Here is a 56064-nt window from a genome sequence, read left to right as displayed (position 1 = left end):
GGAGCGGCTGCATCAGGAAGGCTGCGGTGTCCGCTCCGGGGCCGTAGACCTCCGTGGAGTTGATGGCGGTGTTGTCCGCCATCTTCGAACCCGCAATGTTGAAGACGCTCAGCCACACCCACGGCGTGGAGAACGTGGCTTCGAGCTGCATCCCGCGCTCGCCCTGGTTCAGGAGGAAGTCCATGATGTGGGGCAGCCCGCCGGAGAGCCAGGTGCCCAGGGTGACAACCGCTGTTACCGCCACGCCGGAAAGGACCACCTGGACCCGCTTCCGGCTGGCAATCACGATGGGCACGAGCACGGCCGCCGGCCACACCTTGATCCAGGTGGCGATGCTGAGCAGGACGCCGGCCACCACCGGCCGCTGCGCCGCATAGAGCAGGGCGATGAGCACGATGGGCGCGGTGATGCCCTCAACGCGGGCGAAGCTGAGGTAGCCCATGAAGACGGTGAAGAACAGCCACCACCAGGCAGGGGCGATGCCGGCCACCTTCCGCGGCCCGCGGGTGAGGAAGGCGAGTCCGACGGCGTTGAGGGCTGTGATGATCAGGAACCAGGTGAGCAAGTAGAGGTCCTGCCCGGCGATGTTCGCCAGGAAGATGGGGATCTGCGCCAGCACGGGGTACACCCAGGGGCTGATTTTCCCGTCGAGGTCCTCCGGGTTGTAGCCGTCCATGGCCCACTGGCGGTACTGCTCCGTGTCGCTGAACGTGTCACCGTGCAGGAAGAAGGACGCCATCCAGCCAAGGAAGTAGAGATGGACGACGGCGAATCCCCACCACACGCTGGAAGGGCGGGCGAACCAGTCCACCACCTTTGCCGGCAGGACTTTGCTGCGGACGGTGACCAGGCGGTCAAAGAACCTCGTGGAAATCTCAGGACTCCTTGAGCGCGGGGGCGGCAGCGGGCGCCTTCTTGCCCAGCAGGTACAGGCGCCGGACGCTCCAGAGGAACAGGACCACCAGGAGGACGTTGCGGATGGTCAGCACCAGGGCCATCCACGGGTTGTTGTGGCTGAGGGCGTCGTAGAACAGGGGGTAGATGAAGTACGTTGCCACGGCGATGACGATCAGCATGGCGGCCGGTACCCGCCAGTCGCGCCAGCTGTGGGCCAGGCCGACGGCGACGGCCGGCGCAAGCCACACCATGAACTGCGGCGATCCCACCTTGTTGAACACCACGAACGCGGTGGCCAGGGTCAGGGCGCCGGCGAGGAGCAGCTCGGTGCGGTCCACGCCGCCGTTGAGCCGGCCCTTGTGCTGGTTTCCGTTATGGAGGGCCCAGAAGGTCAGGCCGGCCACCAGCAGTGCGGCCAGGATCAGGAGCGGCTGCATCAGCACCGACATCAGTGCGGTGCCGGGGCCGTCCACCTGCATGGAGTTGATGTCCGTGTTCATGTACATGCGGGAGCCGCCGATGTTCAGGACGGACAGCCAGAGCCACGGCGTGGTGAAGGTGGCCTCCAGCTGCATGCCGCGGTCACCTTGCTGGGTGAGGAAGTTCAGGAGCTTGGGGACGCTGCCCACCGCAGCGGCCAGCGCAACCACCCCCGCCGTCGTCGCAAGGCCGGCGAGCACCACCAGGACACGGTTTTTGACGACGGCGAACAGGGCCAGCATAACGGCGGCCGGCCAGACCTTCACCCAGGTGCCGATGGCCAGCAGGACCGAGGCGATGAACGGCCGGCCGACGCCGTAGGCCAGGGCCACCAGCACCAGCGGGGCGGTGAGGCCATCCACGCGGGCGAACCCAAGCCAGCCCATGAGGAAGGTGAACACCAGCCACCACCAGCCGGCGGGGATGGCCTGGCGTTCCCGGCCGCGGTTGGTAAGTTTCAGCAGTGCCCAACCATTCAGGACTGTGGTCATGAGGACCCACAGGAAAAAGAAGGGTCCAGGGCCGGCGATGCCTGCGATGGCCATGGGGATCAGCGCCAGGATCGGGTAGACCCAGGGGCTGGGCCCGCCGGTCAGGTTTGCGTCGTTGAACCCTGCCATGGCCCAGTCGCGGTAGATGAAGGTATCGCTGAAGGCCTCACCGCGAAGCGAGAGCGAGGCCGCGAAAACCAGGAAGACCAGGTGCACCACTATGAAACCGCCCAGCAGCCCGCGGCCGGTGTTGAGCCGCGCCCGGGCGGGCGCGGAAAGGACGGCGTTGCGGATCCGGGTGAGTCTGCCGAAGAAAGCGTCCGTAGAGATGGCGGGATCCTTATCAGGTCGTTGCACAGCCGTGTGTTGCGCAGTGGTGCACGGGTCTTGCCGGGAGGCTTCTCCGGTGGCATTGGAGGCGTTCAAAAACAGCTTCCACTCCCCACCAACTGTAATTGAACAGCCGGAGGGGGCCGTAATTGCTGCGCTTGCACGGCGGAGCACCCAGCGCTGACCTGCGGTTCTTTGTTACTTGATTTTTCAAGTTGCTGGCGGCCCGATGCTGGGGCATCATGAGGTGGGCAGTAAGATGCCCTGCCCGTGTCGGCAGCTTGGGGGAGCGAAAGACGCGCGTCCCACCCCTAAAACACTAAGGCCTCACCCATGACCGCTGACTTCCCCTTGACCCTGACCGTTGCCGACCGTGCGAGCATGGACAGCGAGCTCGATGCCGCTGTTACCGCCGCCAAGGCCCACGCGCTCGCCGGGAAGCGCCACGGCATCCTGGTGACACGGCACGGCGTGGACAAGTTCACCGTGGCACTCAGTGAGGCTGTCCCCTTCGGCCTGACCCGCGAACAGCAGGCCTGGTAGTTCCTCGGCTCTTCCAGCTCGACGGCGCCTCCAGCTCGACGGCGCCCCGTTTGAGGGCGCCGGTTCGGGAACCGCTGCCTTAGCTGTCTGCGCTTGTGCCGGAACTGTTTCCGGAGACCCTTCCGCTGCGCTGCTGGAGCCGGTCAATGTGCTTGGACGCCTCCGCCTTGCTGAGGTCAGCCGGCAGTTCTTCCCCTGCTTCACGGGCCAGCGTATCCAAATAGCTCCGCTGCGCTGCCGTCATGGGTTCATCACCGGTCACCCAGTCTTCCGGGTTCCGGTCCAGGCCTGCATCCGGTTCCGGTGTGGGGCTGCCGAGTGTTTCCTTTTCATTGTTGTTGTCCATGCAGAGAGTCTAGGGTCCGGCGCTGACATTCCGCAGTTCCGTGCGCCGGCGGGGCGGTGTGAAGGGTTAGGCAACCGTGACCTTCAGGTCGTTCCTTCAAGGTGCAACGCCCACTACTGTCGACAGCACCATCGGGGACGACGGAAGAGGCACGATGAGCATCGACATCGAGATTGGTACAAGCCTCAGCAATGAGGACGCAGCGCACTTTGCGGCCAAGACGGAAGCAATCACCTCAGCGATGCAGAGGGTGCGGGAACGGCACGCGGCGTACAGCTGGGTATGGACGGACGAGATCCGCTGCCGGGGCTGCAACGCGAGCATCGACATACCGCTGCTGGCCAGCACTAACGCAAGCGCCGACAAGGCCTTCCAGGCCCATCAGTCGGCGCAGCTTGATGCACTCCTGGCGGCCGGCGGTTCCCGCAGGCCGGAAAGCAGTACAGGTCCGTCCTAGTAAACGGACCCCTCAAGAAGCTCCGCCAACCTGCCGGCGGCGCGCCGCAGTTCCGGGACTCCGGCCCTGAGTTTTTCCTCGCTGGCAGCCTCCACCGGGCTGGTCAGCGAGATGGATTCGCTGGGGCGGCGTCCGGGCCTGCTCGGTACGGCCACGGCCACCGAGAGTACCCCGGTGGCCCGTTCATCGGCGGAGTAGGCATACTCGGCCCCGGGTTCCGGCAGCCGGGAGCGCAGTGCGGCTGCGGTCAGCCCCGAATCCTCATGGCCGCCGGCAACGGCGGCTGCAATTACCTCCTGGAGCTCGTCGTCCGATGATGACGCAAGCAGGATCTTGCCGGCGGCGCCGGCCGTGAGGGGGAGGCGCTTGCCCAGCACCTCGCCGTCCACGCGTGCCACGAGGATGCGCTCGAACCCCAGCCGCGTGTAGAGCGACGCCGTCAGCCCGGTCTGCGAGGCGACCTGCTGCAGGATGGGCCGCGCCGCCACAACGAGGGGATCGTTCTCCAGGAAACTCCGCGCGGCGGGCAGGACTGCCGGCCCGATCCGGTAGGACTTGTCCGTCTGGCTCACCATGCCAAAATCCTGCAGCTCCGCGAAGACCTCCAGTGCCCGCCCGCGAACGCCACTGCCGTGCTGTGAGGCCGCCTGGCGGGATTGTCCCGCGGGCCTGTCGGGTCAGCGCAGGTGCTCGCCGGTCACGCTGGCCAGGTGGTCCAGGAGTTCGTTCTGGAACCGCTCATCGCGGACGGCGTGATGCGGCTTTTCCCTGTGCTGGTGGTGCCAGTAGCCGCCGCTGGCCAGGGCCTCCGGGTCATCGCTGGCGGCCAGCCATTCCTGCGTGCGGTGGCCCAGCCGGAGGTCGTCCGGCGCGGGCGGTGGATGTGTGCCCTGGAAAATCGCCATTAGTCCTCCTCAAGTTGTATACAAGTATGCATCTAGCGCTAGGGTGGCCGTGGAGGTAACAACATGCCTGGTGCAACCACCCGCAATACCGGAGCGGATTTCGTCTACGCCGAGCTGAAGCGGCAGATCATCAGCCTGGAGCTGAAGCCGGGGGAGCGCGTCTACGAACCCGCGATGGCCTCTGCTCTGCAAGTGAGCCGCACGCCGCTGAGGGAAGCCATCCGGCGGCTGATCTCGGAGAGCCTCCTGGAGCAGCAACGGACCGGCGGCGTGCTGGTGCCGGCGCTGGATGAGGCGGCGATCTCCGAGCTCTATGAAGTCCGCGCGGCCATGGAATCGCTGATGGCCCGCAACGCCTGCCTCAAAGCCACGCAGGCTGACATCGACGCACTCGAAGCCATCCTTGAGCGCAACGCTGCGATGGTGGGCTTCGCCGATGAAGCGATGAAGCAGGGGATGGCGCTGCACGGGAAAATCGCCGGGATTGCCGGTAACTCGTGGGCACGGCGGTTCCATGACCAGATATCAAACCAGATGGAGCGGTACCGGCACTTCACCAACAGCACGCAGGAACGGCGGGACCAGGCCCTGGCCCAGCACCGGAGGCTGGTGGCGGCCGTGGCCGCCGGCGACCCGGACCAGGCTGCAAGGATCGCGTTCGACCACGTCATGGGTGCCCGCGACGCGGCGGTGCGGGCCATGTCCGCCAACACTGCATGATAGGCGAACTGGGCCGCCGGTCCACCGCAGCCATCCTGGTCCACTCCACACTGATCCAGGCCCTGACTTTCCTGTTGCGGCCCGCTGCCACCTACCGTGCGCTGGAGCTGGACGTTCCCGGTTTTGCCCTGGGTCTCCTGGCCGCCAGCTACGCCGTCTTCCCGCTGCTGCTCGCCGTCCCCACGGGCGCCCTGGTGGACCGCCTGGGTGAACGCCGCCTCATGGCTGCCGGAGCCGCCGTCGTCCTGGCCAGCGCCTTGTTCCTGCTGCTGTGGGGGTCGTCCATCGCCGCACTGATCATTGGAACCGCCCTCCTGGGCGTCGGCCAGCTGGCCTGCGTGGTTGGGCAACAGGCGGTGGTGGCCAACAACGCTGCCGCCTCCCGGATGGATTCGGCCTTCGGATACCTCACCTTCGCGGCGTCCCTGGGACAGGCAGTGGGGCCACTGGCCATCTCCCTGGTGGGAGGCACGGCCATCCGCCCCGACACCCAGGCGATCTTCCTCCTCTCGGCCTGCATGGGCCTGGTGCTCCTGGTGACCACCTTCGGTATCTCCGCAACTGTCAGCGCCAGGAAGGGAACGGCAGCCCCGGCCAACAGCGGCAAAGGCAATGTGGCCTCGCTGCTGAAGACTCCCGGCGTGGCACGGGCGCTGGCCACCAGCGCCACCGTCCTTGCCGTGGTGGACCTGACCATGGTCTACCTCCCGGTGCTTGGCTCCGAGCGCGGGCTCACGTCGGCAACGGTGGGTGCCCTGCTCGCCGTCCGCGCCGTGTTTTCCATGGTGTCCCGGCTCCTCTTGGGGCACGTCTCCCGGAAGCTGGGGCGCAAGCGGTTGCTCGTGGCCAGCCTGGTGCTGTCCACCATCGCTTTGGCCACCATGGCGGTTCCCATGCCGGTGCTGCTGCTCTTCGCGGTCATGGCCGTGCTTGGACTGGGCCTTGGCATTGGCCAGCCCCTCACTATGTCCTGGCTGTCGGCGCAGGCACCCGCCGGGCAGCGCGGCCGTGCGCTGGCCCTCCGGCTCGCCGGGAACCGGGTGGGCCAGGTGGTGCTTCCCAGTGTTATCGGTGTGGCAGCGGCAGGTGTTGGCGCGATGGGGGTTTTCCTGGCGTCCGCGGCCGTAGTGGGCGGGACGCTCCTGCTGCTGCGGGGTGTCCGGCTGGACGACTGATTACGGCAGCCGCGACGGGCGGAGCAGGCTCGCCTCACCCGCCTTGGATGGGTCCAGCGGCACCGGGCTGACCAGCACGGCAGGGCCCCGATGGATCGTTCCGCTTGAGAGGGCACGGCAGCGGATGCCGCCGCGGCCCCGCATCGAGGCGTGGGCACCGGGGGCCAGCATCTCGTTCATCCAGGCGCAGGGCTGGGCATGCCGGCCGCCGTGGAACTCAACCCGGGAACCGCCGGATTCCAGCACAAAGTCCTGCCCCAGCAGAGGCACCAGGTGTGCGCCGCGGAGCACCACGTTCCGCCGGGTCAGGAGGGGATTGAACGGCTCCGCGCCCAGCTCGGCCGCGATGGCCTCCAGGGATTCGACGGCGAACAGCGTCACCGCGGCGTCCATGTGCGCGGCCTTTCCGAAGAACCTGTCACCCACGATGCCCTTGCCCGCCACCACTTCAGCGGTTTCGGCATCGAACGTGGGCACATCTGCTGCGCCGTCCCGCGCCCGGCCGAAGTAGGCGTGGGAGGGGGACACCAGCAGGTGCAGGATTTCGACGTCGTACCTGTACTCCTCCGTCATGCCGCGGGGGCACCCACGTACGCGGCCAGGTGCTTGCCGGTGAGCGTCGGGGTGCCGGCCACCAGCTCAGCGGGCGTGCCCTCGAAAACGATCCGGCCGCCGTCGTGCCCTGCCCCCGGGCCGAGGTCGATGATCCAGTCCGCGTGCGCCATCACGGCCTGGTGGTGCTCGATCACAATCACGGACTTGCCGGACTCAACCAGCCGGTCCAGCAGGCCCAGCAGGTTCTCCACATCGGCCAGGTGCAGGCCGGTGGTGGGCTCGTCCAGGACGTACACGTCGCCCTTCTCGGCCATCTGGGTGGCGAGCTTGAGCCGCTGGCGCTCGCCGCCGGACAGCGTGGTGAGCGGCTGGCCGAGGCTGAGGTAGCCCAGGCCAACATCCTCGAGCCGGGTCAGGATGGTCCGCGCGGGCGGTGTTTTGGCCTCGCCCTCGGCAAAGAACGCGGCGGCCTCGGTCACGGACATGGCCAGGACGTCGGCGATGTTCTTCCCGCCCACGGTGTATTCCAGCACGGCTGCCTGGAAGCGGCGGCCCTCGCAGTCCTCGCACGGGGATTCCACGGTGGCCATCACGCCGAGCTCGGTGAAGATGACGCCCGCACCGTTGCAGGTGGGGCACGCGCCCTCGGAGTTGGAGCTGAACAGTGCCGGCTTCACCCCGTTGACCTTGGCGAACGTTTTGCGGATGGGCTCCAGCAGTCCGGTGTAGGTGGCCGGGTTGCTGCGCCGCGAACCGCGGATGGCGCCCTGGTCGATCACCACCACGCCCTCGCGCTTGGCCACGGAACCGTGGATCAGGGAGCTCTTCCCCGAGCCGGCCACCCCCGTAACCACGGTCAGGACACCTAGGGGGATATCGACGTCGACGCCCTGGAGATTGTGCGTCGAGGCGCCGCGGACCTCGAGCGCTCCGGACGCCTTCCGGACGGCCTCCTTCAGGGCCGCGCGGTCCTCCAGGTGGTGCCCGGTGGTGGTGTCGCTGCTCCGCAAGCCCTCCACGGTGCCCTCGTAGCAGACCTCGCCGCCGTTGGTGCCTGCCCCCGGGCCAAGGTCGACGACGTGGTCCGCAATGGTGATCATCTCCGGCTTGTGCTCCACCACCAGGACGGTGTTGCCTTTGTCCCGCAGCTGCAGCAGGAGCTGGTTCATCCGTTCGATGTCGTGCGGGTGGAGGCCGATGGAGGGCTCGTCGAAGACATAGGTGACGTCCGTGAGCGAGGAGCCGAGGTGCCGGATCATCTTGGTGCGCTGGGCCTCGCCGCCGGACAGGGTGCCGGCCGGCCGGTCCAGGCTGAGGTAGCCGAGGCCGATATCCGAAAAGGAGTCGAGCAGGTGCTGGAGGCCTTTGAGCAGGGGAGCCACGGAAGGGTCCTTGAGGTTGCGGACCCACCCAGCGAGGTCGCTGATCTGCATCTGGCACAGTTCCGCGATGTTCTTGCCGTGGATCCTGGAGGAGAGGGCCTGCTGCGTCAGCCGGGTGCCCTTGCACTCGGGGCAGGTCTGGAACGTGACGGCCCGCTCCACGAACCGGCGCACGTGCGGCTGCATGGCCTCCGGGTCTTTGGACAGCATGGACTTCTGGATTTTGGGGATGATCCCCTCGAAGGTCAGGTTGATGCCCTCCACCTTGATCTTGGTGGGCTCCGCGTAGAGCATCGTGTCCAGCTGCTTGGCGGTGAACTTGGCGATGGGCTTGTCCATCGGCAGGCCCATGCCCTCGAACAATCGCCCGTACCACCCGTCCATGGAGTACCCCGGAACCGTCAGCGCTCCCTGGTTCAGGGACTTGGCGTCGTCGTACAGTGCGGTGCGGTCAATGTCGCTGACGTTGCCCATGCCCTCGCAGCGCGGGCACATGCCGCCGAGGTAGACGGCCTGCTGGACCACTGCCTTCTCCACCCGTCCGCCGCTCTTCTCGGTGGACATGACGCCGCTGGCCTTCCGGGTGGGGACGTTGAAGGAGAACGCCGTGGGCGGGCCGGCGTACGGGGTGCCCAGCCGGCTGAAGAGGATGCGGAGCATGGCGTTGGCATCCGTTGCGGTGCCCACGGTGGAACGGGGGTTGGCGCCCATGCGCTCCTGGTCCACGATGATCGCCGTCGTCAGGCCTTCCAGGAAGTCCACCTCAGGGCGGGCGAGGTTCGGCATGAAGCCCTGCACGAACGCGCTGTAGGTCTCGTTGATCATCCGCTGCGACTCGGCGGCGATGGTGGCGAACACCAGCGAGCTCTTGCCCGAGCCGGAGACCCCGGTGAATACGGTCAGCCGGCGCTTGGGCAGTTCGACGCTGATGTTCTTGAGGTTGTTTTCCCGCGCGCCCTGCACGCGGATGAGATCGTGCGTGTCGGCGGCGTGCAGCCCGTTGGCCTGGGTATCGGTGCCGGTGTCCGTGCTCATCGGGTCTCCATCTGTTGGGCTGCGCTATCTGTTGGGCTGCGCTGGCCGGAAGCTGCGTGCTCAGCCTCCGGCCGCCGTCGTTGGTATCAGCCTAGGCCTGCTGGTTGATCCGCACGGTGTTCCCGGCGGGGTCGCGGAAGGCGCAGTCGCGGATGCCGTAGGGCTGGTCCACCGGTTCCTGCACCACATCGGCCCCGCTCGCCTCAACCTGGGCGAAGGCGGCGTCGACGTCCGGGGCAGAGAGGATCACGGTGGCGTAGGTGCCCTTGGCCATCATCTCGGCGATGGTGCGGCGCTCGTCATCGGTGATGCCGGGGTCCACGCCCGGCGGGTGCAGGACGATCGAAACGCCGGGCTGGCCCGCGGGGCCGACCGTGATCCAGCGCATGGTGCCGCGCCCCACGTCGTTGCGGACCTCGAAGCCGAGCGCGTCGCGGTAGAACGCCAGGGAAGCGTCGGGGTCGGTGTGCGGAAGGAAGGTTGAGGAGATGGTGATGTTGTCCATGGCAGTCATGCTAGTTGCGGCTCCTGAGCGGGCGCTTCTCGATTCCTGACCGGTCTGGTGACCTGTTTGGCCACGCACGCGGGGATGCCCGCCGTCGTGCTCTTCGCCTCCTGCTTGTAGGCGCTGGGTGGCATGCCCACCAGTTCGCTGAAGCGCGTGCTGAAGGTGCCCAGCGAGGAACAGCCGACGGCGAAGCACACCTCCGTGACGGAAAGGTCACCCCGGTGCAGCAGCGCCATGGCCCGTTCGATGCGCCGGGTCATCAGGTAGCTGTAGGGCGATTCCTGGTACGCGGCCTTGAACCGGCGGCTGAGGTGGCCGGCGGACATGTGGACACCGCGGGCCAGGGCTTCGACGTCCAGCGGCTGCGCGTACTCCCGGTCGATCCTGTCCTTGACCCGGCGCAGGAGCATGAGCTCGCGCAGGTAGGGGTCGGGAACGGGGCTGATAGTCACCTTTCAGATGGTGCTCCCTGGGGGGGGAGTTGTCCAGACACCCGGGTGTGAGGCCTGCGCCCCGGCCTCCTGCGTCAGCGGGCCGGAGCGCTACAGAAGGCTTTCGCCGATCTCCTGCCCGATCCTCCTGAGGAGGACAGCCGAGAGGTCAGGGTCTTTGGAGGAGTCCTGGTCTGTGTATTCAGTCAAAGCGTAGACCTTTGCCAGCGGCATCTCGGACCACCGTTCCTTCGGGAGGAGCGAGCGGCCGGCGACAGCGATGATGGGCCTGGAGCCGGAACGGCGGGCGACGGCGGCAGGCAGCTTCCCGGCCAAGGTCTGTTCGTCGATGCTGCCTTCGCCGGTGATGACGACGTCGCAGGTTTCCTTCCGCGCGTTGAAGTCCAGCAGATCCAGGAAGTAGTCGGCGCCGGAGACCTGTGTGGCGCCGAGCAGGAGGCAGGCGTAGCCGATGCCGCCGGCACTGCCCGCACCCTCGTGTTCTGCCATCGCGGCGGCACCGGCGAGCCCGGCGCCAGCCATCTTCGTGACATAGTGCGCCAGCCCCTTGTCGAGTGCTGCCACGTCGTCAGGTGCGGCGCCCTTCTGGGGTCCGAACACGGCAGGTGCGCCGTGGACACCGTGCAGGGGATTGTGGACATCACTGGCGACGATGAGTTCGGTGTCTGCCAGTTCCGGCAATACTGTCCGTTGCACCGTATGGATCCGGTCCAGGGCCCTGCCGCTGCCGTAGAGCTGGCGGCCGTCGGCGTCCCGGAAGCTGTAGCCCAGGGCAGTGAGCATGCCCATGCCGCCGTCGGTGCTGGCGCTGCCGCCGAGGGCCATGACGATCCGGGACGGGTTCAGGCTGAGCGCGAACAGGATTGCCTCGCCGAATCCGCGGCTTGATGCGTTCAGCGGCTCCGGGTTTCCGCCTGGCAGCAGTCCGAGGCCACAGGTGTTGGCCACCTCCACAACCGCCGTGGCGCCGTCGAAGGCGATGCTTGCCTGGACCGGTTGCCCGGTGGGCCCGGCCACGGTGTAGTGGCGCCGGGCGAAGCCGGAGGCGATGGCGGCATCAACGCTGCCGTCGCCTCCGTCTGCGAGTGGAAGGAGCTCGCAGTGGACCGCCCCGGATCCGGTGGCGGAGCGAAGCCCTGCGGCCAGGGCATCCGCTACTTCGCCGGCGGTGAGGCTGCCTTTGAACTTGTCGGGCGCGATGAGCGTCCGTACGGTTTTCGGGACGGTGGTCTGCGTCATGTCAGATGGATTCCGAGTAGGCGGGACGGCGGTCGGCAGCGGGGGAGGGTTCCACGGCGGCGGAGTGCGCGGGTACCGCGTGGGCGCCCGCCGGGTGCTTGGGACCGTGGTGGCCGTATTCGGTGAGGTCCTCGTCGACGTCCGTGACGTCGTCGAGGTGGACAGGGTCCTCCGCCGGCATGGGTTCAACGGTTTCTCCATTGAAGACACGGCGGGCGCGGTCGGCGTCCAGGGTGCGGTCCCACCAGGCGATGAACAGGGTGGCGACGGCGTTGCCGGTGAAGTTCACCAGGGCGCGGCACTCAGACATGAACTTGTCGATGCCGAAGATAAGCATGATGCCGGCGGCCGGGATGGTGCCGAGGGTGGTGAGGGTTGCGGTGAGGGCGATGAAGCCGCCGCCGGCCACGCCTGCGGCGCCCTTGGAGGTCAGGAGCATGACGGCGAGCAGGCCCAGCTGTTCACCGATGGTCAGGTCGGTGTTGGTGGCCTGGGCGATGTACAGGGCGGCGAGGGAGAGGTAGATGGCTGCGCCGTCGAGGTTGAAGCTGTACCCGGTGGGGACGACCAGGCCTACGGTTTCCTTCTTGACGCCGGCGTGCTCGAGCTTGCGCATCAGGCCCGGCAGGGCCGGTTCGGCGGTGGAGGTGCCCAGGATGAGCATGTATTCCTCTTTGAGGTGGCGGATCATCTTGAAAATGTTCAACCTCAGGAAGAGCATGATGGAGCCGAGCACGATCACCACGAAGAGGATGGAGGTGATGTAGAAAAGGGCGATCAGCCCGCCCATGCTGGTCAGAGACGAGACGCCGAACTTGCCCACGGCGTAGGCCATGGCACCGAACGCGCCAATCGGGGCGGCCTTCATGATGAAGCCCAGGATCTTGAACATGACCCCGGTGAGGCGCTGCACACCGTCAAGGACGGGAGCGCCCACCTTACCCATGGCGTTCAGGGCGATGCCGAAGACCACGGCGATGAAGATGATCTGGAGGATGTTGCCCTCGACGAACGGGGCAGCCATGCTTTCCGGAATGATCTTGGTCAGGAACTGCCACCACTCCTGGTTTGCGCCGGCGTCGATGAGCTTTGCCGCGGATTCGGAGGTCTCGATGCTGTCCGCATCCGCGTTCACGCCGTCGCCCAGCCGGAAGAGGTTGATGGCCACCAGGCCGAAAATCATGGCCAGGATGGTACCCACCTGGAAGTAGGTCAGGGCCTTCAGGCCCGTCATGCCAACCTTTTTCAGGTCGGCGACGCTGGCGATGCCGCCCACAATGGTCAGGAACACGATGGGGCCGATGAGCATCTTCATCGCATCAACGAAGGTAGTGCCGATCGGTTCCATGGCCACGCCGACACTGGGTGCGAGCCAGCCGACGAGGATGCCGACGACGATCGCCGTCAGAACCCAGAAGTACAGTTGCCGGTACAGGGGTGTTTTGGGGGCCGCGTTCTTGGCTGCTGCAACGCTGCCGGCGGTGGTGGTGTGGTCCATTATTCCTACCTCTTTGTTGGAATGTAGCTGGAAGTTTCTGATGTAAGGGGACATGGCGGAGTGGGCGGCGAAATGCTGCACCGCCGCCCACTCCGGGCGTTTGCTGCCGCCGGAGGTTCCCGGCTGGCCGTGTCCTGGCTAGACCGTTGCCAGGGTGTTCGTCAGCGCCTTGATGATGGCGTCGGTGACGTCGGCGGTGTCGGCGTTCCCGCCGACGTCGCGGGTAAGGTACCCGGCAGCGGTGGTCTGTTCGATCGCTGCCTCCACCTTGCGGGCCTCCTCGTGCAGGCCGAAGTGGTCCAGCATCAGGGCGGCGCTCGCGATGGCACCTATGGGGTTGCTGATACCCTGGCCGGCGATGTCCGGGGCGGACCCGTGGACTGGTTCGAACATGGACGGGAACCGGCGTTCCGGGTTGAGGTTGGCGCTCGCGGCCAGGCCGAGGCTGCCGGCGAGGGCGGAGCCGAGGTCGGAGAGGATGTCGGCGTTCAGGTTGGACGCCACGACGACGGACAGGTCCTCAGGCTTGAGGATGAACTTGGCGCTCATGGCGTCCACCAGGACGCTTTCGGTCTGCACGTCGGGGTAGTCCAGGGCCACGCGGTTGAAGACTTCGTCCCAGAGGACCATGCCGTACTGCTGGGCGTTGGACTTGGTGACCGAGGAGACCTTCTTCACGGTGCGGGTCCGGGCGAGGTCGAACGCGAAGCGCATGATGCGCTCACAGCCCTTTTCGGTGAACAGTGCGGTCTGCAGGGCGACTTCGTTGCCGGGGCCGCGGCCGCTGAGGTTGCGGCCGCCCAGGCCGGCGTATTCGCCTTCGCTGTTTTCGCGGACCACGACCCAGTCGAGTTCTGTGTTGTCGGCCTTGCGCAGTGGGGACTGGATGCCGGGGAGGAACTTCACGGGGCGGATGTTGGCCCACTGGTCGAAGTTCTGGGTGATGTTCAGCCGCAGGCCCCAGAGGCTGATGTGGTCCGGGACGTTTTCCCAGCCGACGGCGCCGAAGTAGATCGCATCGAAGTCCTTCAGCGTTTCCAGGCCATCGTCGGCCATCATCTTGCCGGTTTCCGCGTAGTATCCGCAGCCCCAGGGGAACTCGGTCCACTCAAAAGCGAATTTTCCGTTGGAGTTCTCCGCCAGGGCGTCCAGGACGCGGCGTCCGGCAGAAACGACTTCCTTGCCCACACCGTCTGCGGGGATTGAAGCGATGCTGAATTTCTGGGTGGCGCTCATGTGCCTACCTCCTCGTTGAGTGTTGGCAGTGCCTCTGTTGCTCGAGTCACACTGTTCTTCCTCTTCAAGTAGACGGCCAGTACGTGCGGGGCGTCCAAGACCAGGTTTCGATAAGGCAGATAGGCCTGGCCTATCGATCGGGAGAGGTTGTTTCACTTTTCGGACTTGGGGAGGCGTGGCGCTGTGCCACGGCAAGGAAAGCCCGGGCCGCAGGCGTCAGGTCCTCCTTGCGGCTGAGGATCGCCACGTCCAAGTGGGAGACCGGTTCGATCAGCAGCGTCCTGAGCCCGGACTTATGGGCAAGGGGAGCCCAGGAGGAGGGCATGACGGCGTGGCCCACCCCGGCGAGAACCAACGGCAGGATGGAGGTGCGGTGCGCGACCTCCACGACGATTTCAGTTTTTACGCCGTGTGCCAGTGCATCGTCAACCAGCCAGCGCATCAGGGATCCGCGCTGGCTGGCAATCAGCCGGTGTCCGCCCAGGTCCTCCCGCTGGATGGCCTCGCCGGAGGTGAAGGTGTCTGCCTGGGGATTGACGATGAGGATCAGGGGTTGGCGCTCCAGCTCAAGGACCTGGACCCCCGGCACGCGCACGGGCGTCGGTGAGCCGGCCAGGCCGATCTCCGTACTGCCGGACCGGACCGACTCGATGACTTCCTCAGGCGTAAACGCGGCACTGACATTCAGCCGGACCGAAGGGTGCAGCTCGGTGAAGCCCGCGATCATCGATGTCAGTGGTTCGATGCCGGGCGATGGCATGGTGATGATGTCCAGGCGCCCGCTGCGGATGCCCCGAAGGGCCTGTACTGCCGATTGTGCAGCATCGAGGTCCCGCATCACCAACCTGGCCGGGCCCACCAGTTCCTTGCCGGCCTCGCTGAGTACGGCCCGGCGGCCGACGCGGTGGAACAGGGGGACGCCCAGCTCCTTTTCCAGGCTGGCAATCGTCTGGGACAGCGATGGCTGCGCGATCAGCAGATGTTCGGCTGCCCTGTTGAAGCCGTCGTGATCAACCACGGCGAGGAAGTATTTCAGCTTTCGTGTATCCACGCCGACTCCTTCAGCGGTTCGGGCCCCAGGCTTGCGGAAACCGCCGGGTGGCCTACGCCTGTCAGGCGCTGTAGTTGTAAAGCTTTCCACGCAGCAACCAGCCAGGTCCAAGCCGCGCGTGGCGTGACGTGGGCCTGGCTGGCCGGACTCGGGTCAGCCGCCTAGGCCGACAACGCCCACCATCACCGGGACGATGCTGATGATAAGGATGGCGCCCAGGATGTCGAAGGCGAATCCGGTGCGGACCATGCGGGTGATGGGAACGGTGCCTGAGCCGTAGACTATGGCGTTTTGAGGCGTGGAGACCGGCAACATGAACCCGAACGATGCGGCGAAGGTCGCAGCCAGGGCGGGAACAAGGGGGTCCACGCCCATGGCAACGCACAGCGGGATGACGATTGGCACCACGACGGCGGCGGACGCGGTGTTGCTGGTTGTCTCCGAGATGAGGATGGCCAGAATCGCCGAGAATGCGGTGATCGCCACGATATTGGTGACGCCGAGGTTTGCTGCCGCAGCGTTTCCGATCGTTTCTGCCAGGCCGGTGGAGGAGAGAAGGGCCCCGAAGATGATGCCCGTACCAAAAAGGATGATGGTTCCCCAGTCGATTTTGGCGGCGTCCCCCCAGGTCAAGGTAGCGCGGCGTTCCTTCCAGTTGGTGGGGAGGATGAACAGCAGGGAAGCGCCGATGACGGCAACGATGCCTTCGTCCAGGCGGTCATCCAGCAGCGTGTACATTTCCGAGTCCGGGCCGGCGATGAGGCTTGCGAAGGCCGGGAGCAGCCACAGCGTGACGGTCAGGCCGAAAGCGATAAGCGTGTTGACCTCGGCCCGGGACATCTTTCCCTGCTGCGCTTTCTGCTCCCGGATGAACTCATCCACGCCTTCGATTCGGCGGATTTCCGGTTTGTTGAGCAGGAACATGGTCAGTGCCAGCACCACGAACATGGCTGCGCAGATGGGTGCGACAGTGGCAGTCCACTGGACGAAGGAAATCTGGATTCCGGTTGCTTCCTCGATAAGGCCGCGGCCGATCAGGTTCGGAGGTGAGCCGACGGGCGTTAGGAGGCCACCGACGCTGGCGCCATAGGCGAGCATCAGCATCAGCGCTGCCCCCACCCGAAGGCGCAACGGGTCGAAGTCGGCCTTGACCACACCACGGTCCTGCATCAGTTTTGCTATGACGGCCAGGATGCCCAGGGCGGTGGGCATCAGCATGGCAACCGTGGCGGTGTTGGAGACGAATGCGGACAGGATGCACGTGATCAACCCGAAGGCGACGATGACGCGGTAGGTGGACTTGGCGACGCCGGGAATCGACAGGACAGCGAAGGCGAGCCGTTGGGCTATGCCGTGCTTGAGCATGGCTGCGGCGAGGATGAAGGCGCCGATAAACGTGAAGATGGTTGTGGAGCCGAAGGGCCTCAGCACGTCACTGGCTGGTGCCACCCCGAGCAGGACGATCGCGGCGACGCCGATGAGCCCGCCCACCGGGATGGGAACCGGTTCGCAGATCCAAAGGATGATGACGCCCAGCAGGACGGCCGCGAGCAGTTGTTGGGTCTGTTCCATGCCGGTGGGGAGAAACGCGAAGATAATTGAAACTGCCGGCGCCAGAAAGAATCCGAGGGTCTGCCGGGCACGCTCGAACTTTTCCTCCCGTGGAGACAGCTTTTGCTCGCTCAGGCTCTTGAACGTCTTGCCGCCCAGCAGGGCTGCGCGGACATCCGTCCGTGGGGCCGCAGGGCTGGCTGCCGTGGATGCAGTTAGGTTGCCGGACATCGTCGTCCTTTCGTCGTAAGGGTTTGAACCCACTGTGCATCCGTGACCTCGGTCACGTCCAAGATGAGTTCCCTACTACGCCAATAGGGAAAACCAATGAAGGCGCCGGCCCGGCGTACTTCAGCTGGATCCCTGCAGCTGCCTGTGCGAGGCCGGGAACTTGTCCAGACTTATGACGGCGCGGAGGCTGCGTAAAACGCCCCCTTTTTTGCGGGGTATGATTATGCCGCCGGCCGGCATGAGGTCCTCGCCCGAACAGGGCTCGAGTCAACGCAGTGTTGGATGATGTCCGCTCATTGAGCAGTGGCATCCGGCGAAACCAAACCCTTTTCATCACTGTCAAAGACCCTGCCCGGATACTGCGCGGGCAGCACCCTGAAAGGACCCCATGGAACTGCTGTGGGAAATCGCCGGCTGGGCCGGCGCGGCTGCGATTCTCAGCGCATACCTGGCCGTTTCCATGGGCTGGCTGAAGGCCGGCAAGGGCTTCCAGACCGCGAACCTTGTTGGCGCCGTCGCCTTCATCATCAACGGCACCTTCCACGGGGCCTGGCCTTCCGTGGTGACGAACGTGGCCTGGTTCCTCATTTCCGCCGTCGCGCTTGTCCGCATGCGTTCCGAAAGCAGCCCGCCGGTGGTGGCCGCGGACCCGCAGGTCCAGTTCCCGGGTGTCCCGGACACCACGGGCCAGATGGCCGTCGTCGAGGTTCTTACCGGTTCCATGGCTGCGGTTCCTCCATTGCCTGCCATGCCTGCCATGGCTGACGGGCAGCGCCTGGCGCACTGAACCGTCACATGATGCCGGTGGGCACCCGAAGAAGATCGTCCATATAGTTGCACTTTTCTGCCATGGGCAGCGGTGGCGTTTGTCCATAGCCTGAAGGGGTGACGGACGCCAACCACTCCAAGAGCCACATTCATTTGCCCGACGCGCCGCCGGACCAGCAGGCCGTCCTGGAAGCCGGCGGTGTTGCCTGCTGGAGCGAGCCGGTCTCCATCGACACCTACGCTCCCGGCGTGCCGGACCGGTACCCGATGTTCCTGGACCGCCGCGTGTACCAGGGGTCCAGCGGCAAGGTCTACCCGATGCCGTTCATTGACAGCATCGCCGGCTCGAAGGAACCCCGGCTCTGGCAGGCAATCCACCTGGAGAACGAATACCTGAGACTCATGCTGCTGCCGGAGATCGGAGGCCGCATCCACATCGGCTTTGACAAGACGGCCGGGTACGACTTCTTCTACCGCAACAACGTGATCAAGCCGGGGCTGGTGGGCCTTGCCGGGCCCTGGATCTCCGGGGGCGTGGAGTTCAACTGGCCCCAGCACCACCGCCCGGCAACCTTCCTTCCCGTGGAAACGTCCATCGAACGCGGCGGCAACGGGGCGGTGGTGGTGTGGCACAGCGACCTCGATCCGCTGCAGCGGATGCGCGGGACCCACGGGGTCCGGCTCAGCCCGGGCAGTTCGCTGGTCGAGGTGGAGGCCCGGCTCTACAACTGCACCGACGTGCCGCAGACCTTCCTCTGGTGGGCGAACGCCGCGGCCCGCGTCCACGAAAAGTACCAGTCGTTCTTCCCGGGGGATGTCCGCTACGTGGCGGACCATGCCCGCCGGGCCATCACGGCTTTCCCGCGCGCGGACCGCCCCTACTACGGTGTGGACTACCCCGCCCTGGCCGGGGAAGGCCATCCGGACGCGGACCGCATCGACTTCTATGCCAACATTCCCGTCCCCACCTCCTACATGGTCACCGACACCAAGGACAGCTTCTTCGGCGGCTACGACCATGCGGCGGGTGCCGGGTTCGTCCACTGGGCCGAGCGCGGCATTTCCCCGGGCAAGAAGCAGTGGACGTGGGGCAACGGTCAGGTGGGCAAGGCTTGGGACGCACACTTAACGGACGACGACGGCCCTTACGTTGAGCTGATGTCCGGCGTCTTCACGGACAACCAGCCCGACTTCAGCTACCTCGCCCCCGGCGAGACCCGCACCTTCAGCGAGTTCTGGTACCCGATCCGCGAGATCGGCCCGGCGCACCAGGCCAACCTCGCCGTCGCCGTCTCACTCCAGCTGGACGACGCCGGGCGCATCGCCACAGTGGGGGTCTCCAGCACGGCGGACCGGGCCAATGCCACGGTGGTGCTTCAACACCAAGGGCAGGCCATCCGGTCCTGGGATGCCCGGATCTCCCCGGCCCACCCCTTCGCGGAAGCGTGTGAGCTTGACGGCCCGGTTGAGGCTGCTGACCTCACCCTCCGCGTCCTTGACGGGGGAGCGGAGCTGTTGTCGTGGTCCCCGCCCCGGTCCGGCGATGCCCTGTCCGGAGATGGCCGGCCCGGCGATGCCGGGGAGGAGCCGTGGGTGGCCACGGAGCCCGGGCAGCCGGCGGACATCGAAAGCCAGGACGAGCTCTACGTCACCGGCACACACCTGGCCCAGAACCGGCACCCCACAAGGTCGCCCCTGCCCTATTTCGAGGAGATGCTCCGGCGGGACCCCATGGATTCGCGCGCATCGATCGCGCTGGGTGCAGCGAGATATGCCACCGGCCAGTACGCGGAAGCGCGGCGGCTGCTGGAGAACGCGCTGGCCCGGCTGACCCTCCGGAACCTCAATCCGCCCAGTGGCGAGGCCAGCTACCGGCTAGGCCTGGTGCTCGAGCGGACCGGTCAACCGGACAGGGCTGCCGAACACTTTGCGAAAGCCGCCTGGGACAGGGCCTGGGCGCATCCGGCCCACCTTGCGATGGCGCGCCTGGCACTCCGGTCGGGCCAGCCAGCCGAAGCCCTCCGGCAGGCCGAATTGGCATTGGGCCTGGACCCGGCCAGCCCTGCGGCAAAGCACCTGCTCTGCCTTGCGCTGCGCCAGCTGGGTCGCGGGGGCGAGGCCTCGCGTCTGCTTCAGGGCATCCTCAACGCCGACCCGCTGGACCCTGTGGCCCAGGCGCTGGACGGCTCTCTTGACGTTTCGGACCCCAAGACACCGCTGGCCGTGGCCTGCTGGCTCGCTGCCGCGGGCCAGTGGCAGCTTGCCCTGGACCTGACGGAGCAGCCGGCCCGGTCCGGCGACAAGGGGTTCGGCAACCCGGAGCCCCTCCGCCGCTACCTCCGTGCCGGCTGGCTGGACGAACTGCTGGACCCGGAAGCGGCGTCGAGGGAACGGGCGGCTGCCCGGCGGAGCGACACCACCTATGCCTTCCCTTCTGGACTGGACCAGTACGACGCCCTGCACCGCGCCCTCCAGGCTTATCCCAGGGACGCGGTGGCGCACGGACTGCTGGGATGCTGGCTGCTGGACGCGGGGCGCACCCCGGAAGCGCTTGCCCACCTGCAGGCCTCCATGGCAAACGGCTCGGAGGACCCCGTGGTCTGGCGGAACGCCGCGATAGCCCACGTGAACACTGGCGGGGGCCCGGCAGTTGCGGACTCCTTCTTTGAGCGTGCGCTGGAGCTGGGTCCTGATGATGCCCGGCTGGTGTTCGAGCGTGCCGTCCTGGCCGGCCTCCGGGGCGTGCCAGTCAAGGAGCGCATTGACGCACTGAAAAGGCACGGCTCCGCTGTGTTCCGGCGCGACGACCTCACCGTTCTCTATGCCAACCTGCTGGTTGACGCCGGCCGGGCGGACGAAGCCCTGGGCATCATGACCATGCGCAGCTTCCAGCCGTTTGAGGGGGGTGAAGGACTGGCCCTGGCGGCCTATGACCGGGCGTCCGTGGCGGTTGCGCGCGTGCTCACTGAGCAGAGTCCGACGGCGGCCGCTACCCTCCTGCGAGAAGGCATGGAGGCGCCGGCGAACCTGGGCGAAGGGCGGCACCCTGCCGGGAGCCTGGCCGAGCGTCTGGTGGCATTGGGGGACGCCCTCAACGGTGCAGGGGACGGTGAAGCGGCAGCCGAGGCATGGAAGCAGGCCTGCAATGAAGGCTCGCCGCTTGCCGTCGCCCCCGCTCCCGCGGGACCCGCTGACTACTGGAAAGGCGTTGCCTGCAGCAGGCTCGAAAGGCACGGTGACGCCGAACGGATCTGGCGGCAGCTCGAGGCCCGAGCCGATGAACTGGAAACCGCCCCCGCACTGCCCGACTACTTTGCAACATCCCTGCCCGAACTCCTGCTCTTCGACACTGACACGGCCGGAGCCCGCCTCGAAACAGCCGCACTCCTGCGCTCCCTGGCCGCAGAAGGCCGCTCCCACCTCAAAGAAAAGGCAAACTCTTGACCGACGCACCGAGATACCTCGGATCCGGAACCATGGAACGTGGCAGCGCTGCATCCCTGACGGGAGCGCCGCCGTCGCACCTTCCCTCCCGGCTGGTTATCAGCCTCTGGGACTTCTCCTGGTACACGCGGGCTGAAGAAGGCGGCCCCTACGCCAACCTGGATGCTGCCTGCGCGAAGGCCGCACAGCTGGGGTACAACACCATACGCATCTGCGCCGCCCCGCTGCTCCTCTTCGGCGCGCTCGGCCTCGACGACCTGGCCGTCGACCTGGAGATCGAGGGGCTCGGAACCGCGCCGGACGGCGGCTTCTACGGCCGCGGCACCCGCTGGTACGACGCTCCCGGCGGCTACCGCCTCAACCTGCGCGAGCGGCTGCTGGAACTCTTCGACGCCGCCGCCCGCCACGGCCTGGTTGTCATCCTCGCCAGCTGGGAATACCAGCAGTCACCGGCCTTCGCCCGTTCCCCGCGATGGTTCGAGGCGATCGACGCCGTCCCGCTCCAGGACAGGTACCGGGTCCTTGCGGATTCGTGGGACCGGCTCATCGGTGCGCTGACAACTGCGGGCCACCGGGACCGGATCGCCATGGTGGAACTGCACAACGAGGTGGACTTCTCCATCCTGCCCGCGCTCGCGGAGGGCGGCACCAGGGAACTGGAGCGTCTGCGGGGACTCCATCCCGACCTTCTGGTCACCGCAAGCTATGGCAAACCCCCGCACCTGGCCATGCACACAGTTCCGGACGGGCTGGGCGCAGCCCAGTTCCACGTCTACAGCTACGGTGTGCTGGATGCCCTCCAGCAGCAGATCGACATCAGGTCCGAGGGCGCCGCCGGCTTTCCCAACCCTGCCTTCCCCAACCCGGCCCTGGCCGCCCTCCTGCGCCCCGGCGCGCCCTCCGTGGCAGAGTACGGGCGGCTGGCCGAGTGGAAATACCGGGCAACAGTGGTTACGGACCAGATGTTCTACGGCTACGACTGGATTGATCCGGAGGCGTGGGACGCCTGGCTCTACAACAGGTTTGGCGAGTTCAGGGAGGTCATGCGGCGGGAAATCGAATCCCGGGTCGTTGCCATCGCCGCCTGGGCGCGCTGGAAGAACGCCCCCGCCGTCGTCGGTGAAGGATGGATCGGTTATACGCCCCTTCACGGCACGTTCGAGGAAGGCCCCATAGGGCGCGACCTCGCCGAACGCGGCATCCGGGCGGCGCTGGACCACGGGGTCTGGGGGATGGTGCTGTGTTCCAAACGCCGCGCCGCACCACCCGATGTGGGCCGACGAAGCGTGGCAACTCCGCATGAACCGCCTCATCCTTACCGCCCCCACAAGCTGAAAGAATCTTTATGCAGAACGAACAAGGGACCGTTGAGAGGCCCAGTGCGGGGATGGGCAGCGATGAAATGTTCAGCGCCGGGGTGCTCAGCGCCGCCCACCGGCCGCACGAGCTGGCACTGCAGTCCCCGCCCATGAGTAACAGCGAGGACCGCCACAAGAGGTGGCGGCTTACCAGCCAGTACATGGAACACGACGGCGTCCCTGCGGTGCCGGTCTCCGGGGAGCTGCACTACAGCCGCCTGCCCCGGTCCCGCTGGGAAGAGCGGCTGCGGCTGATGAAGGCCGGCGGCATCACCGTGGTGGCGTGCTACGTCTTCTGGATCCATCACGAGCCGGCCGAGGGCGAGGCCCGCTTTGACGGCAACCTGGACGTGGGCGCGTTCGTCCGGCTCTGCGCTGACGTTGGCCTGGACGTAGTGCTGCGGCTGGGTCCCTGGTGCCACGGCGAGGTCCGCAACGGCGGCTTCCCGGACTGGGTGCAGGCCGCGCCCGTCGGACACCGGACCAACGACCCCGCCTATCTGGCCATGGTGGAGCGCTGGTTCAACCGCGTGGGCACGGAGCTGGACGGCCTCACCGGCCCGGACAGCAACGTCATTGGCATCCAGCTGGAAAATGAGCTTTACGACCAGCCCCGGCACATAACGGAGCTTAAAAGACTGGCCAGCGCGGCCGGGCTGGGCGCACCCGTCTGGACGGCAACGGCCTGGGGTGCAGCCGATATCCCGGAGGACGACGTTATGCCGGTGTTCGGTGGCTACGGGGACGGCTTCTGGGTTGATGCCGACGCCCCGTGGGACCCCACCTTCCGGGAGCATTACTTCTTCAGCCACGAGTGGGATGACCCTGGGATCGGCGCGGACCTGCGTGAACACTTTTCGGGTAGCGGCGCGGCACCGTCCCGTTCCCCGTCCACGCTCTATCCGCCGGCAACGTGCGAACTCACCGGCGGCATGGCAACGGCCTACCAGCGGCGGCCGTGGCCCAGCGGCAAGGATGTTGCCGCGGTGGCCAACAACAAGATCGGCAGCGGCTCCGGGTGGCAGGGCTATTACATGTTCACGGGCGGAACGAATCCGCCCGGCGGTCTGCAGGAATCGCAGGCAACGGGCTACCCCAACGATCTTCCGGTGTTTGACTATGACTTCCACGCGCCCATTGGTGCGGCCGGAAGGCTGGCGCCGGGCTTCGCCGAACTGCGGAAGCAGCACGCCTTCCTGGCGGCTTTCGGTGCCCGGCTTGCCCCTATGCCGTCCACCTTGCCGGACAACCTTCCTGCAAGCATTGATGACAGGGAGACGCTGCGCTGGGCCATGCGATCGGACGGCCGGTCCGGGTTCCTGTTCGTCACCTGGCACCAGCCGCACATTCCCCTGCCGGATTACCCGGGAGCCCAGTTCAGGCTCCTCCTGGACGGGGAAACACTCATTTTTCCGCGCGGGGGCCTCACCATTCCTGCCGGAACCATCGCGCGCTGGCCAGTAAATCTGGAAGTGGCAGGTGTCCGCCTTAGCTGGGCGACGGCGTCGGCCTTCACACTGCTGGACCCGGATGGTGCGCCCACGCTGGTCCTCGCTGCCGAGCAAGGAATCGTGCCGCAGCTGTGCCTGCCGGAAGGGACTGTTCTGGTTGGTCCGGCAACCGCGCTGGACGGCAACGTGTACGCCATCGAAGCGGCCCACCCCGTGACCCTGACGGCGAGCTCGCCCGAAGGCTCCCTGGCTATCCTGGTCCTGCCCTCCCGACTGGCTGACCAGGCGTGGGCGTTGGAGACACCGCATGGGCGGCAGCTGGTCCTGTCCGCAGACCCGCTGTGGGTTGGTGCGGACGGCCGTCTGGCCGGCAGGTCGCAGGGGGAACCCGCTGTCCGGCGCTACTCCACTGCGGCCGGCGGGTTCGAGGACGTACGGACAAGCACCTTGAAGCCTGAACCCCTTCGCCGGACGCTGCCTGCCGAGCAGATCCGCGCCGCGAAGCCGGTCCCGGCGTCCTTCGGTTCGCTCGCCGGCCGCGCTGCCGCGCCCACCGGCTCTTCCATCGATGACTTGGCAGCCGTCTATGCGCTGGACCTGGGCGCGGCGGTACTGTCCGGGGAGCACACGGAACTGCAGGTTGCCTGGACCGGGGACGTTGCCCGCCTGGTGGTTGACGGGACTGTGGTGGGGGACAGGTTCTGGGACGGTTCCCCCTGGATCATCGAAACCAACGACGCCGGGATATGCCCGGGCTCGGACGTCCGGCTCCAGATCCTGCCGCTCGCCAAGGATGCGCAGGTTGGGCTGCCGGCCGAGGCGCAGCGCCGGCGGGACGCGGTTGCCGGAGACCTGGTTTCGCTGGACAGAGTGGAGCTCCTCCAGTGGGCAAGGTGGTCGGAGGAGCCCGCCTGAGCTGCGGCGTTGTGCCATAGCATGGACACTTCGTGGCGGAAGGAGTGCAGGGTGGAGCGGGCAACGGGGTTTCCCAACCAGCGCCTGGTGGTGGTTCCCCGGCCCCTGGTCCGTGAGGCGCTGGAGCGTCCCGTCACGCGGCGGCTGGTGGTGACCGACGCCGGCGTGTTTCCCGCCGCCGGGGAGCATGGGCGGTACCGGCCCCAGGGCGCGGACGAAACCATCGTCCTTCTCTGCGTCGCGGGGGCGGGGTGGGTGGAAACCGGCGGTGCGCGGTACGACGTCGGCAAGGCAACCGCCGTCGTACTTCCTGGCAACACCGGTGAGGCCCATGCGTACGGTGCCTCTGCTGAGGACCCCTGGACCATCTGGTGGTGCCACGTCCGCGGGTCCGATGTTGCCGAACTCGTTGAAGAATCGGGGGTGCGCACCGGCCGGCCCATCATCCCGCTGGTGGCGGTGGACCGGCTGACGGCCATGCTGGACGAGATCATTACTGCCCTGGAGCAGGACCAGTCGCCGGCCCGCCTGGTGGCCACGGCCGGGATGGCCTGGAAGCTGCTGGCCACCCTGGCGGTGGACCGCCGCCTCCCGGAACAAGGGACGCCGCTGCAGCAGGCCATGAAATTCCTCGAGGACCGGGTGGACGGTGCCATCCGCCTGCCTGACCTGGCCAGGGTGGTGGGTGTTTCGCCGTCGCACTTGAGCAAGTTGTTCCGGGAGGCGACGGGCGGGGGAGTGCTGGCTCACCACATTGCCCTGAAGATGGCGCGGGCCAGGCTTCTGCTAGACACAACCGACCTGACGATTGCCGATGTGGGCCAGGAGATCGGGCTGAACGACCAGTTCTATTTCTCGCGCCAGTTCCGCCGGCTGCACGGGGTGAGCCCCAGCGCGTACCGGGCGGACCGGAAGGGCTGAGGCGGGTGGGGAGTGGCTTCCGTGAGGTTGGTGCAGGGTCATGGCCTTGGTGTAGCGGAGGATCTGGACCCGGCGAGATGAGTGTCAGGTTCAGACCTAAGGCCTTTCGCGGGGCGGTGTCCGGAATGGGGCGCAGGGTCCTAATCTGACGTCTCATCGGCCAAACCTGACGTCAGATTAGCGTGTGCCCATCTGTAGGAGCTCCCGGCTCAGTGCGTAAGTTCTGGCGCTCCGTATAGGCTGCGGATGAGTTCGGCTGCTTCGGCTCGGAGCGCGGGAGGGTCGGTTTTCGACCAGGCTAGGTAGACGGGGACTGGCGGCGCGTCGCGGACGAGGCGATAGACCAATCCGGCCCTTCGGTATTGGTGTGCGGTGGATTCAGCGGTTATGCCGCGGGCTTTGCCGCTGCCGATGACCGTTAGCCAGTCGTCCACGTCATTGGTGATTACCGTCTGAACGGGTTGCTTTCCTTCGGGCCAGAGGTCAAGGCGGGTGCTTCCGGTACGCAAATCAATGGCCACCGTGGCGTCGCTGACTTGGGCGAGCGTGACCGTTCGTTTGGCTGCCAGGGGGTCCTCGATTGCCATTGCGCAGTAGCGTTTCTCGTATCCGGTGAGGACGAAGTCGAGGGTTCCTGGTTCCGGGGTGCGGCGCAGGATTGCAAGATCGGTTGTTCCTTCGGCCAGCCCTGCGGTAGGTGTGTTTGTCCTGATGAGCAGCAGGTCTTTGTCGGGGAAGGCGGCGGGCCACCTGCGTTGGAATTCAGGGGTGTGTCTGCCTAAGGCAGACCACGCATATCCGATCCTTACGGTGCTCTTGGAGGAGGACGCTTCCCGCTGAAGATCCTCCAGCGCAGAGAGGGCATGGCGGGCGCGACCTATCACGCGCTTCCCCGCGGGAGTAAGTTCCACGCTGCGGGTGGTCCGCACCAGCAACCGGACTCCTAATGCCCGTTCAAGAGCAGCGACGTTCCGGGAAACAGCGGCCTGGGAAATACCCAGCTCGATGGCCGCGTCGGTGAAGGTCCCAGCCTCCGTAACCCTGAGGAAGGATCTCAGGTGGCGTATCTCGAAGTCCATGGCCACCAGTCTATTCATGCAGGATCTGCATTAGTGGGTGTACTTATGCATTATGGGGGAGTGCGGCCGTTGCGGAGAATCCATTCATGGATAAAGCAGGGAAAGGGCGTCAGGGGCGGGCAACCGCCACGCTCGTAGCAAGTGCCCTCTCAAACCAATTGGGTGCGGCCAGTGGCTCGATGGCCTTTCCGGCAGTGGGCCCCGTCGGTGTTGTTGCAGTTCGTCAACTTGTTGCTGCCGCGGTACTCCTGCCGCTGGTCCGGCCAAGAGTCCGGGATTTCACGCTTTCCCAATGGTGGCCGATACTTCTGCTCGCGTTGGTCTTCGGAACGATGAACCTTTCGCTCTACGCCGCTATCGAGCGGATCGGCTTGGGACTGGCGGTGACGCTGGAATTCCTTGGGCCTCTGGCAGTTGCCTTAGCCACAACCAGAAGTAAAGGCAGCATGTTCTGTGCTGCCATTGCCGGTGCGGGCGTTGTTGCCATCACACAACCCGAGGCTTCCACAGACTACGCCGGAATGGGTCTTGCACTCATCGCGGCATCGAGCTGGGCCGCGTACATCCTGCTGAACAGAACGGTAGGTAACCGTATACCCGGCGTCCAGGGAACCGCCACCGCAACAGGAGTGTCAGCCGCACTGTTCCTCCCCATCGGGCTCACCATCTTCATTACCCAAAGACCCGACACCGCAACGGTGCTTTGCGCCGTCGCCGCCGGACTCCTGGCATCCGTCGTGCCCTATATTGCGGACCTGGTAGCCCTGCGCAGCGTCCCCGCCCACATCTTTGGCGTCTTCATGAGCATCAATCCTGTGTTCGCTGCGGCCGTCGGAGCCATCGCACTCAATGAGGAACTTGGCGCGGTGGAATGGGCCGGGATAGTCCTTATTGTCGGCGCTAACGCCTTCGCGCTGCGCCGTCAGCGCTGAAGCGGGAGCCGGGACCAGCCTGACAAGCACCGGGAAAGCCCCCTTTAGCGTGTACTACCCACCAATCTTCGGGTGCCGATAACGGATATTCCGTCAACCTGCCTCGGCCGGGCGAACTAACCTGCTCGCTGATCACGCGGCCGCAAATGGCGGCGACACTGATCCGTCCATGGCTGGGGTCAATTCAGGTTATCCACGGCTGGGAATCGGGAGCCGTTGGGCAGATCCTTGGCAGCAGTAGCGGTGGATAACCTACGAGAATTGTCCCCGGGCCGTAGGCGGGCGGACCGGACTTCTCGTTCAGACATAGATCAATTCCCATTGCTCCGAGGACCAGCCAAGAGCCAGGCGTCAGTTTTGGCTCTACTTGAGCTGACGTATCAACGCGCCCCAGGGGCGTCGGACTAGAAAATCATCTTTTCGTTCTGATCGGTACCTGCCGGCACTGCGAGACGTTCTTGGCTCGATTTCGTCAGAATCTGATCAACCAGTGCTTCAATGCCGCCTTCGGATATCAACGTCATTCCGGCTTCGGCTGTTTCCAGGGCTTCAAGTGTCTCCAGCTGTGAGGTGAGGAGGGATGGAGGCATGAAGTGTCCTGGGCGCTGGACCAGCCGCTCCATCAGCACCGAAGGGTCAACCTTTAAGAGGATGAACCTGGTGGAAGGAGCGGCGGCGCGGATCGCGTCGCGGTATGCGCGTTTCAGGGCCGAACACGCAACCACGATCCCATGCGGGTGTTCGGCCGCGAGTTCTGAGCCGACGAGGCGAAGCCACGGCCATCTGTCTTCATCGGTGAGCGGTACGCCAGCCGTCATCTTTTCGACGTTCGGCAAGGGATGCAGGTCGTCAGCGTCCTTGAAGGTTGCCCCGAGCCGGGCTGCCAGGGCAGCGCCGACCTCAGTCTTGCCTGCACCCGAGACGCCCATGACGACGATGGGGCGATGCACTACAGGGCTCCTTGTTGTGCTGTTCCTGCGGGGATGGGCGTCAGGCGGGTCACTTCGACAGGTTTTTCCAGCAGGCCTTCGAGGGAGGCGTTCAGGCGTTTGACCGGTTCGCCTTGGCCGTGGGCATCGAGCAGCGCAGCTGATTCCCACTTCTCGATCATGAAAATCTGGTTGTTTGGAGCTTCGTGGATCGCGTAGAGCAGGCAGCCGGGTTCCTGGTGCACTTCGCTGATTGCGGGGGAGAGGGCGGCGACGACCCGGTCGAAGGCGCCTTCCTTCGGACTGAAAGCAGCGGTGACGACGATGGTCATGGTGAGTTGTCCTTAGCTTTAAGGGTGCCCTTGAGGGGCGGGGAAGGGTCCTTGAGGAAGCGGCGCGGACCGATGGCTAAAGCCCGCCGGTCCGCGCCGAACACCCGCAGGGTGGTTTTCAGACTTAGCTACTTCGACGCTGTCGCAAGGGCAAGGGCAAGGGCTTCGGTTTCACGACGCAGTTCGAGGGCCTGGGCGAGGGAGTCGTCCATGATGACGTCTTCCCAGCGGACGATCCCGCCCTTGGCTACGTCATTGCGCAGTTCCACGTGGTGGGCCAGCGCGACCGGCAGTGCACCGGTAGTGACGGAGTGCTTCGCGGAAACGAGTTGGCCCCAGACGGTGTATCCGCCTTCGCCGTCAAGGAATTCACCGGCCTTGAGGTCTTTCTTGGCGGTGGCGACAACGTCGCCGAAGAACCCGATGGGTGAACCTGTGGGGATTCCGCGGAGGACGGCGTTGGCGATTGATACGTTCAGTTCCAGGCCCACATAGTGGTAGGGGCGGTAGAGGGCGGCGTACTGGCCGGTGGGGTCCGGGTGCCAGGGGTATTCGTTGAAGCAGCCGGAGACGTAGGCGTTCGTGGCCTTCACGACGACGAACACGCCTTCCTGAGTGTTGTGGGGGATCCAGGTGCCGTCGCGGTTAACACTGGACATGACGTCGACAGTGCCTTCGTGTGCGAGGGCTCCTCCGACGTCGGCGGGCCGGCAGATTGAGGCAATTTCCTCAACGTCTCCCGGCGTGAACGTCAGCCCGGTGTCAGAGGGGACCAGTCCCGCCCCGTTGGCGACGGCAGCCATCTCAATGGCGGCCTTGGTGCCGTCGCGGAAGGAGGTGTGCATGTTGGGGTTCAGCTGCCCGGAGTCGGTGAGTTCCTTGGAGAATTCCCAGTTTTCCCAGACGTTGTCGGGGTTCATCTCGTGGTAATGCTCAAGGAATTTGGCGCCCTTGCCGGCGCAGACGACGTCGAATCCGCTGGTGCGGGCCCAGTCGACAAGTTCCATGATGAGGGCCGGCTGGTCGCCGTATGCCATTGAGTAGACAACACCGGCTGCTTCTGCCCGCTTGGCAAGAGCGGGCCCTGCCAAAGCGTCGGCTTCAACCGTGACCATGATGATGTGCTTTTTCGTTTCGATGGCGCGCAACGCGTGCTTGACGCCAACGATGGGGTTTCCGGTGGCTTCCACGATGATGTCGATGTCGACGTCGAAAAGCTCGTCAGCATCGGCCACGATCGCGGTTGAGCGGTCCCTCAGGGCGGTTGCTATGTCGGGCGCGATCTGGTCTGTGGGCCATCCAACGAGTTCAAAAGCACCTTCAGCGCGCTTGACGTTGATGTCCGCGATGGCGACGACGTGGATGCCCGGGATGTTGTTTGCCTGGGCCAGGTACATCGTCCCGTAGCGTCCGGCGCCGATCAGGCCGACCCGGATGGGCTTTCCGTCGGCCTCGCGCTGGGTCAGGAGATGGTGCAGATTCATGGGTTGCCTTTCAAGGGATACGGCGCTGTTCCGGAAGGGATGCGGGCTGGTCTGGGATCAACCGCAGCTTTTGGGGCTCTTACTTTTCACCTTGCGTCTCGCCGCCATTGGTAGTGAGGCTGCGGAACAGGCGGGTCGAAACGAACTAAGGTAAAATAAGTGGAACCGGTACACTTTTATGTCACAGGGGCAGGCCCAAGGTCAAGCCCTAGGCTGAAAAAGGTTCCAGATGTCCAGGAAGTGCCAGACAAAGGAGTAGGCGTGCAGAAACAACCGACCATCCGCGATGTTGCCCAGGCGGCCGGGGTGTCCGTTGCAGTGGTCTCCCGGGTGCTGAATCCGGGGTCAGGTCCAGTCGCTGCAGCTACACGCAGCAGGGTAAACGACGTCATGAAGACCCTCGGCTACCATCCCCGCACGGCGGCCAGGGAGCTTAAGTTTGGCCCGCCTACAACGCTGGGGCTGCTTCTCGCCGATGTCTCCAACCCCTTTTTCGCCCGACTCGCGGACCAGGTGGTGCAGGAAGCGCACGCTCGCGGAATCCAGGTGCTGCTGATGACGACGCAGGAGGATGACCAGCTGGAGTCGGAGCGTCTGGCGACCCTGATCGAACGCAGGGTCAGCGGGATTATTGCTACCCCGACCGGCAACAACCTGGCCATCTGGAAGCAGCTCCAGGATCTGGGCACTGAGGTCGTTTTTGTCGACCGATCCATACCTTCGCTCCCCGAGGTGGACGTTGTCAGCATCGACAACTTTGAATCCGCCCGGTCCGCAACGGCGCTGCTGGCCGCCCACGGGCACCGCCGGATCGGAATCATCTCCGGGCCGGCTGCCTCCACTACCGGAAGGGACCGGATCGCCGGCTACCGGCAAGCCTTGGAGACAGCTGGCCTGGAGCAGGATGAGCTCCTCATCCGGCACGCCGCGTTCCGCGGGCCAGCGGGAGGAGACGCCGCCTCCGCACTGCTCAATATCGAGGAGCCGCCCACCGCTTTGGTGGTGGCAAACACCGCCCAGGTAACCGAAGTTCTGCGGCGCCTCTCCCACGCCGGAATCGACATTCCCGGCACCCTATCCGTCATCGTCTTCGACGATTCACCCTGGACCGAACTCATGACCCCGGCCCTGACGATCGTCAGGCAGCCCATAGATCTGCTCGCCCGGCATTCCGTGCAGCTCGCTTTGTCCAACACGCAGGGCAAGAGGTCGGGAAAACCCAACGTCATACGCGTAGCCGCCGAACTGGTGGAACGGTCCAGCGTCGCCCGGCTGCAGTTCTCGAAGTAACAAGCTGGCATCCGCTTCTCAATGGTTTACAGCCGCGCCCGCCCTGTGGTAAAAAAGTGTACCGGTTCCACTGACACCGCAATCTTCGACTCTGTCCTGTAGGCCGCGTCTGCAAGGCATTGGGCAAGCGGGATGAGGAAGCAGCAGGAGCAGCCCTTCTCGACCACATCCGCAAAGCCCGGGACGCCTTAATCACCGCCATCCAAGCTTCAGTACCCCTGTCCGTATCGGTCAGGAACCAGCACGTATTCAAAGGAGAATCAGATGCCAAAGCGCATCCTGGCCGCCGCAGCTGTGGCCGTTGCACTTACCGTTAGTACTGTCCTCACCGGTTGCGGCGGGGGTGCGACCGGCGGCGCTGGCGCGGCCAGCACAACCGTGCGCCTCGGCCTTGGGGACCCCGCAGCCTCTTCCATGGGCGTGAGCGCAAAGCACTTCGCTGAGAAGGTAGCCGAGCTGAGTGACGGCAAGGTGAAGGTCGAGACGTTCCCCGACGGCACCCTCTTCGGCGGGGACCAGAACGCCGCCGTCAACCTGCTTGGAAACGGCACGCTGGACTCGACCATCATGTCCACCTCGGTGTACGCGTCCTTCGAGCCGAAGATGAATGCGATCAGCCTTCCCTACCTCTTCAAGGACCAGGAGGAGGTCACGAAGTACCTCGAAGGCGAGCCGGGCAAGGAACTGCTGGGCTCACTGGACAAGCTGGGCATCAAGGGCGTGTCCATGCTGACCCGTACTCCGCGGCACACCACCAACTCGGTGCGTCCCATCACCCAGCCCGAGGACTTCAAGGACCTGAAGCTCCGCGTACCTCAGAATGACCTCTGGGTGAAGTTCTTTGGCTCAGTCGGCGCCAACCCGACGCCGATGGACTTCAAGGAGGTCTACACCGCCCTGCAACTCGGCACTATTGACGGCCAGGAAAACCCCCTGGAAGTTCCAGTGAACAACAAGTTCTTCGAAGTCCAGGACTACCTCTCCCTGACGAGCCACATCTCCGACGCCTTTGTCCTCGGGTTCAGCAAGAAGAAGTGGGACTCCTTCGATGAGGACACTAGGAAGGTCTTGCAGGAAGCTGCAGACGACACCGCTGACTTCAAGACGAAGTACGACACCGACGAAGCCACGAAAACCCTCGAGAAGCTGAAGGGCGAAGGCGTGAAGATCAACGAGCTGACGCCCGAAGCCAGGGAAAAGTTCCAGGCGGCAGCGCAGAAGGTCTACCCCGAGCTTGAGGGCAAGGTCGGCAAGGAATTCGTCCAGTCAAGCCTTGAATTCCTCGGACGTTAAGGTGACGGGTCCAGTGCAGGAGACGAGTCCGGTGCATGATGATGGAACCACCCCAACCCGGGGGGCCGAACACCGGGCGGCCGAAGATAGCACCAAGGTGGTTCCGGTAAGCGAAGTCTCGGAACCTCATGGCCTGATCTGGAAGGCCGTGGATGCTCTCCTCTTCGTCGGAATCTGCGCGATGCTGCTCAGCCTTGCTGCCCAGATGGTCAGCCGGCAGATGGGAGCCTCGCTGTCATGGACCGAGGAACTGACCCGTTTCCTGTTCATGGACACCACCTTCTTGGGGATGGCAGCAGGCTTCCGGGCCGCCGTGCACCCCCGGGTGAACTTCGCGGTGGCGTGGGGACCAGCCTGGCTTAAGCAGGTCAGCATGCATCTCTACGCCATCTGCGGGACCGTGTTCTTCAGTGTCCTGATCTACAAGACGTGGGAACTGATGCTGCAGCAGTACGCCGCCGGAGAGACCAGTCCTGCCCTGGGACTGAAGATGTTCCTGGTAACCCTGCCCCTTGTGATCAGCGCGGCACTGGCCATCGTTGCCCACATCACGACCGTCTACTTCTCCCCGTATATGCGTAAGCGGATCCTCGAAGGAGAAATGATCGCATGAGCCTGACCCTGCTGGGCATTTTCCTCCTCCTGCTGCTGCTGGGCGTTCCGCTCTCAGTCTCACTCGGCATTGGCGTCATCGCCACGCTGCTGATCTTCGACATCCCCCTTGACCTGTTGCCGCAGTCGATGATGAGCTCCATGAACAGCTTCCTGCTGGTTGCGGTCCCCTTGTTTGTCCTGGCCGGTAACCTGATGGCCGGAGGGGGTATTTCGGACCGCATCTTCCGTGGCGCCGAAGTCATCTTCGGCCGCTTCCGTGGCGGCCTTGGCCAAGTGAACATCGCATCGAGCGCGATCTTCGGCGGCATCTCCGGTTCCTCGGTTGCCGACATTGTCAGCCTCGGCAAGATCGAGATCAAGGCCATGACTGACCATAAGTACCCGCGGCCCTATGCGGCAGCGATGACCATGGTCACCGCTACCCTGTCCTCACTGATACCGCCGAGCATCCTCATGATCATCGCCGCCTCGACCGCGAACGTGTCGGTAGGCGCGGCACTCGCGGGAGGATTTGGACCGTCCATTGTCCTGATCCTCGTCCTGATGCTTGTGAATTTCTTCCTGTCGGCACGCCACGGTTACGGCGAGGTCTCAAGGACACCTTTCAAGAAGGGCCTTCGGATCGTCCTCGAAGGAATCCCGGCCATGGGCGGCCCGGTGATCATCCTGGTGGGCATGTTCAGCGGAATCGTCACGCCCACGGAGGCGGCCGCCGTCGCCGTCTTCTACAGCCTGTTGGTTGGCATCTACGTCTACCGGGACATGAAGTGGCGCCAAATGCCCAAGATGATCGTGGACGCCGGGCTCACCACCGGCACCATCCTGCTCATCGCCATGATCGCCGGCGTCGCCTCTTATATCTTCACCATCGACGGGCTGCCGGCAAAGGTCAGCAGCTGGCTGCTGAGCGTCAGCACTGACCCCACCATCGTCATGCTGCTGATCGGCCTGATCCTGATCATCATCGGAACCGTGATGGACAAAGTCGCAGCCATCCTGCTTTGCACGCCGGTGCTCATGCCCGCGGCCGTGTCTTCCGGGGTGGATCCCATCCACTTCATCGTCTTCCTCGTCGCTGCCCTTGCCGTTGGCCTGGTCACGCCGCCCGTGGGCGTCTGCCTGTTCGCGGCGTCCTATGTCAGCGGGCTGCCGATGGAGAAGATCGTGAAGGCCGCGGTGCCGCTCTACGCGGTCATGGTGGTTGCCATCGTCATGCTGGCCATTTTCCCGCAACTTATCCTGTGGCCGGCTGATCTCCTGACCGACCAATAACCGCTGCCCTCAGTTCGCAACCCAAAACGTACCTGCACGCCCTAATCCCTAAAGGATCCCAATGCCTGAACATGACCACCCAGCGCTTGCCCTGATGGGATTAGGGCCGATGGGGGAACCCATGGCGCGCCGGCTCCTGAAGGGCTACGGCGAGCTGACAGTTTGGAACCGAACTGCTTCGAAGGCCAAAGCCTTGGTGGGCCTGGGTGCCCGCGTTGCGGCCTCACCTTTTGAGGCGGCCGCTGACGTTGTTCTCACCGTGTTGCCGGACCTGGGCCACGTCGAATCGTTGCTTCCGGGAGACGAGGGCCTGATAGCCGGATGGACAGCTAGGGGCATCAGCAGCCCAATACTCGTCGTGCACGGGACCGTCTCGCCGGGGGCAGTGGCGGCCTTCGGCGAACGGATGCTTCGCGACCATGGCGTCCGGGTCCTTGACGCCCCCGTCAGCGGCGGCACCGTGGGCGCCCAGGACGGCACCCTGAGCATCATGGTGGGCGGGGACGAGGACACGTTTAACTCGGTCACCCCGGCGTTCCAGTTCATGGGCAGCACCATCCGGCACATGGGCCCTGGAGGTTCGGGCGCATTGGCCAAGGCCTGCAACCAGATCGTGGTCGCCGGCACGGTCACGGCAGTTTCCGAAGCCATGCTTCTCGCGCGCGGCGGGGGACTCGATCCATCCGTCATGCTTGAACTGCTCCGGGGCGGGCTGGCCGACTCCGAAGTGCTGCGCCAAAAAGGGCACAGATGGATTGACGGTGACTTCACAGGTGGCGGCAGCGCCCAAAACCAGCTGAAAGACCTCAACTTCGTGCTGGGGGCGGCTGGAGCAGCACACCTGGAGCTACCCCTGAGCACGGTAATCAAGGATCTTTTCGAGGATATGATCGGGCGGGGGGACGGCGCCCTCGACCACACCGGAATTTTCCGGACGCTGGCTCAGCGCAGCAGCGCTCTCACGGAGACCTGAAAACCCTCACGAACAGCGAGAACCCAACCTCACCCAATAGGCGCCGGCCCCAGCTCATCAAGCAGCTTCTGCATGGCCACGTACGCCTTGTTGCGGTAGGCGATCAGCTCCGGGGTGCGCTCCGCGGGGACGTTGAGGAAGCCGGCGCCGGTCTTGGTGCCGAGCTTCCCGGCCTCCACCAGGTCGCTGAGGATTTTAGGGGTGGCGAACCGCTCCGGGAACTCCTTCTGCAGGGACTTGTAGCAGAAGTTGTACACGTCCAGCCCGGCCATGTCCGCAATCGCGAACGGTCCGAAGAAGGGCAGCCGGAAGCCGAACGTGGTGCGGACCAGGGTGTCCACGTCGTCCGCCGTCGCAATGCCCTGCTCCACCAGCTGCGCCGCCTCGTGGAACAGCGCGTACTGCAGCCGGTTCAGCACAAACCCGGTGGCGTCCTTGACCACGGCGGTCTGCTTGCCGGCGGCGTGGACCAGCTCACGGACGGCGCCCACAGTGGAGGCGGACGTCCCCGCATGCGGGATGATCTCCACGCCGGGAATGAACGGCGACGGGTTCGAGAAATGCACACCCAGGAACCGCTCCGGGTTGCTGACCGGCCCGGACAGTTCGGCGATGGAGATGGTGGAGGTGTTGGAGCCGATGATGGCGTCCGGGCGCGCAGCGGCGCTGATCCGGGCCAGCGTCCGGTGCTTGATCGCCAGGACCTCGGGCACCGCCTCCTCAATGAAGTCCGCATCCGCCACGGCCTCCTCAATGTCCTTCGCGGCCCACAGGTTCTGTTTCAGGATCTCGGTGGAACCGGCAGGGAACAGCCCATCGGCCACAAACTGGTCTGACTCGACCAGGAGCCGGTCGTAGTTTCCCTGGGCCACCTCGGCGGACACATCGGAAAGAGCCACGCGCGCACCGCCCAGCGCCAGGACCTGCGCGATCCCGCCGCCCATGTAGCCGGAGCCCACAATGGCGATCTTCCGCGCGCCGGGAGTGCCAGAGACGCCGCCGGAGCTGGTGAGGGTCGATAAATTTTCGGTCATGGTCAGACTGCTTTCGTGGATTCGGGTTCGTAGGAGCAGATGGCGTCCACCTTCGCAGCGGAGGCCGAGGCCTCGTCAAACCGGTAGCCGAGCCATTCGCCCACCAGTTTCTTGGCCAGTTCCAGGCCGATGACGCGCTGGCCCATGGTGAGGACCTGCGCGTTGTTGCTCAGCACCGAGCGCTCCACCGAGTACCCGTCGTGGGCCGTGACCGCCCGGATTCCCGGGACCTTGTTGGCCGCGATGGCCACACCCAGTCCGGTGCCGCAGATCAGCAGGGCGCGGTCCGCCTCGCCCTGGGCCACCTTGCGGGCGGCGTCGACGGCGACGTGCGGGTACGCGGTGGTGTCGCCGGCACCAACGCCCACGTCCAGGACGGACGCAACGCGGCTGTCAGCCTCGAGCATCGCCTTCAGCGCGTCCTTGTACTCGACGCCGGCCTCGTCGTTTCCGATGACGATCCGCCATCCCGCCGCAGCGCCGGCGCTCATGCCTGGGCCCCTTGTCCGGCAGCCACAGCGGCCGCCCTGGGAGAGGACAGGGGTGGCGAAGACTCGAAGTAATCAGAGACCCGGGTGGCGATCAGCGCAAAGGACACCGCTCCCGGATCCGGGTGGCCCAGGCTCTTTTCGGCCAGCGGCCGCGCCCTCCCCTTCAGCGGGCGCAGGGATGCGGTGGCGTCGGCCGCCTGCCGGGCGGCGGTCACCGCGGAGGCCAACGCCCCGGTCACTGGCGTGCCGCCGTCGAACGCCGCAACGAAGGCGTTCCGGAAGGGAAGCAGTGCATCCACCATGGTCTTGTCGCCCACATCAGCCTTGCCCAGGGTGGTGACGGCGTCCGCGAAGGCGGTCACTGCGGCCGCCGCGTCCCCGCCGCTGTACGAGTCCTTGTTGCCGAGGGCCCGCCCGGCCGCCGCCAGGGCGGATCCCCAGAGCGCCCCCGACGTGCCGCCGGCGCGCTCACTCCACGCTTCGCCTGCCGCGGTAAGGACGCGGCGGACCGAAAGTCCCGCGCCACCAGCTTCACCGGCCGCCGCCACCGCGGCGTCCACGCCCCGGCGCATGCCGATGCCATGGTCGCCGTCGCCGGCAATGGCATCCAGCCTGCCCAGTTCACGTTCATGGTCGACGACGGCGTCCCTCGCCTGGGCGAGCACGTCGGCTGCCAGCCTGCCCAGCCCGGCTGCTGCCGCCGTCGTATCTTCCTCCTCGGCGGCCAGGGCGCCCTCCGTTGCGGCCAGCTCCCGGCGGGCCCGCGGTGCCAGGCTGCCCTTGCGGTACCCGGGGGTATCGGCCGGGGCCGTCCAGAAGCGCTCCAGCTCGTCATCCAGCCACAGCAGCGTGAGGGACAGGCCGGACATGTCCAGGCTGGTCACCAGTTCCCCGCACTCCGGCTCCACCACGGTCAGGCCTGCGCCCGTGAGGAGTTTGTCGATCTTGCCGAAGAGCAGGAACAGTTCCTCGTACTTCACCCTGCCCAGCCCGTTGAGGATGGCCACTACCCGGTCCCCGGCATCATCGGGCTTGTCCCGGAGCAGCCCGGAGACGAGCAGTTCGGCGAGTTCGGACGCCGTGGGCATGGGATGGTCCGAGATCCCCGGTTCGCCGTGGATGCCCAGCCCCAGCGACATTCCGCCGGCCGGCACGTGGAACAGCGGCTCGGCAGCACCCGGCAGCGTGCAGCCGTCGAAGGCCACTCCAAGGGAGCGCGTGCGGTAGTTCGCCCGGACTGCGAGACGTTCGACGGCGTCCAGGTCCAGTCCCGCTTCGGCTGCTGCACCGGCGATCTTGAAGACGGTCAGGTCCCCGGCGATGCCGCGGCGTTTCTCGATCTGGTCCAGCGGGGCGCTGGCGATGTCATCGGTGACCAGGACGGTGCGGGTCTCGATGCCTTCAGTGTTGAGCCGCTGCTGTGCCTCGCCGAAATGGATCACGTCCCCGGCGTAGTTGCCGTAGCTGAACAGCACGCCGCCGCCGGCGTTGGCCGCCTTTGCCACCCGGTACGCCTGCCCGGCGGAGGGCGAGGTGAAAATGTTGCCGCACACCGCACCGGCAGCGAGGCCCGGCCCCACCAGGCCGGCGAAGGCCGGGTAGTGGCCCGAACCGCCGCCCACCACCACGGCCACCTGGCCGGCGGGCACCTCGGTGGAGCGGACAACGCCGCCGTCCACCCTGGCCACGTAGCCGCGGTTGGCTGCCACCAGGCCGTCCAGTGCCTCCTCCGCAAAGTCTGCGGGGTTGTCAAAGATCTGGGTCATGGTTTCCTCATCGAATCCTTGGGTTGAAAATGCCGTGGTGCAGCGATTACACGCGGGCGGGCTGCGCCGGCTGCTGCCGGCCCTGGGCCACCTGGCTGCTGCCCAAGGCGTAACCGGCTGTCTTGGGGAGGACGTGGCGGCGGAGGTAGTCCTGGTTGCTGGCCGAAACACTCAGGCCGTCCCCGCCGTAGTGCTCGGTGCACAGGATCCCCTGGAACCCGGCGGCCAGGGCCACCTTGAAGGCCTCCCGGTAGTTGATGAGGCCGCTTTCCATGGGAGCCGGCATGGTGACGTACGAATCGCGGGCCGCGTCCTCGTCCCGGAAGTAGTTCTTCATGTGCCAGAAGTTGGCGAACGGCAGGGTCTTGGCCACCAACTCCCGCCAGTCCTCCACCGGCCGGTGCAGCCGGATCAGGTTGCCCAGGTCCGGGTTGAGGCCCACGTTGGGAAGCCCGATGTCCTGGACAAGGCGCACAGAGGAATCAGCGGTGCCCAGGTACGTGTCCTCATACATCTCCAGCGAGAGCAGGAGGCCCACCTCTGCGGCGTGCCGGCCGAGTTCCCGGAGGCGCGAAACCGCATTGCCCCAGGTTTCCCGGTCTCCCTCCGGGTCCTTGTGGCCTTCAACCGTCCAGAACCAAAGCTGTTTCTGCTGCTCCGGCGTGATGGCCTGGTGGAGGCCAAAGGACACAACCTCGCACCCCAGCTCGGCCGCCGCGTCAATGGTCCGGTGGCTGTACGCCAGGTTGGCTTCCCAGTTCCGCTCATCAATGACGCTGCGGCGGATGGCGGAGACGGCAGGGGTGCCGATGCCCACGTCCTGTGCCGTCTGCCTGAACTCGGCGAGCCGGTCCGGGCTGAGGTCACCGGGGCGGACCCAGCTGTCCGTCAGGTCAGCGTTGGCGAACCCGGCCTCCTTCACCTCGGTCAACGCCGCCGCCCAGGCGGAGGGAGCGGCGTCGTTGACGTGGGTTCCCTGGGCGCTGGTGCCCGGGAAGGGCAGCATGGCCGCGGTGATGGGCCAGTTGTCGGCTGTGTAAGCCATGCCTAGACCGCTTCCTGGGCCTGGAGCCGGTCCAGCTCCCCGGCCAGGACGGTCAGCTCAACGCTCGCCGGCCGCTCCACAGTGCTGTTGATGCGCACGGCGGACCCGCTGCCGGCTGATTCGAGGACCGATTCCATCACCTCGAGGGCGTGGTAGGCCATCGCTCCGCCGGCGCGGGGTTCAACGCCGGCAGGGGTGGAGGCCAGGTCCGCGATGCCGAAGCCTCGACCGGAGTCAACGTAGCCGGCGGACACGGGAAGGGTTTCCCAGTCCTCGGCGCCGAGGGAGAACAGCTGGACGTCGCCGTCGAAGTGGTTCGGGTCCGGCACCACCAGGGATCCGCGTTCCCCGTGGATCTCGATGTTGGGGGACTTGGACTTCACGGCGTCGAAGCTCATGAACAGGGTGGAGAGCGCACCGGAGGCGTGCACCAGGACACCGGTCACATGGGAATCGATGTCAACGGGGACCTTCTCGCCCTGGCGGGGCCCGGAGCCGATGGTGCGTTCGTTGCGGGTGTGGCTCGCTGCGCCGATGACCGAGACCACCGGGCCCAGCAGGGTGACGAGAGCGCTGACGTAGTACGGGCCCATGTCCAGGAGGGGGCCGCCGCCGGGCTGGTAGTAGAAGTCCGGGTTCGGGTGCCACCGCTCATGTCCCGGGGTCACCATGGTGGCGCTCGCCGAGATGGGTGCACCGATCAGCCCGTCATCAATCGCCTTGCGCGCCGTCTGGATGCCGGTGCCCAGCACCGTGTCCGGGGCGCAGCCGACGGCGACTCCCGCCTCCCGCGCGGCGTCCAGCACCTGGCGGGCTTCCGCGGTGGTGGCAGCAAGGGGCTTCTCGCCGTACACACTCTTGCCTGCCGCGATCGCCTTCAGCGCCACCTCGGCATGGGCGGCGGGGATGGTCAGGTTCAGGACAAGTTCGACGTCGTCCGCGGCCAGGAGTTCCTCGACGGAGAGGGCGCGGACGCCTTGGTAGCCATCCGCCACGGCCTGGGCACGTGCGGGGTCCAGGTCCGCCACGGCCACCAGGTCAACCTGCTCGAGTTTGCGGAAGTTGGCTAAGTACTGCGCGATGATGGCTCCGCAGCCAATGATTCCGACTTTCAACGGCTTGCCCACAGCAGGCCCCTTTCGATGATGGTGCGGACGTTGGTGTCCTGGAGGATTTCGACCCTGTGGCCGGGGGTGGCGACGAAGATGCGGCCTTTGCCCCACTGGCGGGTCCAGATGGCGGGGGAGGTGACTTCGCGGTTCCAGGGGTCCCACTCCCGGACCTTCTGCGTGGTGGTGGCCAGGACGTCGATGTAGTCGTCGGAGAGCACCCAGTACTGCTCGGTGACCAGGTCGAAGTCGGAGATGCCCCGGGTGATGGAGTGCTCCGCGGCGGCCGGGAGCATGTTCACGGTGTAGGGAACGTAGTTGTCCGACTGCTCGCCGACGCACTCGTCCGGGTGCTTGCCGGGGTGGCAGGCGAACTGCCCGCCGATCAGGTGCAGGTAGTCGGAGTTGTTGCGGTACGAATCGGCGATGCCGCCGTGCCAGCCGGCCAGGCCGGTGCCGTTTTCCACGGCGGCCCGCAGCCCTGCGAACTCGTCCTTTTCAATGGTGGTCATGGTCATGCACTGCATGATCAGGTCCACGCCGGCCATGTATTCGGCGTCGGCGTACACCTTGGGAGATTCCTCCACGCGGACGTCGTAGCCGTTGTCCTTGAGGTAGGGGATGAAGAGTTCCGTGGCCTCGTACGGCTGGTGGCCGTCCCAGCCGCCGCGGACCACTAGGGCGTTCTTGCGTTCTGTCATGTCGGGGGTTTCCTTTTGTTTGGCTGCCGGCCGTGGGCCGGAAAGTCTGGGCCGGAAAGTCTGGGTCAGCGGCTGGAGAAGGCGGCGTCGAAAGCGGCTGCCGGCGGGGCGATCCGGGCGAGTTCCTTGACCATGGCCAGCGCCTGCGGTGCGCCGACAAGCCGGTCCATGCCGGCGTCCTCCCACTCGATGCTGGTGGGCCCGCTGTAGCCGATGGCGTTCAGGGTCCGGAAGATCCGGTTCCACTGGACGTCCCCGTGCCCTGCGGTGACGAAGTCCCAGCCGCGCCGGGGGTCCGCCCAGGCCAGGTGGGAGCCCAGGCGCCCGTTGCGGCCATCAAGCTGGCGGACTGATTCCTTGACGTGCACGTGGAGGATGTGGTCCGCGAAGTCCTGCAGGAACACCACGGGATCCAGGTCCTGCCAGATGAAGTGGGAAGGGTCGAAGTTAAGCCCGAAGCTCTTGCGGTGCCCGATGGCCTCCAGGGTGCGCTTGGCAGTCCAGTAGTCGTAGGCGATCTCGGACGGATGGACCTCCAGGGCGAACCGGACATCCACCTCCTCGAAGACGTCCAGGATGGGGTTCCACCGGTCGGCGAAGTCCTGGTAGCCGGCGTTGATCATTGCCTCCGGGGCGGGCGGAAACATCGCCACTGCCTTCCAGATGGAGGAGCCGGTGAACCCTGTGACGGTCTTGACGCCCAGGCGCGCGGCGGCCCGTGCTGTGTCCTTCATGGACTCCGCGGCCCGCCGGCGTACTCCTTCCGGTTCGCCGTCGCCCCAGATCTCCGCCGACAGGATGCCCTGGTGGCGTTCGTCGATGGGATCGTCGCACACGGCCTGCCCGGTGAGGTGGTTGGCGATCGCGAAGACCTTGAGGTTGTTTTTCTCCAGGATGTCCAGCCGGCCCTGGAGGTAGTTGTCGTCCTCCGCGGCGCGGCGGGGGTCCAGATGGTCGCCCCAGCAGGCGATTTCCAGCCCGTCAAAGCCCCACTCGCCGGCGAGCCGGGCCACCTCCTCGAACGGCAGGTCGGCCCACTGCCCGGTAAAAAGCGTGATTGGTCGTGTCATGGGTGATCGTTCTCCTGTTCCTGTGTTCACGGTCCCTAGACCTTCTGCCACTGGCTGGAGTTGGTGGCGCTTGCCTCCACGGCGGCCAGGACCCGCTGGACCTGCAGGGCATCCGCGAAGGACGGTTCCGGCTGGCGGCCCTCTCCGATTGCGGTGACCAGGTCCACCACCTGGTGGGTGAAGCCGTGCTCGTAGCCCAGGCCGTGGCCGGTGGGCCACCAGTTACCGACGTACGGGTGTTCGGGTTCGGTGACGAAGATTTTCCGGAAGCCGGCGTCCGGGGACTCCGCCGCGTCGTAGAAAGACAGGACGTTCATGTCCTCGAAATCGAAGGCGAGTGAGCCTTTGGTGCCGTTCAGTTCCAGGCGCATGGCGTTCTTCCGGCCCAGCGCGTACCGCGTGGCTTCAAAGACGCCGATCGCGCCCGCGCCAGCGCCGCCGTCGAACTTTGCGCTGAAGATGGCGGCGTCATCCACGGTGACTTTCCCGCGCGGTGCGTCGCCGCTGAGGTCGCCGTGGCCGCCCAGGCCCACAAGGTCGCCGGCAAGGGGACGCTCCGGGACAAACGTTTCGAGCAGTGCCGAGACGCCGGTGATGCTTTGGCCGGTGACCCACTGCGCGGCGTCGATGCTGTGCGCCCCAATGTCGCCGAGGGAGCCGGACCCGGACTTGCTCTTGTCCAGCCGCCAGGTCATGGGGGCGTTGGCGTCGGAGAGCCAGTCCTGCAGGTACTGCGCCCGGACGTGGCGGATCTCGCCCAGCCTGCCCTGCTCCACGAACCGCCTGGCCAGCGCGAGTGCCGGGGTGCGGCGGTAGCTGAAGCCGCACATGGACATGACACCTTGCTTGGCCGCGGTCTCCGCAGCGAGGGTCATCCGCTCGGCTTCCTCCACGGAGTTCGCCAGCGGCTTCTCGCACAGCACGTGCTTGCCGGCCTCGAGGGCTGCGATTGCGATCTCGGCATGGGTGTCACCGGGCGTGCAGATGTCGATCAGGTCGATGTCGTCGCGCTCGATCAGGCGGCGCCAGTCCGTCTCCACCGAGTCCCAGCCCAGCTTGTCCGCGGCCGCCCGGGCGGCCTCCGCGTTCCGGCCGGCGACGGCGGTGAGTTGGGGCTGCAGCGGCAGGTCGAAAAACCGTGGTGCGGTGCGCCAGGCGTGGGAGTGGGCCGCGCCCATGAAGGCGTAACCCACCATGCCGACGCGAAGGGGCTGTGCGGGGGTCATGTGTCTGTCCTTTCGTGGAGATCCTGGTGGCTACTTGCTGAAGCCGGCGGTGAGGCCGCTGAGCAGCTGCCGGCGTCCCACCACGTAGAGCACCAGGATTGGCAGGGTGCTGAGCACAACCGAGGCGAGCACGGCCGGGATGTTGACGCTGTATTCGCCCTGGAAGGTCCACAGCGCCAGGGGGAGGACGCGCAGGCCCGGGCTCTGGGTGAGGACCAGCGGAAGCAGGAAACCGTTCCAGACGTGCAGGCCGTTGTAGATGGCGACGGTCACGATCGCGGGGCGGGTCAGTGGCAGGGCAAGCCGCCACATGGTCTGCCATTCACTGCAGCCGTCCAGCCGCATCGACTCGAAGAGTTCGTTCGGGACGTCGCGGATGAAGTTGGACAGGATCAGCACCGTGAGCGGGATGGCAAAGGCAATGGAGGGAAGCATCAGCGCCAGCAGGCTGTCGTAAAGGTTCAGCCGGATGATCATCAGGTAGATCGGGATGATGGTGGCCTGCAGCGGGATTGCCAGTCCCATCAGGAACATGCCGTTGACCAGCTTGAGGAACCTGCCCTTGCCCCGGACTATCGCGAAGGCGGCCATGAAGGAAATCAGCACGGTGGGAATGACGGCACCCAAGGTGACGATGGTGCTGTTCATGAAGTACGTGGCGAAGTCGGCCTCGAGGACCATCTGGTAGTTTTCCAGCGTCGGGGACGTGGGAAGCGCCAGCGGATTCTGGCCGAAGTACCCTTCCTGGGTCTTCAGGCTGGTGATGACCACGTAGTACACCGGAATGATGATGATGGCCAGCCAGATCCAGCCGCCCAGGCCTGCCGGGACGTTGAGCCGCCTCATCCGGGAACCGAGCCCCCGCTTGGCGGGGGAGCCGGCCGGGGTGCCCGTGGGAGTTTCCTCCGTGCTGCTTGTCAGGACGGTGCTCACCCTACATTCCTTCCAATTGGCTGCCCTGCTTGTCCTTGCCTCCAAGGCGCTGGAGGAACAAAGCGAGTGCAAGGCCGATGAGTACGAGGATGACGGCGATGACGCTGGCCGGTCCCATGAGGTTGGCCCGGAAGCCCCGCAGGTACATGTCCAGGGCCAGGATCCGGGTGGAGTTGCCCGGGCCGCCGCCGGTGAGGACGAAGATCAGGTCGAAGTACGTCAGGGACCCCACCACCATCAGGGTGGAGGAGGTGATGATGGTGTACTTCAGCTGGGGGAGGGTGATGTGGAAGAACTGCTTGATGGTTCCCGCCCCGTCGATTTCCGCTGCCTCATAGAGCGACTTGGGAATCTGCCGGACCCCGCCCTGGTAGATGAGCGTGTGGAAGGGGACGAACTGCCAGGCGATCACAAAGATGACAAGACCCAGGGCCAGGTGGGGGACGCCCAGCCAGTCCTGCGCCAGGAAGGGCAGTCCCAGCCCGGTTGCCAGGCCGAAGTTCGGGTCCAGCAGGGCCTTGAACGCGATGGCGACTGCTGCCGATGAAAGCAGCAGTGGCAGGAAGTACAGCACGGCCAAGGCGGCCCGGTAGCGCTGGCTTCCCGCGGTGAAGACACCCAAAAGGAGGCTGATGGGGGTCTGGACCAGCCAGGAGGCGATCATGATCAGGAACGTCAGCCCCAGGGCGTTGTACAGCCCGGGGTCCGCGAGCACGGAGAACCAGTTGCCCAGCCCCGCCGCCCCGATGGCACCGATGCCGTCCCAGCTGGCGAAGCTCAGGATGAGGACACCGGCCAGCGGCACCACGGCGAATGCCAGGAAGAAGAACAGCGCAGGCACAGTCAGCCAGGCAAGGGCGGCGTTACGGTCTCCGCCCTTGCCTGGGCCAGTCCCGGCGGGAGCTGCCGGCCTGGCCTTACGGGTGGTGGCTACGGCGTTACTCATTTTCCGAGGGTTGCATTCATGTTCTCGGCGAACTGCTGCGGGGTGATGGACTTCAGGAACAGCTGGTCGATGTTGTTCAGCAGGGCTTCAGCCGCGGTGGGGCTCAGGGCCTGGTCCCACGACTGCTGGAAGTTGGGGGCGTTCTTGGCCAGGTCGTAGACAAAGTTCAGGAAGTCCTTGTCCTCGGAGCTGTTGAGCTTGTCCTCGATGCCGTTGACGATCGGGACGGAGCCGGAGTTGATGTAGGTATCGATGACCGTCTCGGTCAGGATGCCGTCCTTGAAGAACTTCTTCGCCGTCTCCTTTTCCGCGTCCGTTGCCTTGGAGGAGATCGACATGTACTGGGCCGGGTTTCCCACGCCGTTCTTTGGATCGCCCTTGCCGCCGGCAACCGTTGGGAACTGAACGAACCCCAGCTTCCCGTCCTGGACGAAGTTCTGGCCGCCCTTCTTCATGGCGCCGTAGGTCCAGGAACCGTGCAGCATCATGGCGGCCTTGCCCGTGAACAGCAGGGCCTGGTCCGCATTGGAGTCCGCGGCGATGGACGAGAAGCCCTTGATGAACCCGTCCGCGGAGACGAGCTCCTGGATCTTGGTTCCGGTTTCGATGACGGCGGGATGCATCCAGGAGTCCGGCTTGCCCTCAAAGATGGCGGTGAACACTTCGGCGCCGCCGATGCGGTCCAGCAGGTATTCCAGCCACATCATGGAGGTCCACCTGGACTGGCCGCCCAGGGAGAAGGGTGCCACGCCCATGTCGTTGAAAGTCTTGACCAGGGACATCACGTCATCCCAGGTCTTGGGCGGCTGGGCCCCCGCCTTTTCGAACAGTTCCTTGTTGTAGAACAGGACGATCGGGGCGACGTACTGGTTGGGCAGTGCGTAGATCTTTCCGTTGACCGTGGCCGCACCGAACGACGCCGGGAAGAACTTCTCCTTCAGGTCCGGGTTCTCGTCGAACCAGCCGGTGAGATCGTCAACCTGGTTGGCCTCGGCGTAGGTCTTCAGGGTGCCGCCGCCCCAGCCGTAGATGATGGTGGGTGCCTGGCCGGCGCCGATGGCGGTCTTGATCTTGGTTTTGTAGGCGTCGTTCTGGAAGTAGGTCACGGCGATCTTGTTGTCCGGGTTCGCGGCGGTGAAGGCGTCCACGGCCTTCTGCATGGTGGTCTGGTTCGGTTCGCCGGAGAGGTACCACATGCTGGCGCCACCGCCGCTGCTGGAGGAACCCGGTCCCGACGTTCCGCAGGCAGTGGCCGTCATGGCGGCGAAGGGGGTGAGGGCAGCAAGGGCGAGGAATGAGCGCCGGGAGGTCTGGGATTGCTTCATTGCGTCTCCATCTGAGATTGCTTCGTTGCAAATGTAGGCGTGAACTCTACCTGCGGTTTCGAAATATTTCGAACGCGTGATTTAGGTCACGGTCTAAACTAAAGGTCGCAAGCGGGTTGGGTCAAGACCCAATTTTGCGGTTTTATTTCGCTGGCACTCCCGGGTCCCTTGACCCGTCCCGGGGAAGTCTGAACAATGAGTCAACGAAACTTTTCGAAAGGTCTCAGCAGATGGCAACGAAAATCCCGGAACGGGCCAAGCCGACGCTTGCCTCCGTTGCCCAGCAGGCCGGGGTTTCCGCGCCCACCGTTTCGAAGGTGGTGAACGGCCGCGAGGATGTGTCGCCGGAAACCCGGGCCCGTGTACTGGCCGTGCTTGAGCAGGCCGGATACCAGTCGCCGCTGCAGCGCCGTTCCGCCGGGGAAACCGGCACCGTGATTGAAGTGGTCATCGATGTCCTGGATTCCGCGTACACCATCCAGGTCCTCAACGGCGTGCTGCAGTCCGCGGCCGATGCCGACGTCGAGATCCTGGTCAGCGTCACCGGTCCGGCGGGCCAGGGCCGGCGCAGCCCCGAGCGCCGTGCCCAGCGCATGGTTGACGAGGGCAGGGCCGGAATGATTGTGGTGACCTCAGCCTTCAGCGAGACGCAACTGCACCCTTTCCGGCGCCGCCAGATTCCCGTCGTCGTGATTGACCCGCTAAACCCGCCCTCCGCCGACGTGGTCAGCATCGGGGCCACCAACTGGGCCGGCGGCAAGGCGGCCACGGAACACCTGCTGGAGCTGGGGCACCGCCGGATCGCTTACATCGGCGGCATCGAGAATGCCGAGTGCAACCAGGCGCGGCTGCACGGCTACATGGCCGCACTCATGGCACACGGCGTGCCGGTGGACCCGCAGTACATCTACTCCGGCGGCAGGTTCCGGCGGGAAAGCGGCGTTAGGGGCCTGCAGGCGCTGCTCGAGCTGGACAAGCTGCCGACGGCGATCTTCGCCGGCAGCGACACCATCGCCCTGGGCATTCTCGGCGAGGCCGGCCGGCACGGCATCCGGGTTCCCGAAGACCTCAGCCTTATCGGCTTTGACGGAACAAACCAGGGCGAGGAGTCGGTCCCGTCGCTGAGTTCCATAGCCCAGCCGCTGGAGGAGATGGGGCGTGCGGCGTTCCGGTCTGTGCTGCGCCAGGCGCGGGGGGAAGTCCTGGATTCACACCGCGTGGAGCTCGCCACCCACCTGATTGTCCGTGACTCCACGGCACCGCCCGCGGCCTGAGTTGGCTGGGCTGGGTGCCGCGGACGGCGTTTAGGCCAGCTCCGGCTCAAGCCCGTACGGGGGAGGAGCGTGGCGGCTCTAGCCGCGGCGCGTGTAGCCGATTTCGGTGTCGCCCAGGGGTGTCGAGTGCAGGGTCACATAACTGCCCTGACCTTGGCTCCCGGTGCGGGTGTTGCCGCCGGGCAGCGAGATGTAGCCTGCTTCGGTGTCGCGTGAGTTGGCGAGGTGGCCGGGGAGGGTGACGTAGCTGCCGCCGCGGGGTGTCCCGGCGGCGGTGGCCGGGGTTGCTTCGATGGTGACGGGACGTTCGAGTGTCTGGGTCATGGTGTTCTCCTGATGCGTGAGGGTGGTGGCTGCCGTCCGGGGTCCCTGCCGTTCCCATGTGCGGCTGCCCTGCGGGTGGTCCGAGGGGGGCGATGGGGGTGGGGTTCGATGCAGTGCGGGGAGCCGGCGCCTTGGCGCTCGGGGAACTGTTCACCCGCATACAGCCCGGACAGGGCTTCGGTGGCCTGGCATCAACGTTACGGCTTATTTTGAGTGCTTCAAAATAAGGTGGCGGAACTCACGGGGAAGCCCTTACTTCTTCGTCAGCCGGTACCGCTCAATTTGCCGCAGCCGCCGCATCAGGCTGTCGCGCCGCGGGTGCGGGACGGCGTCGGACGCCTCCGCGGTGAGGTCGATGTGCTTGGTGCCGTACTGCCACAGCAGCAGGTCATCCAGCAGCCGGTCGGGGCCGGGGGAGTAACGGTGGTCCAGGGCCCTCCGGACCTCGGTGATGCGGTTGGCGCTGAGCAGCCCGGCCAGCTGCATGGTCTGGTTGAGGCCGTGCGCGGCGAGGAGTTCGGCCGCCCAACCCCAGTCGTCGTCCACCTTGCGGTCCACGTGCGGAAGCAGCGTCCGCCAGACATCCCTGATGCGGTTGGGCGTCAGCGGCGCCGCGCCCTCGCCCTCGGCATCCCAGAAACTGCGGACTTCCTCGTAGCGCTCGTGCAGGTCCGCGAAGGCAGTCTCCACCGTCTCCAGCATGGCCGCGGTGGCGGTGAACTGCCGGTCGAAGTGCGGGGTCCAGGCGCGCGGGTCCTCGGCCTTGAACCGGATGTCGTGCTCGATCTCGCTCCACGCGTGGGCAAAAATGGTGCGGATCTGGCACTCAAAGAAGTAGCTGCCGTTGGGCACGGCGTCCGGGTTGAAAACCTGCTGGTATTCCTTGACGGCCTCGTTCTGGATGGTGCGCAGGATCAGGTGCCGGCTGGAATACCCGTAGGTGCCGGATTCGATGGAGCCGATGTCCTTTTCCCGGTCGCCCCGGCAGTCGAAGAGCTGGCGCTGGTGCTTGATGATGTTGGCCACCACCGCATTCTCGGCCGGCAGCTTGGTGATCACCCGGATCCCCACCATGTCGTTCAGGGTCCGGAACGGGTCCGGGAACTTCAGGACTGGGGGGCCGCCCGGCTCCAGCGGCTCCTCAATGCGGGAGATTTTTTCCTTGAAGGATTCCACCGTTTTGGTGCGCCCGGTGACAAACAGCGGCGTGACCTCGGAGTCCTTCAGCATGTCCCGCAGGGTCAGCAGGACGTCCCGAGTGACCAGTTTCAGGGCAGGGCGGACGCGCTCGTAGATCTCCACGTTCTGTTCCACGGATTCGCGCAGGCTCGCGTCCAGGCTGTCCCAATGACTCGGCATGGTTCCAGCTTACGGCCGGGCACTGACAGAACGACGGCGGCGGGCGTCTTCAGCGTTCCGCCGCGGCCGTGGATCCGCGCACCACCAGTGAACTCTCCAGCGTGACCCCGGCCTGTTCGAGCACCTCGCCTTCCATGAGGCGGCGCAGCTGCTCCCCGGCCTTGAGGCCCAAGGGAGTGGCGGGCAGGTGGACGCTGGTGAGGCCCGGATTGCTCGTGGCCGAATACGGGAGGTCGTCGAAGCCGGCCACCGCCAGCTCCTCTGGAATCCGCACGCCGGCCACGCGGGCCTCCTGCAGCACACCGTAGGCGTGAGTGTCGGTGCCGCAGACAACGGCGGTCACCCCCTCCCGCTGCCAGCCCGGCCAGGCGGCGGCGAAGGCTGAAGCCGCCGTGCCGACGTCGATGGTGGTGCTGATAATGCGTCCCGCCCCGACGGTGATGCCGCGGGCGGCCGCCTCCTCGAGGAAGGCTTTCCGCCGGAGCGCAAAGGTTTCCGTGCCCGTGACGCTGTCCACGTACGCCACCTCGCGGTGTCCGGCGTCCGCCAGGTGCGCCGCGAGTTCCCGCGCACCGCTTGCCACGTCCAGGTTCACCGAAGGCGCGTAGGCCTCCAGCCCGGGCGCGTCCAGCAGCACAACGGGTGACGGCGACGCGAGGTCCTCGAGGAAGCCTGCGCTGGGTGCGTCTACCAGGAGTCCTGCCGGACGCAGGGACATCAGCCGCCGGACGTCGTCGGCCCGGGGCGACTCGCCGGCCTCCGTGACGGACAGCAGCAGCTGGTACTGCGGGCCCAAGGACTCCCGCACGCCGGCGATCACCTTGGCGAAGAAGGGGTTGGAGATGTCCGGCGCCACCAGGATCACGATCGAGCTCACGCCCTTGGCCAGCGAACTGCCGATGCCGTCCACCACGTAGCCAAGCTCGGCGATTGCTTCCCGGACCCTGGAGATGTTGTCTTCCGAGACGCGGCCGGCGGTCTTGCCGTTGGCCACCAGCGAGACGGTGGCTGTAGAGACCCCCGCCCGTGCGGCCACCATCGCCGCCGTGATCCGCCGCGAACGCACGGGCTGCTGCAGCTGTTCCGCGGATTCCATACCTCGATCGTAGTAGGAGGCGGACCCGCAGGCTGTCCTCGAGGGCCACACATGGCACGGCAATCACGTGCCGCGGAGGCGGCCGCCGGACAGGAAAATGGGCGATCCCCGGCGCCCCGGAAAATGGGGGTCATACAGGCCTTCCGGACCGGGGGCTCTGGTGGGACGATGCCCGTATGAGCGATACCAGCCATGCAACAGCGCGGGACCTTGGCCCCCACCAGCACGCCCACGTCGCGCCGACGTCCCAGCAGATCCGGACCGTGGGGCAGCGCCGGCGGGAGGCAGAGGAGAAGCTTGAACAGCACCTCCAGGAGGCCCGCCAAAGGTACGAACAGCACGAGGCCCAGGCCCACCCCGAAACTGGGAAGCCCGGCAAGGAAAAGCACCACTAGCCCGGCCGATACACACGCCACACCATCCAGCACCCCTCCGTGCAGGCGCTGGCATCAAGCGCTTGACCTGCACCTTCGTCAAGCGTTTGACGTACGCCACACAAGACTGCCATGATCTCTCCTGAACGCTTCAGCTCCCCGCACCCATGCGGGCCCCAACGACGTGGAGATCATCGTGGAACCCGCTGCCCATTCCCCTGAACGGCAATCCCCCGGCCGCAAGAAGATCATTCTTGACTGCGACCCCGGGCATGACGACGCTGTGGCGTTGCTGCTCGCCCACGGCAACCCGGACATCGACCTGCTGGCCGTCACAACGGTGGTGGGAAACCAGACCCTGGAAAAGGTCACCCGCAACGCCCTGGCCGTCGGCACCATCGCCGGCATCACCGGTGTCCCTTTCGCCGCCGGCTGCGGACGCCCCCTGGTGAGGAGCATCGAAACCGCCCCGGACATCCATGGGGACAGCGGCATGGACGGCCCGGAACTTCCGTCGTCGGACATCGACCTGGACCCCCGCCACGCGGTGGACCTCATTATCGATACCGTCATGGCGCACGAGCCCGGCACCGTCACCCTGGTGCCCACCGCCGGCCTGACCAACATCGCCCTCGCCGCCCGGAAGGAACCGCGCATCGTGGAGCGCGTGAAGGAAGTTGTCCTCATGGGCGGCGGCTACCACGTGGGCAACTGGAGCGCCGTGGCCGAGTTCAACATCATCATCGACCCCGAGGCCGCGCACATCGTCTTCAACGAAAGGTGGCCGGTGGTGATGGTGGGCCTGGACCTGACCCACCAGGCGCTCGCCACCCCGGACGTCGTGGAAAAGATTGCCGCGATCGGCACCAGGCCCGCAAAGTTCGTCACCGAACTCATGGATTTCTTCGCCCACACCTACAAGGACGCCCAGGGCTTCGACCACCCGCCGGTGCACGACCCCTGCGCCGTGGCCTACGTGATCGACCCCAGCATCGTCACCACCCGCAAGGTGCCAGTGGACATTGAGCTGCAGGGCAAGCTGACGCTCGGCATGACGGTGGCGGACTTCCGCGCCCCCGCGCCGGCGGACTGCCACACCAGCGTCGCCGTGGACCTGGACCACGAAAAGTTCTGGAACCTGGTCACCGACGCGCTGGAACGCATCGGTGATCCGCTCACCGGTGACGCCCGCACCACACAGAACACGGCCGACGTCGTCCGCGACGCAAGTGACTCCCTCACCGCCGGAGGGGTCAAGTAAATGACCGCCACCGTCCTCGAAACCCGGACCGCCAAGGGCAACGTCACCGCCCTGATGGTCGCCCTGCTGGCAGCCTGCGTCGCCTTCCAGCTCAACGCCTCCATGCTCAGTCCCGCCCTGGTGACCATGGGCGAGGAGCTCAACACGGACCAGGCCGTCATCGGCCTCTCGCAGACGTGGTTCTTCACCGCGGCCGCCCTGTTCTCCCTGTTCCTGCCCCGCCTGAGCGACATCGTGGGCCGCAAGAAGATCCTCGTGGGCATGATGCTCCTGATGGCCGTGGGGTCCGTCATCGCAGCCCTCGCCCCGGACGTCACCTGGCTCTTCGTGGGCCGCATCATCCAGGGCGTCAGCGGCCCCACCGTTCCGCTCTGCCTCATCATGCTGCGCTCCGCGGTCAGCAACCCGCGGAAATACGGCACCCTCATGGGCCTGATCACGGCCGTCAACGGCGGCGTGGCCGGTGTGGACTCCTTTGTGGGCGGCTACTTCGCCGAGCACTTCGGCTTCCGCAGCATCTTCTGGCTCATGGTGGTGCTGGCCCTGGCTGCCACCGCGCTGATCGCTTTCCTGGCCGGTGAAAGCAAGCCGGCCGCCGGCACCCGGATGGACTGGCTGGGCGTGTTCTTCATCGTGGTCGCCGTGGGCGCGCTGCTTACCGCCCTGAACGAAGGCGCCAAGCTGGTGGGCGCCTTCTCCTCCGGCACCCTGATGCTGAGCCTGGCGCTGGTGCTGGTATCCGCCGCCGCGTTCTACCTGTTCTGGCGGACCGAAAAGCGGGCCAGCCAGCCAATGGTCGAAACCGTGCACCTGCGCCAGCGCTCCACCTGGGCGCCGCTGCTCACCACCACGCTGACCATGACCGGCATCTTCGCCGTCATCAACGGCATAGTGCCCGCCTACGTCCAGGCCGCCGACCCCGGTTTCGGCATCGGACCCACAGAGATGTCGCTCATCATCCTCACTCCCTATGCACTGCTCGGCTGGGCGGTGGGACCCCTCAGCGGCAAGCTCGCACCGGTCCTCGGGTACACCAGGGTGCTGCGCATCGGCTTGCTGGGCAGCATCGCGGCGCTGGCCATCATCGCGTTCTTCGGCCTGGACAGCCTGCCGCTGATGATCGCCGGCACGGTGTTGCTGGGCATCATGTACGCCGGTACGGTCAACATCATGCTCAACGGACTCGGTGTTGTCCTTTCACCCGCCGGCAACCCGGGCTTCCTGCCGGGCATGAACGCTGGCGCCTTCAACCTCGGCGCAGGCCTCAGCTTCCTGGTGCTGCCCGCCGTCCTGGTGGCGACGGCGGCCCTCGGCGATGCGAAGGCGTCCTACCTGACCGTCGTGGTGGTCGGCCTCGCGCTCACCATCGCAGCGTTCGCCGCCTCGCTCCTGATCCCCAAGCCGGTTGAAGCCGAGGTGGCGGAGTGAACGCCGCCGTCGAAAAGGCAGGCCGGATCGTCGTCGTCGGCTCCTTGAATGCCGACCTCACCATCTACTGCGAACGCCTTCCACTCCCCGGCGAGACGGTGCACGGCAACGGATTCGCGGTGAACCCGGGCGGGAAGAGCGCCAACCAGGCTGTTGCCGCGAGCCGGCTGGGCGGGATCGTCAGCCTGGTGGGCGCGGTGGGGGAGGACCCCAACGGCGCCATGCTGCGGTCCTCCGCCGCCCGTGCAGGGGTGGACGTCGGGTGTGTCCGCACTGTGTCCGAGCCCACGGGCGTGGCGGTCATCGCGGTGGATGCCGGCGGCGAGAACAACATCATCATCTCGGCCGGCGCCAACGGCACCCTGTCGCCGGCGGACGTGGCGGAGGCCTCGGGCGTCCTGGAGCAGGCCTCCGTCGTCTGCCTTTGCCTGGAGGTGGGCATGGAGACGGTGCTCGCCGCTGCAAAGGCAGGGCACGACGCCGGCGCAACAGTCCTGCTCAATCTCTCGCCGTACGGCGAGGTGCCGGAGGAGCTGACCGTCCTCACCGATGTCCTGCTGGTCAACGCGCATGAGGCCGCGCTGTTCCTGGGCGGCGATTCCGCCGCGCCGGGCCCCGGCGCGCCTGATTCCGAGTGGGACAGGGTGCGCTTGCGGTTTGCGGAGCGGGGGATCCGGCAGGTGCTGGTGACGCTCGGTTCGCAGGGCTCGGTGGTGCTGGACTCGGTTGCTCCCGAGGGTTCCCGCGTGGTCCGGATTGCGCCCACAACGGTCAAGGCCGTGGACACCACGGGCGCGGGTGACGCCTTCACCGGTGCCGTTGCCGTCCGGCTGGCCGCCGGGGACGCGCTGGCCGGGGCTGCAGCATTCGCGTCGGTGGCTGCCGCCCTGGCCACCACCCGAAAGGGGACGCAGGCTGCGTACCCGGAGGCGGCTGACGTGGCCCGCCTGCTGCGGGCTTAGGGACAAACGTCAGGCGCCGCCGTCGTGCGCGACGCCAGGAAACACGAAGAGGGTGGGGAGGCCGCTGTGGCCTCCCCACCCTCTCCTGCCCTGCAGGCGATCCCTTACTTCGCCAGGAAGGTCAGGAGTGCCTGGTTGAACTCATCGGGATGGCTCACATTGCAGCCGTGCGGGGCGTCGCGGAGGACGTGCAGGTCGCTGT

Annotated in this window: 52 protein-coding genes and 1 pseudogene (2 of these 53 running past the window's edge); 20 read left to right on the top strand and 33 right to left on the bottom strand. The window is 66.0% G+C overall.

Annotation, left to right across the window (positions count from 1 at the left end; translation table 11 throughout):
• Together WHH00_RS18180 and WHH00_RS18175 are read right to left on the bottom strand one after the other, a co-directional pair.
• Positions 1-814, bottom strand: the 5' portion of a protein-coding gene (locus WHH00_RS18180) for a glycosyltransferase 87 family protein (protein WP_406634993.1). Its footprint begins 407 nt before the window's first position; 814 of the gene's 1221 nt are visible here — the first part of the coding sequence; the start codon lies at positions 812-814; its stop codon lies off the left edge, out of view.
• A gap of 61 nt (positions 815-875) precedes the next feature.
• Positions 876-2225 carry a glycosyltransferase family 87 protein gene (locus tag WHH00_RS18175; RefSeq protein WP_406634991.1) on the bottom strand — a complete coding sequence of 450 codons (1350 nt, stop codon included), beginning with the start codon at positions 2223-2225 and terminating at the stop codon, positions 876-878.
• Positions 2226-2531: 306 nt separating this feature from the next.
• On the opposite strand from WHH00_RS18175, the gene WHH00_RS18170 reads away from it, so the two are divergent.
• The gene (locus WHH00_RS18170; protein ID WP_231454913.1) at positions 2532-2741 is read left to right on the top strand and encodes a hypothetical protein; all 210 of its coding nucleotides are present in this window, start codon (positions 2532-2534) and stop codon (positions 2739-2741) included.
• A gap of 79 nt (positions 2742-2820) precedes the next feature.
• Here WHH00_RS18170 and WHH00_RS18165 read toward each other — a convergent pair whose 3' ends face one another.
• Positions 2821-3087, bottom strand: a complete 267-nt coding sequence (locus WHH00_RS18165; protein ID WP_406634989.1) for a DUF3072 domain-containing protein — start codon at positions 3085-3087, stop codon at positions 2821-2823.
• A 154-nt stretch (positions 3088-3241) separates the two neighbouring features.
• On the opposite strand from WHH00_RS18165, the gene WHH00_RS18160 reads away from it, so the two are divergent.
• Positions 3242-3544: a hypothetical protein gene (locus WHH00_RS18160; protein WP_406634987.1), complete on the top strand. Its 303-nt coding sequence runs from the start codon at positions 3242-3244 to the stop codon at positions 3542-3544.
• Here WHH00_RS18160 and WHH00_RS18155 read toward each other — a convergent pair.
• Positions 3541-4137, bottom strand: a pseudogene (locus tag WHH00_RS18155) (IclR family transcriptional regulator); the annotation flags it as partial. The gene WHH00_RS18160 and the pseudogene WHH00_RS18155 sit on opposite strands and share 4 nt — an antisense overlap.
• Positions 4138-4221: 84 nt before the next feature.
• A complete protein-coding gene (locus WHH00_RS18150) occupies positions 4222-4449 on the bottom strand; it encodes a hypothetical protein (RefSeq protein WP_406634985.1) in 228 nt (75 codons plus the stop codon).
• 63 nt (positions 4450-4512) lie between these two features.
• On the opposite strand from WHH00_RS18150, the gene WHH00_RS18145 reads away from it, so the two are divergent.
• Both WHH00_RS18145 and WHH00_RS18140 read left to right on the top strand, forming a co-directional pair.
• Complete coding sequence (locus WHH00_RS18145; RefSeq protein ID WP_406634983.1) at positions 4513-5169, top strand: GntR family transcriptional regulator; 657 nt, start codon at positions 4513-4515, stop codon at positions 5167-5169.
• Positions 5166-6344: an MFS transporter gene (locus tag WHH00_RS18140; RefSeq protein WP_406634981.1), complete on the top strand. Its 1179-nt coding sequence runs from the start codon at positions 5166-5168 to the stop codon at positions 6342-6344. The genes WHH00_RS18145 and WHH00_RS18140 overlap by 4 nt, the downstream gene beginning before the upstream one ends.
• On the opposite strand, the gene WHH00_RS18135 is transcribed toward WHH00_RS18140, so the two are convergent.
• The 9 genes from WHH00_RS18135 to WHH00_RS18095 all read right to left on the bottom strand — a co-directional run bounded on the left by WHH00_RS18135 (position 6345) and on the right by WHH00_RS18095 (position 17082).
• Positions 6345-6917 (bottom strand): MOSC domain-containing protein, encoded by a 573-nt coding sequence (locus tag WHH00_RS18135; RefSeq protein ID WP_406634979.1) that lies wholly within the window; start codon positions 6915-6917, stop codon positions 6345-6347.
• Entirely contained in the window at positions 6914-9316 is a 2403-nt protein-coding gene (locus tag WHH00_RS18130) for an ATP-binding cassette domain-containing protein (protein WP_406634977.1), read from the bottom strand. The genes WHH00_RS18135 and WHH00_RS18130 overlap by 4 nt, the downstream gene beginning before the upstream one ends.
• A gap of 91 nt (positions 9317-9407) precedes the next feature.
• Entirely contained in the window at positions 9408-9830 is a 423-nt protein-coding gene (locus WHH00_RS18125) for a VOC family protein (RefSeq protein ID WP_400516923.1), read from the bottom strand.
• The gene (locus WHH00_RS18120) at positions 9827-10234 is read right to left on the bottom strand and encodes a helix-turn-helix transcriptional regulator (RefSeq protein ID WP_231454954.1); all 408 of its coding nucleotides are present in this window, start codon (positions 10232-10234) and stop codon (positions 9827-9829) included. The genes WHH00_RS18125 and WHH00_RS18120 overlap by 4 nt, the downstream gene beginning before the upstream one ends.
• 132 nt (positions 10235-10366) lie before the next feature.
• Complete coding sequence (locus WHH00_RS18115; protein WP_231454930.1) at positions 10367-11515, bottom strand: glycerate kinase; 1149 nt, start codon at positions 11513-11515, stop codon at positions 10367-10369.
• Between the two features lies 1 nt (position 11516).
• Entirely contained in the window at positions 11517-13013 is a 1497-nt protein-coding gene (dctA, locus tag WHH00_RS18110; RefSeq protein WP_406634974.1) for a C4-dicarboxylate transporter DctA, read from the bottom strand.
• A 138-nt stretch (positions 13014-13151) separates the two neighbouring features.
• Positions 13152-14249 carry a tartrate dehydrogenase gene (locus WHH00_RS18105; RefSeq protein ID WP_406634972.1) on the bottom strand — a complete coding sequence of 366 codons (1098 nt, stop codon included), beginning with the start codon at positions 14247-14249 and terminating at the stop codon, positions 13152-13154.
• A 130-nt stretch (positions 14250-14379) separates the two neighbouring features.
• Positions 14380-15300, bottom strand: a complete 921-nt coding sequence (locus WHH00_RS18100) for a LysR family transcriptional regulator (protein WP_231454933.1) — start codon at positions 15298-15300, stop codon at positions 14380-14382.
• Between the two features lie 153 nt (positions 15301-15453).
• A complete protein-coding gene (locus WHH00_RS18095; protein ID WP_231454934.1) occupies positions 15454-17082 on the bottom strand; it encodes a DASS family sodium-coupled anion symporter in 1629 nt (542 codons plus the stop codon).
• Positions 17083-17470: 388 nt separating this feature from the next.
• On the opposite strand from WHH00_RS18095, the gene WHH00_RS18090 reads away from it, so the two are divergent.
• The 5 genes from WHH00_RS18090 (at position 17471) to WHH00_RS18070 (ending at position 25939) form a co-directional block, all read left to right on the top strand.
• Positions 17471-17869 carry a hypothetical protein gene (locus WHH00_RS18090; RefSeq protein ID WP_231454935.1) on the top strand — a complete coding sequence of 133 codons (399 nt, stop codon included), beginning with the start codon at positions 17471-17473 and terminating at the stop codon, positions 17867-17869.
• A 98-nt stretch (positions 17870-17967) separates the two neighbouring features.
• Positions 17968-21294, top strand: coding sequence for a DUF5107 domain-containing protein (locus tag WHH00_RS18085; protein ID WP_406634969.1), 3327 nt, complete (start codon positions 17968-17970; stop codon positions 21292-21294).
• Positions 21291-22766, top strand: coding sequence for a cellulase-like family protein (locus WHH00_RS18080; protein WP_406634968.1), 1476 nt, complete (start codon positions 21291-21293; stop codon positions 22764-22766). Before WHH00_RS18085 ends, WHH00_RS18080 begins: the two co-directional genes overlap by 4 nt.
• A complete protein-coding gene (locus tag WHH00_RS18075; RefSeq protein ID WP_406638674.1) occupies positions 22682-25018 on the top strand; it encodes a beta-galactosidase in 2337 nt (778 codons plus the stop codon). The genes WHH00_RS18080 and WHH00_RS18075 overlap by 85 nt, the downstream gene beginning before the upstream one ends.
• 51 nt (positions 25019-25069) lie before the next feature.
• Positions 25070-25939, top strand: a complete 870-nt coding sequence (locus tag WHH00_RS18070; protein WP_406634966.1) for an AraC family transcriptional regulator — start codon at positions 25070-25072, stop codon at positions 25937-25939.
• Positions 25940-26148: 209 nt separating this feature from the next.
• Here WHH00_RS18070 and WHH00_RS18065 read toward each other — a convergent pair whose 3' ends face one another.
• Complete coding sequence (locus tag WHH00_RS18065; RefSeq protein ID WP_406634964.1) at positions 26149-27018, bottom strand: LysR family transcriptional regulator; 870 nt, start codon at positions 27016-27018, stop codon at positions 26149-26151.
• 86 nt (positions 27019-27104) lie between these two features.
• Between WHH00_RS18065 and WHH00_RS18060 the strand changes: the two genes are divergently transcribed.
• Positions 27105-27950, top strand: a complete 846-nt coding sequence (locus WHH00_RS18060; RefSeq protein WP_406634962.1) for an EamA family transporter — start codon at positions 27105-27107, stop codon at positions 27948-27950.
• 404 nt (positions 27951-28354) lie between these two features.
• Here WHH00_RS18060 and WHH00_RS18055 read toward each other — a convergent pair whose 3' ends face one another.
• The 3 genes from WHH00_RS18055 to WHH00_RS18045 all read right to left on the bottom strand — a co-directional run bounded on the left by WHH00_RS18055 (position 28355) and on the right by WHH00_RS18045 (position 30695).
• A complete protein-coding gene (locus tag WHH00_RS18055) occupies positions 28355-28900 on the bottom strand; it encodes a gluconokinase (RefSeq protein ID WP_406634960.1) in 546 nt (181 codons plus the stop codon).
• A complete protein-coding gene (locus WHH00_RS18050) occupies positions 28900-29211 on the bottom strand; it encodes a putative quinol monooxygenase (RefSeq protein ID WP_406634958.1) in 312 nt (103 codons plus the stop codon). The genes WHH00_RS18055 and WHH00_RS18050 overlap by 1 nt, the downstream gene beginning before the upstream one ends.
• Before the next feature lie 128 nt (positions 29212-29339).
• Entirely contained in the window at positions 29340-30695 is a 1356-nt protein-coding gene (locus WHH00_RS18045; RefSeq protein ID WP_406634956.1) for an NAD(P)H-dependent oxidoreductase, read from the bottom strand.
• Between the two features lie 261 nt (positions 30696-30956).
• Here WHH00_RS18045 and WHH00_RS18040 point away from each other — a divergent pair, with 261 nt between their 5' ends.
• The 5 genes from WHH00_RS18040 to WHH00_RS18020 all read left to right on the top strand — a co-directional run bounded on the left by WHH00_RS18040 (position 30957) and on the right by WHH00_RS18020 (position 36138).
• A complete protein-coding gene (locus tag WHH00_RS18040) occupies positions 30957-31985 on the top strand; it encodes a LacI family DNA-binding transcriptional regulator (protein WP_066272886.1) in 1029 nt (342 codons plus the stop codon).
• A gap of 264 nt (positions 31986-32249) precedes the next feature.
• Entirely contained in the window at positions 32250-33278 is a 1029-nt protein-coding gene (locus WHH00_RS18035) for a DctP family TRAP transporter solute-binding subunit (protein ID WP_406634954.1), read from the top strand.
• A gap of 13 nt (positions 33279-33291) precedes the next feature.
• On the top strand, positions 33292-33891 hold the full coding sequence (locus WHH00_RS18030; RefSeq protein ID WP_406634952.1) for a TRAP transporter small permease: 600 nt from the start codon (positions 33292-33294) through the stop codon (positions 33889-33891).
• The gene (locus WHH00_RS18025) at positions 33888-35165 is read left to right on the top strand and encodes a TRAP transporter large permease (protein ID WP_066272894.1); all 1278 of its coding nucleotides are present in this window, start codon (positions 33888-33890) and stop codon (positions 35163-35165) included. Before WHH00_RS18030 ends, WHH00_RS18025 begins: the two co-directional genes overlap by 4 nt.
• Positions 35166-35226: 61 nt before the next feature.
• Entirely contained in the window at positions 35227-36138 is a 912-nt protein-coding gene (locus WHH00_RS18020; protein ID WP_406634950.1) for an NAD(P)-dependent oxidoreductase, read from the top strand.
• 29 nt (positions 36139-36167) lie between these two features.
• Here the strand turns inward: WHH00_RS18020 and WHH00_RS18015 are convergent, their stop codons facing one another.
• The 11 genes from WHH00_RS18015 to WHH00_RS17965 all read right to left on the bottom strand — a co-directional run bounded on the left by WHH00_RS18015 (position 36168) and on the right by WHH00_RS17965 (position 47784).
• The gene (locus WHH00_RS18015) at positions 36168-37172 is read right to left on the bottom strand and encodes a 3-hydroxyacyl-CoA dehydrogenase family protein (protein WP_406634948.1); all 1005 of its coding nucleotides are present in this window, start codon (positions 37170-37172) and stop codon (positions 36168-36170) included.
• A 2-nt stretch (positions 37173-37174) separates the two neighbouring features.
• Positions 37175-37663, bottom strand: a complete 489-nt coding sequence (locus WHH00_RS18010) for a ribose-5-phosphate isomerase (RefSeq protein WP_406634946.1) — start codon at positions 37661-37663, stop codon at positions 37175-37177.
• On the bottom strand, positions 37660-39429 hold the full coding sequence (locus tag WHH00_RS18005) for a dihydroxyacetone kinase family protein (RefSeq protein ID WP_406634944.1): 1770 nt from the start codon (positions 39427-39429) through the stop codon (positions 37660-37662). The genes WHH00_RS18010 and WHH00_RS18005 overlap by 4 nt, the downstream gene beginning before the upstream one ends.
• Positions 39430-39475: 46 nt before the next feature.
• Positions 39476-40474, bottom strand: a complete 999-nt coding sequence (locus WHH00_RS18000) for a sugar phosphate isomerase/epimerase family protein (RefSeq protein WP_406634942.1) — start codon at positions 40472-40474, stop codon at positions 39476-39478.
• A 2-nt stretch (positions 40475-40476) separates the two neighbouring features.
• The gene (locus WHH00_RS17995; protein ID WP_406634940.1) at positions 40477-41601 is read right to left on the bottom strand and encodes a Gfo/Idh/MocA family protein; all 1125 of its coding nucleotides are present in this window, start codon (positions 41599-41601) and stop codon (positions 40477-40479) included.
• A complete protein-coding gene (locus WHH00_RS17990) occupies positions 41586-42284 on the bottom strand; it encodes a ThuA domain-containing protein (RefSeq protein WP_406634938.1) in 699 nt (232 codons plus the stop codon). The genes WHH00_RS17995 and WHH00_RS17990 overlap by 16 nt, the downstream gene beginning before the upstream one ends.
• 65 nt (positions 42285-42349) lie before the next feature.
• Positions 42350-43354 carry a sugar phosphate isomerase/epimerase family protein gene (locus WHH00_RS17985; protein ID WP_406634936.1) on the bottom strand — a complete coding sequence of 335 codons (1005 nt, stop codon included), beginning with the start codon at positions 43352-43354 and terminating at the stop codon, positions 42350-42352.
• Between the two features lie 35 nt (positions 43355-43389).
• Positions 43390-44580, bottom strand: a complete 1191-nt coding sequence (locus WHH00_RS17980; RefSeq protein WP_406634934.1) for a Gfo/Idh/MocA family protein — start codon at positions 44578-44580, stop codon at positions 43390-43392.
• Between the two features lie 30 nt (positions 44581-44610).
• Positions 44611-45513 carry a carbohydrate ABC transporter permease gene (locus tag WHH00_RS17975; protein WP_406634932.1) on the bottom strand — a complete coding sequence of 301 codons (903 nt, stop codon included), beginning with the start codon at positions 45511-45513 and terminating at the stop codon, positions 44611-44613.
• Between the two features lies 1 nt (position 45514).
• Positions 45515-46459, bottom strand: a complete 945-nt coding sequence (locus tag WHH00_RS17970) for a carbohydrate ABC transporter permease (RefSeq protein WP_406634930.1) — start codon at positions 46457-46459, stop codon at positions 45515-45517.
• Positions 46456-47784 carry an extracellular solute-binding protein gene (locus WHH00_RS17965; RefSeq protein ID WP_406634928.1) on the bottom strand — a complete coding sequence of 443 codons (1329 nt, stop codon included), beginning with the start codon at positions 47782-47784 and terminating at the stop codon, positions 46456-46458. Before WHH00_RS17965 ends, WHH00_RS17970 begins: the two co-directional genes overlap by 4 nt.
• A gap of 230 nt (positions 47785-48014) precedes the next feature.
• Here WHH00_RS17965 and WHH00_RS17960 point away from each other — a divergent pair, with 230 nt between their 5' ends.
• Positions 48015-49058, top strand: a complete 1044-nt coding sequence (locus tag WHH00_RS17960; protein WP_231456466.1) for a LacI family DNA-binding transcriptional regulator — start codon at positions 48015-48017, stop codon at positions 49056-49058.
• 78 nt (positions 49059-49136) lie between these two features.
• Here WHH00_RS17960 and WHH00_RS17955 read toward each other — a convergent pair whose 3' ends face one another.
• The 3 genes from WHH00_RS17955 to WHH00_RS17945 all read right to left on the bottom strand — a co-directional run bounded on the left by WHH00_RS17955 (position 49137) and on the right by WHH00_RS17945 (position 51837).
• On the bottom strand, positions 49137-49382 hold the full coding sequence (locus WHH00_RS17955; RefSeq protein WP_406634926.1) for a hypothetical protein: 246 nt from the start codon (positions 49380-49382) through the stop codon (positions 49137-49139).
• 252 nt (positions 49383-49634) lie between these two features.
• Positions 49635-50741, bottom strand: coding sequence for a RelA/SpoT domain-containing protein (locus WHH00_RS17950; protein WP_350001493.1), 1107 nt, complete (start codon positions 50739-50741; stop codon positions 49635-49637).
• Between the two features lie 49 nt (positions 50742-50790).
• Positions 50791-51837, bottom strand: coding sequence for a LacI family DNA-binding transcriptional regulator (locus WHH00_RS17945; RefSeq protein ID WP_406634924.1), 1047 nt, complete (start codon positions 51835-51837; stop codon positions 50791-50793).
• Positions 51838-52013: 176 nt separating this feature from the next.
• Between WHH00_RS17945 and WHH00_RS17940 the strand changes: the two genes are divergently transcribed.
• From WHH00_RS17940 to WHH00_RS17925, 4 genes are all read left to right on the top strand, one after another.
• On the top strand, positions 52014-52232 hold the full coding sequence (locus tag WHH00_RS17940; RefSeq protein WP_406634922.1) for a hypothetical protein: 219 nt from the start codon (positions 52014-52016) through the stop codon (positions 52230-52232).
• A 175-nt stretch (positions 52233-52407) separates the two neighbouring features.
• Positions 52408-53472, top strand: coding sequence for a nucleoside hydrolase (locus tag WHH00_RS17935; protein WP_406634920.1), 1065 nt, complete (start codon positions 52408-52410; stop codon positions 53470-53472).
• Positions 53473-54900 (top strand): MFS transporter, encoded by a 1428-nt coding sequence (locus tag WHH00_RS17930; RefSeq protein ID WP_406634918.1) that lies wholly within the window; start codon positions 53473-53475, stop codon positions 54898-54900.
• A complete protein-coding gene (locus WHH00_RS17925) occupies positions 54897-55862 on the top strand; it encodes a ribokinase (RefSeq protein WP_406634916.1) in 966 nt (321 codons plus the stop codon). Before WHH00_RS17930 ends, WHH00_RS17925 begins: the two co-directional genes overlap by 4 nt.
• Positions 55863-55966: 104 nt before the next feature.
• Here the strand turns inward: WHH00_RS17925 and WHH00_RS17920 are convergent, their stop codons facing one another.
• Positions 55967-56064 carry the end of an alpha/beta fold hydrolase gene (locus WHH00_RS17920; RefSeq protein WP_406634914.1) on the bottom strand. The gene runs 739 nt beyond the window's last position, so 98 of the gene's 837 nt are visible here — the last part of the coding sequence; its start codon lies beyond the right edge, outside the window; it ends in the stop codon at positions 55967-55969.

The sequence above is a fragment of the Pseudarthrobacter quantipunctorum genome (genome assembly GCF_045291495.1).
Taxonomy (GTDB): Bacteria; Actinomycetota; Actinomycetes; order Actinomycetales; family Micrococcaceae; genus Arthrobacter; species Arthrobacter quantipunctorum.
Note: the sequence above shows the minus strand (reverse complement) of the source record. Positions and strands in the feature narration are given on the sequence as shown.

What these genes read in the sequence shown, in the direction of transcription:
- WHH00_RS18065 (WP_406634964.1), bottom strand. Translation starts at nt 27,018, where the DNA reads ATGGACTTCGAGATACGCCACCTGAGATCCTTCCTCAGGGTTACGGAG.
- WHH00_RS18135 (WP_406634979.1), bottom strand. Translation starts at nt 6,917, where the DNA reads ATGACGGAGGAGTACAGGTACGACGTCGAAATCCTGCACCTGCTGGTG.
- WHH00_RS18095 (WP_231454934.1), bottom strand. Translation starts at nt 17,082, where the DNA reads ATGTCCGGCAACCTAACTGCATCCACGGCAGCCAGCCCTGCGGCCCCA.
- WHH00_RS18015 (WP_406634948.1), bottom strand. Translation starts at nt 37,172, where the DNA reads ATGACCGAAAATTTATCGACCCTCACCAGCTCCGGCGGCGTCTCTGGC.
- WHH00_RS17970 (WP_406634930.1), bottom strand. Translation starts at nt 46,459, where the DNA reads ATGAGTAACGCCGTAGCCACCACCCGTAAGGCCAGGCCGGCAGCTCCC.
- WHH00_RS18105 (WP_406634972.1), bottom strand. Translation starts at nt 14,249, where the DNA reads ATGAGCGCCACCCAGAAATTCAGCATCGCTTCAATCCCCGCAGACGGT.
- WHH00_RS17930 (WP_406634918.1), top strand. Translation starts at nt 53,473, where the DNA reads ATGACCGCCACCGTCCTCGAAACCCGGACCGCCAAGGGCAACGTCACC.
- WHH00_RS18090 (WP_231454935.1), top strand. Translation starts at nt 17,471, where the DNA reads ATGGAACTGCTGTGGGAAATCGCCGGCTGGGCCGGCGCGGCTGCGATT.
- WHH00_RS17960 (WP_231456466.1), top strand. Translation starts at nt 48,015, where the DNA reads ATGGCAACGAAAATCCCGGAACGGGCCAAGCCGACGCTTGCCTCCGTT.
- WHH00_RS18075 (WP_406638674.1), top strand. Translation starts at nt 22,682, where the DNA reads ATGGGCAGCGATGAAATGTTCAGCGCCGGGGTGCTCAGCGCCGCCCAC.
- WHH00_RS18115 (WP_231454930.1), bottom strand. Translation starts at nt 11,515, where the DNA reads ATGACGCAGACCACCGTCCCGAAAACCGTACGGACGCTCATCGCGCCC.
- WHH00_RS17985 (WP_406634936.1), bottom strand. Translation starts at nt 43,354, where the DNA reads ATGACACGACCAATCACGCTTTTTACCGGGCAGTGGGCCGACCTGCCG.
- WHH00_RS18125 (WP_400516923.1), bottom strand. Translation starts at nt 9,830, where the DNA reads ATGACTGCCATGGACAACATCACCATCTCCTCAACCTTCCTTCCGCAC.
- WHH00_RS18145 (WP_406634983.1), top strand. Translation starts at nt 4,513, where the DNA reads ATGCCTGGTGCAACCACCCGCAATACCGGAGCGGATTTCGTCTACGCC.
- WHH00_RS17940 (WP_406634922.1), top strand. Translation starts at nt 52,014, where the DNA reads ATGAGCGATACCAGCCATGCAACAGCGCGGGACCTTGGCCCCCACCAG.
- WHH00_RS18120 (WP_231454954.1), bottom strand. Translation starts at nt 10,234, where the DNA reads ATGCTCCTGCGCCGGGTCAAGGACAGGATCGACCGGGAGTACGCGCAG.
- WHH00_RS18020 (WP_406634950.1), top strand. Translation starts at nt 35,227, where the DNA reads ATGCCTGAACATGACCACCCAGCGCTTGCCCTGATGGGATTAGGGCCG.
- WHH00_RS18005 (WP_406634944.1), bottom strand. Translation starts at nt 39,429, where the DNA reads ATGACCCAGATCTTTGACAACCCCGCAGACTTTGCGGAGGAGGCACTG.
- WHH00_RS18170 (WP_231454913.1), top strand. Translation starts at nt 2,532, where the DNA reads ATGACCGCTGACTTCCCCTTGACCCTGACCGTTGCCGACCGTGCGAGC.
- WHH00_RS18060 (WP_406634962.1), top strand. Translation starts at nt 27,105, where the DNA reads ATGGATAAAGCAGGGAAAGGGCGTCAGGGGCGGGCAACCGCCACGCTC.
- dctA (WP_406634974.1), bottom strand. Translation starts at nt 13,013, where the DNA reads ATGGACCACACCACCACCGCCGGCAGCGTTGCAGCAGCCAAGAACGCG.
- WHH00_RS17990 (WP_406634938.1), bottom strand. Translation starts at nt 42,284, where the DNA reads ATGACAGAACGCAAGAACGCCCTAGTGGTCCGCGGCGGCTGGGACGGC.
- WHH00_RS18160 (WP_406634987.1), top strand. Translation starts at nt 3,242, where the DNA reads ATGAGCATCGACATCGAGATTGGTACAAGCCTCAGCAATGAGGACGCA.
- WHH00_RS18050 (WP_406634958.1), bottom strand. Translation starts at nt 29,211, where the DNA reads ATGACCATCGTCGTCACCGCTGCTTTCAGTCCGAAGGAAGGCGCCTTC.
- WHH00_RS18140 (WP_406634981.1), top strand. Translation starts at nt 5,166, where the DNA reads ATGATAGGCGAACTGGGCCGCCGGTCCACCGCAGCCATCCTGGTCCAC.
- WHH00_RS18000 (WP_406634942.1), bottom strand. Translation starts at nt 40,474, where the DNA reads ATGGCTTACACAGCCGACAACTGGCCCATCACCGCGGCCATGCTGCCC.
- WHH00_RS17955 (WP_406634926.1), bottom strand. Translation starts at nt 49,382, where the DNA reads ATGACCCAGACACTCGAACGTCCCGTCACCATCGAAGCAACCCCGGCC.
- WHH00_RS18130 (WP_406634977.1), bottom strand. Translation starts at nt 9,316, where the DNA reads ATGAGCACGGACACCGGCACCGATACCCAGGCCAACGGGCTGCACGCC.
- WHH00_RS17980 (WP_406634934.1), bottom strand. Translation starts at nt 44,580, where the DNA reads ATGACCCCCGCACAGCCCCTTCGCGTCGGCATGGTGGGTTACGCCTTC.
- WHH00_RS18045 (WP_406634956.1), bottom strand. Translation starts at nt 30,695, where the DNA reads ATGAATCTGCACCATCTCCTGACCCAGCGCGAGGCCGACGGAAAGCCC.
- WHH00_RS17945 (WP_406634924.1), bottom strand. Translation starts at nt 51,837, where the DNA reads ATGGAATCCGCGGAACAGCTGCAGCAGCCCGTGCGTTCGCGGCGGATC.
- WHH00_RS18165 (WP_406634989.1), bottom strand. Translation starts at nt 3,087, where the DNA reads ATGGACAACAACAATGAAAAGGAAACACTCGGCAGCCCCACACCGGAA.
- WHH00_RS18150 (WP_406634985.1), bottom strand. Translation starts at nt 4,449, where the DNA reads ATGGCGATTTTCCAGGGCACACATCCACCGCCCGCGCCGGACGACCTC.
- WHH00_RS17950 (WP_350001493.1), bottom strand. Translation starts at nt 50,741, where the DNA reads ATGCCGAGTCATTGGGACAGCCTGGACGCGAGCCTGCGCGAATCCGTG.
- WHH00_RS18025 (WP_066272894.1), top strand. Translation starts at nt 33,888, where the DNA reads ATGAGCCTGACCCTGCTGGGCATTTTCCTCCTCCTGCTGCTGCTGGGC.
- WHH00_RS18010 (WP_406634946.1), bottom strand. Translation starts at nt 37,663, where the DNA reads ATGAGCGCCGGCGCTGCGGCGGGATGGCGGATCGTCATCGGAAACGAC.
- WHH00_RS17965 (WP_406634928.1), bottom strand. Translation starts at nt 47,784, where the DNA reads ATGAAGCAATCCCAGACCTCCCGGCGCTCATTCCTCGCCCTTGCTGCC.
- WHH00_RS18035 (WP_406634954.1), top strand. Translation starts at nt 32,250, where the DNA reads ATGCCAAAGCGCATCCTGGCCGCCGCAGCTGTGGCCGTTGCACTTACC.